General features: G+C 71.4%; 55 protein-coding genes (2 of these 55 only partly in view). 32 read left to right on the top strand and 23 right to left on the bottom strand.

Going from position 1 to position 56,080, the window contains the following annotated elements; translation table 11 throughout:
• Window positions 1–379, top strand: partial view of a GntR family transcriptional regulator gene (locus tag ABT340_RS24675; protein WP_352013175.1) — the 3' portion only. Its footprint begins 305 nt before the window's first position; 379 of the gene's 684 nt are visible here — the last part of the coding sequence; its start codon lies off the left edge, out of view; its stop codon occupies window positions 377–379.
• 6 nt (window positions 380–385) lie between these two features.
• Here ABT340_RS24675 and ABT340_RS24670 read toward each other — a convergent pair whose 3' ends face one another.
• From ABT340_RS24670 to ABT340_RS24660, 3 genes are read right to left on the bottom strand one after another with little or no spacing between them, the layout of a single operon-like run.
• On the bottom strand, window positions 386–1,315 hold the full coding sequence (locus tag ABT340_RS24670) for an EamA family transporter (protein ID WP_352013174.1): 930 nt from the start codon (window positions 1,313–1,315) through the stop codon (window positions 386–388).
• Window positions 1,316–1,370: 55 nt separating this feature from the next.
• Complete coding sequence (locus ABT340_RS24665) at window positions 1,371–2,138, bottom strand: ABC transporter permease (protein WP_502992527.1); 768 nt, start codon at window positions 2,136–2,138, stop codon at window positions 1,371–1,373.
• Window positions 2,139–2,181: 43 nt separating this feature from the next.
• Window positions 2,182–3,090: an ABC transporter ATP-binding protein gene (locus ABT340_RS24660; RefSeq protein ID WP_352013173.1), complete on the bottom strand. Its 909-nt coding sequence runs from the start codon at window positions 3,088–3,090 to the stop codon at window positions 2,182–2,184.
• Window positions 3,091–3,690: 600 nt separating this feature from the next.
• Here ABT340_RS24660 and ABT340_RS24655 point away from each other — a divergent pair.
• The 12 genes from ABT340_RS24655 to ABT340_RS24600 all read left to right on the top strand — a co-directional run bounded on the left by ABT340_RS24655 (window position 3,691) and on the right by ABT340_RS24600 (window position 14,060).
• Entirely contained in the window at window positions 3,691–4,482 is a 792-nt protein-coding gene (locus ABT340_RS24655; protein ID WP_352013238.1) for a helix-turn-helix transcriptional regulator, read from the top strand.
• On the top strand, window positions 4,479–5,891 hold the full coding sequence (gene sufB, locus ABT340_RS24650; protein WP_352013172.1) for a Fe-S cluster assembly protein SufB: 1,413 nt from the start codon (window positions 4,479–4,481) through the stop codon (window positions 5,889–5,891). Before ABT340_RS24655 ends, sufB begins: the two co-directional genes overlap by 4 nt.
• A complete protein-coding gene (gene sufD, locus ABT340_RS24645) occupies window positions 5,891–7,009 on the top strand; it encodes a Fe-S cluster assembly protein SufD (protein ID WP_352013171.1) in 1,119 nt (372 codons plus the stop codon). The genes sufB and sufD overlap by 1 nt, the downstream gene beginning before the upstream one ends.
• On the top strand, window positions 7,006–7,323 hold the full coding sequence (locus ABT340_RS24640; RefSeq protein ID WP_352013170.1) for a Rieske (2Fe-2S) protein: 318 nt from the start codon (window positions 7,006–7,008) through the stop codon (window positions 7,321–7,323). The genes sufD and ABT340_RS24640 overlap by 4 nt, the downstream gene beginning before the upstream one ends.
• 44 nt (window positions 7,324–7,367) lie before the next feature.
• The gene (gene sufC, locus ABT340_RS24635) at window positions 7,368–8,099 is read left to right on the top strand and encodes a Fe-S cluster assembly ATPase SufC (protein ID WP_352013237.1); all 732 of its coding nucleotides are present in this window, start codon (window positions 7,368–7,370) and stop codon (window positions 8,097–8,099) included.
• Complete coding sequence (locus ABT340_RS24630) at window positions 8,099–9,358, top strand: cysteine desulfurase (protein ID WP_352013169.1); 1,260 nt, start codon at window positions 8,099–8,101, stop codon at window positions 9,356–9,358. Before sufC ends, ABT340_RS24630 begins: the two co-directional genes overlap by 1 nt.
• A gap of 19 nt (window positions 9,359–9,377) precedes the next feature.
• Entirely contained in the window at window positions 9,378–9,815 is a 438-nt protein-coding gene (gene sufU, locus ABT340_RS24625; protein ID WP_352013168.1) for a Fe-S cluster assembly sulfur transfer protein SufU, read from the top strand.
• The gene (locus ABT340_RS24620) at window positions 9,812–10,177 is read left to right on the top strand and encodes a metal-sulfur cluster assembly factor (protein WP_352013167.1); all 366 of its coding nucleotides are present in this window, start codon (window positions 9,812–9,814) and stop codon (window positions 10,175–10,177) included. The genes sufU and ABT340_RS24620 overlap by 4 nt, the downstream gene beginning before the upstream one ends.
• Window positions 10,178–10,545: 368 nt before the next feature.
• Window positions 10,546–12,309, top strand: a complete 1,764-nt coding sequence (locus tag ABT340_RS24615; RefSeq protein WP_352013166.1) for a DEAD/DEAH box helicase — start codon at window positions 10,546–10,548, stop codon at window positions 12,307–12,309.
• Between the two features lie 192 nt (window positions 12,310–12,501).
• Window positions 12,502–12,765, top strand: a complete 264-nt coding sequence (locus ABT340_RS24610; protein WP_352013165.1) for a phosphoribosyl-ATP diphosphatase — start codon at window positions 12,502–12,504, stop codon at window positions 12,763–12,765.
• 58 nt (window positions 12,766–12,823) lie between these two features.
• Window positions 12,824–13,669 (top strand): ATP phosphoribosyltransferase, encoded by an 846-nt coding sequence (gene hisG / locus ABT340_RS24605; protein WP_352013164.1) that lies wholly within the window; start codon window positions 12,824–12,826, stop codon window positions 13,667–13,669.
• A 163-nt stretch (window positions 13,670–13,832) separates the two neighbouring features.
• Entirely contained in the window at window positions 13,833–14,060 is a 228-nt protein-coding gene (locus tag ABT340_RS24600; RefSeq protein ID WP_352013163.1) for a response regulator, read from the top strand.
• Between the two features lie 173 nt (window positions 14,061–14,233).
• Here ABT340_RS24600 and ABT340_RS24595 read toward each other — a convergent pair whose 3' ends face one another.
• Window positions 14,234–15,076, bottom strand: a complete 843-nt coding sequence (locus ABT340_RS24595; protein WP_352013162.1) for a siderophore-interacting protein — start codon at window positions 15,074–15,076, stop codon at window positions 14,234–14,236.
• Between the two features lie 249 nt (window positions 15,077–15,325).
• Between ABT340_RS24595 and ABT340_RS24590 the strand changes: the two genes are divergently transcribed.
• Window positions 15,326–15,709, top strand: coding sequence for a nuclear transport factor 2 family protein (locus tag ABT340_RS24590; protein WP_352013161.1), 384 nt, complete (start codon window positions 15,326–15,328; stop codon window positions 15,707–15,709).
• Between the two features lie 20 nt (window positions 15,710–15,729).
• On the opposite strand, the gene ABT340_RS24585 is transcribed toward ABT340_RS24590, so the two are convergent.
• Window positions 15,730–16,863 carry an EAL domain-containing protein gene (locus tag ABT340_RS24585; RefSeq protein ID WP_352013160.1) on the bottom strand — a complete coding sequence of 378 codons (1,134 nt, stop codon included), beginning with the start codon at window positions 16,861–16,863 and terminating at the stop codon, window positions 15,730–15,732.
• Between the two features lie 117 nt (window positions 16,864–16,980).
• On the opposite strand from ABT340_RS24585, the gene ABT340_RS24580 reads away from it, so the two are divergent.
• From ABT340_RS24580 to ABT340_RS24560, 5 genes are all read left to right on the top strand, one after another.
• On the top strand, window positions 16,981–17,637 hold the full coding sequence (locus tag ABT340_RS24580) for an acVLRF1 family peptidyl-tRNA hydrolase (RefSeq protein ID WP_352013159.1): 657 nt from the start codon (window positions 16,981–16,983) through the stop codon (window positions 17,635–17,637).
• Window positions 17,638–17,865: 228 nt separating this feature from the next.
• Window positions 17,866–19,464 carry an ABC-F family ATP-binding cassette domain-containing protein gene (locus ABT340_RS24575; RefSeq protein ID WP_352013158.1) on the top strand — a complete coding sequence of 533 codons (1,599 nt, stop codon included), beginning with the start codon at window positions 17,866–17,868 and terminating at the stop codon, window positions 19,462–19,464.
• A 114-nt stretch (window positions 19,465–19,578) separates the two neighbouring features.
• Entirely contained in the window at window positions 19,579–19,794 is a 216-nt protein-coding gene (locus ABT340_RS24570; RefSeq protein ID WP_030507271.1) for a helix-turn-helix domain-containing protein, read from the top strand.
• 129 nt (window positions 19,795–19,923) lie between these two features.
• Entirely contained in the window at window positions 19,924–20,733 is an 810-nt protein-coding gene (locus ABT340_RS24565) for an enoyl-CoA hydratase/isomerase family protein (protein ID WP_352013157.1), read from the top strand.
• Window positions 20,734–20,784: 51 nt separating this feature from the next.
• Entirely contained in the window at window positions 20,785–22,671 is a 1,887-nt protein-coding gene (locus ABT340_RS24560) for an ABC transporter ATP-binding protein (RefSeq protein WP_352013156.1), read from the top strand.
• Window positions 22,672–22,675: 4 nt separating this feature from the next.
• On the opposite strand, the gene ABT340_RS24555 is transcribed toward ABT340_RS24560, so the two are convergent.
• Window positions 22,676–23,557 (bottom strand): sulfotransferase family protein, encoded by an 882-nt coding sequence (locus ABT340_RS24555; RefSeq protein ID WP_352013155.1) that lies wholly within the window; start codon window positions 23,555–23,557, stop codon window positions 22,676–22,678.
• A gap of 30 nt (window positions 23,558–23,587) precedes the next feature.
• On the opposite strand from ABT340_RS24555, the gene ABT340_RS24550 reads away from it, so the two are divergent.
• The 3 genes from ABT340_RS24550 to ABT340_RS24540 all read left to right on the top strand — a co-directional run bounded on the left by ABT340_RS24550 (window position 23,588) and on the right by ABT340_RS24540 (window position 28,225).
• Complete coding sequence (locus ABT340_RS24550) at window positions 23,588–24,544, top strand: S66 peptidase family protein (RefSeq protein ID WP_352013154.1); 957 nt, start codon at window positions 23,588–23,590, stop codon at window positions 24,542–24,544.
• 38 nt (window positions 24,545–24,582) lie between these two features.
• Window positions 24,583–25,521: a hypothetical protein gene (locus ABT340_RS24545; RefSeq protein WP_352013153.1), complete on the top strand. Its 939-nt coding sequence runs from the start codon at window positions 24,583–24,585 to the stop codon at window positions 25,519–25,521.
• A 196-nt stretch (window positions 25,522–25,717) separates the two neighbouring features.
• Entirely contained in the window at window positions 25,718–28,225 is a 2,508-nt protein-coding gene (locus ABT340_RS24540; RefSeq protein ID WP_352013152.1) for an Hsp70 family protein, read from the top strand.
• Window positions 28,226–28,294: 69 nt separating this feature from the next.
• Here ABT340_RS24540 and ABT340_RS24535 read toward each other — a convergent pair whose 3' ends face one another.
• Window positions 28,295–30,202 carry a dynamin family protein gene (locus tag ABT340_RS24535; RefSeq protein ID WP_352013151.1) on the bottom strand — a complete coding sequence of 636 codons (1,908 nt, stop codon included), beginning with the start codon at window positions 30,200–30,202 and terminating at the stop codon, window positions 28,295–28,297.
• Complete coding sequence (locus ABT340_RS24530; RefSeq protein WP_352013150.1) at window positions 30,199–32,079, bottom strand: dynamin family protein; 1,881 nt, start codon at window positions 32,077–32,079, stop codon at window positions 30,199–30,201. Before ABT340_RS24530 ends, ABT340_RS24535 begins: the two co-directional genes overlap by 4 nt.
• 259 nt (window positions 32,080–32,338) lie before the next feature.
• On the opposite strand from ABT340_RS24530, the gene ABT340_RS24525 reads away from it, so the two are divergent.
• Entirely contained in the window at window positions 32,339–32,911 is a 573-nt protein-coding gene (locus tag ABT340_RS24525) for an RNA polymerase sigma factor (RefSeq protein WP_352013149.1), read from the top strand.
• Window positions 32,912–32,916: 5 nt separating this feature from the next.
• Here ABT340_RS24525 and grpE read toward each other — a convergent pair whose 3' ends face one another.
• From grpE to yczE, 4 genes are all read right to left on the bottom strand, one after another.
• Window positions 32,917–33,777 carry a nucleotide exchange factor GrpE gene (gene grpE / locus ABT340_RS24520; RefSeq protein WP_352013148.1) on the bottom strand — a complete coding sequence of 287 codons (861 nt, stop codon included), beginning with the start codon at window positions 33,775–33,777 and terminating at the stop codon, window positions 32,917–32,919.
• Between the two features lie 82 nt (window positions 33,778–33,859).
• Window positions 33,860–34,108, bottom strand: coding sequence for a hypothetical protein (locus ABT340_RS24515; RefSeq protein WP_352013147.1), 249 nt, complete (start codon window positions 34,106–34,108; stop codon window positions 33,860–33,862).
• A gap of 166 nt (window positions 34,109–34,274) precedes the next feature.
• Window positions 34,275–36,035 carry a glycoside hydrolase family 15 protein gene (locus ABT340_RS24510; RefSeq protein ID WP_352013146.1) on the bottom strand — a complete coding sequence of 587 codons (1,761 nt, stop codon included), beginning with the start codon at window positions 36,033–36,035 and terminating at the stop codon, window positions 34,275–34,277.
• 33 nt (window positions 36,036–36,068) lie between these two features.
• Window positions 36,069–36,674, bottom strand: a complete 606-nt coding sequence (gene yczE, locus ABT340_RS24505; RefSeq protein ID WP_352013145.1) for a membrane protein YczE — start codon at window positions 36,672–36,674, stop codon at window positions 36,069–36,071.
• A gap of 75 nt (window positions 36,675–36,749) precedes the next feature.
• On the opposite strand from yczE, the gene yczR reads away from it, so the two are divergent.
• Window positions 36,750–38,183: a MocR-like transcription factor YczR gene (gene yczR, locus ABT340_RS24500; RefSeq protein ID WP_352013144.1), complete on the top strand. Its 1,434-nt coding sequence runs from the start codon at window positions 36,750–36,752 to the stop codon at window positions 38,181–38,183.
• Between the two features lie 3 nt (window positions 38,184–38,186).
• On the opposite strand, the gene ABT340_RS24495 is transcribed toward yczR, so the two are convergent.
• The 3 genes from ABT340_RS24495 to ABT340_RS24485 all read right to left on the bottom strand — a co-directional run bounded on the left by ABT340_RS24495 (window position 38,187) and on the right by ABT340_RS24485 (window position 40,671).
• Window positions 38,187–38,432, bottom strand: a complete 246-nt coding sequence (locus tag ABT340_RS24495; RefSeq protein WP_352013143.1) for a hypothetical protein — start codon at window positions 38,430–38,432, stop codon at window positions 38,187–38,189.
• Window positions 38,433–38,518: 86 nt separating this feature from the next.
• A complete protein-coding gene (locus ABT340_RS24490; RefSeq protein ID WP_352013142.1) occupies window positions 38,519–39,130 on the bottom strand; it encodes a trimeric intracellular cation channel family protein in 612 nt (203 codons plus the stop codon).
• A gap of 38 nt (window positions 39,131–39,168) precedes the next feature.
• A complete protein-coding gene (locus ABT340_RS24485) occupies window positions 39,169–40,671 on the bottom strand; it encodes a peptide MFS transporter (protein WP_352013141.1) in 1,503 nt (500 codons plus the stop codon).
• Window positions 40,672–40,850: 179 nt separating this feature from the next.
• On the opposite strand from ABT340_RS24485, the gene ABT340_RS24480 reads away from it, so the two are divergent.
• From ABT340_RS24480 to ABT340_RS24470, 3 genes are all read left to right on the top strand, one after another.
• Window positions 40,851–42,686 carry an AMP-dependent synthetase/ligase gene (locus ABT340_RS24480; protein ID WP_352013140.1) on the top strand — a complete coding sequence of 612 codons (1,836 nt, stop codon included), beginning with the start codon at window positions 40,851–40,853 and terminating at the stop codon, window positions 42,684–42,686.
• Between the two features lie 77 nt (window positions 42,687–42,763).
• A complete protein-coding gene (locus tag ABT340_RS24475) occupies window positions 42,764–43,534 on the top strand; it encodes a hypothetical protein (protein WP_352013139.1) in 771 nt (256 codons plus the stop codon).
• A 150-nt stretch (window positions 43,535–43,684) separates the two neighbouring features.
• A complete protein-coding gene (locus ABT340_RS24470) occupies window positions 43,685–44,191 on the top strand; it encodes a hypothetical protein (protein ID WP_352013138.1) in 507 nt (168 codons plus the stop codon).
• Between the two features lie 80 nt (window positions 44,192–44,271).
• Here the strand turns inward: ABT340_RS24470 and ABT340_RS24465 are convergent, their stop codons facing one another.
• From ABT340_RS24465 to ABT340_RS24455, 3 genes are read right to left on the bottom strand one after another with little or no spacing between them, the layout of a single operon-like run.
• The gene (locus tag ABT340_RS24465; protein WP_352013137.1) at window positions 44,272–45,285 is read right to left on the bottom strand and encodes an NAD(P)/FAD-dependent oxidoreductase; all 1,014 of its coding nucleotides are present in this window, start codon (window positions 45,283–45,285) and stop codon (window positions 44,272–44,274) included.
• A complete protein-coding gene (locus ABT340_RS24460) occupies window positions 45,282–45,827 on the bottom strand; it encodes an isoprenylcysteine carboxyl methyltransferase family protein (protein WP_352013136.1) in 546 nt (181 codons plus the stop codon). Before ABT340_RS24460 ends, ABT340_RS24465 begins: the two co-directional genes overlap by 4 nt.
• A 15-nt stretch (window positions 45,828–45,842) precedes the next feature.
• Window positions 45,843–46,907 carry a type III polyketide synthase gene (locus ABT340_RS24455; RefSeq protein WP_352013135.1) on the bottom strand — a complete coding sequence of 355 codons (1,065 nt, stop codon included), beginning with the start codon at window positions 46,905–46,907 and terminating at the stop codon, window positions 45,843–45,845.
• A 113-nt stretch (window positions 46,908–47,020) separates the two neighbouring features.
• On the opposite strand from ABT340_RS24455, the gene ABT340_RS24450 reads away from it, so the two are divergent.
• Entirely contained in the window at window positions 47,021–47,905 is an 885-nt protein-coding gene (locus tag ABT340_RS24450) for a UbiA family prenyltransferase (RefSeq protein ID WP_352013134.1), read from the top strand.
• An 83-nt stretch (window positions 47,906–47,988) separates the two neighbouring features.
• Here ABT340_RS24450 and ABT340_RS24445 read toward each other — a convergent pair whose 3' ends face one another.
• Window positions 47,989–49,143: an RtcB family protein gene (locus ABT340_RS24445; protein ID WP_352013133.1), complete on the bottom strand. Its 1,155-nt coding sequence runs from the start codon at window positions 49,141–49,143 to the stop codon at window positions 47,989–47,991.
• Window positions 49,144–49,259: 116 nt separating this feature from the next.
• A complete protein-coding gene (locus ABT340_RS24440; RefSeq protein ID WP_352013132.1) occupies window positions 49,260–49,508 on the bottom strand; it encodes a hypothetical protein in 249 nt (82 codons plus the stop codon).
• Between the two features lie 648 nt (window positions 49,509–50,156).
• Between ABT340_RS24440 and moaA the strand changes: the two genes are divergently transcribed.
• Together moaA and ABT340_RS24430 are read left to right on the top strand one after the other, a co-directional pair.
• Window positions 50,157–51,146: a GTP 3',8-cyclase MoaA gene (moaA, locus tag ABT340_RS24435; RefSeq protein WP_352013131.1), complete on the top strand. Its 990-nt coding sequence runs from the start codon at window positions 50,157–50,159 to the stop codon at window positions 51,144–51,146.
• 5 nt (window positions 51,147–51,151) lie between these two features.
• A complete protein-coding gene (locus ABT340_RS24430) occupies window positions 51,152–51,994 on the top strand; it encodes an NTP transferase domain-containing protein (RefSeq protein WP_352013130.1) in 843 nt (280 codons plus the stop codon).
• A gap of 169 nt (window positions 51,995–52,163) precedes the next feature.
• On the opposite strand, the gene ABT340_RS24425 is transcribed toward ABT340_RS24430, so the two are convergent.
• Complete coding sequence (locus ABT340_RS24425; protein ID WP_352013129.1) at window positions 52,164–52,439, bottom strand: DUF3099 domain-containing protein; 276 nt, start codon at window positions 52,437–52,439, stop codon at window positions 52,164–52,166.
• A gap of 139 nt (window positions 52,440–52,578) precedes the next feature.
• Between ABT340_RS24425 and ABT340_RS24420 the strand changes: the two genes are divergently transcribed.
• Window positions 52,579–52,794: a dodecin gene (locus ABT340_RS24420; RefSeq protein ID WP_352013128.1), complete on the top strand. Its 216-nt coding sequence runs from the start codon at window positions 52,579–52,581 to the stop codon at window positions 52,792–52,794.
• A gap of 57 nt (window positions 52,795–52,851) precedes the next feature.
• On the opposite strand, the gene ABT340_RS24415 is transcribed toward ABT340_RS24420, so the two are convergent.
• Window positions 52,852–54,219 carry a metallopeptidase TldD-related protein gene (locus ABT340_RS24415; RefSeq protein WP_352013127.1) on the bottom strand — a complete coding sequence of 456 codons (1,368 nt, stop codon included), beginning with the start codon at window positions 54,217–54,219 and terminating at the stop codon, window positions 52,852–52,854.
• A gap of 121 nt (window positions 54,220–54,340) precedes the next feature.
• Window positions 54,341–55,840: a TldD/PmbA family protein gene (locus ABT340_RS24410; RefSeq protein WP_352013126.1), complete on the bottom strand. Its 1,500-nt coding sequence runs from the start codon at window positions 55,838–55,840 to the stop codon at window positions 54,341–54,343.
• Between the two features lie 77 nt (window positions 55,841–55,917).
• On the opposite strand from ABT340_RS24410, the gene ABT340_RS24405 reads away from it, so the two are divergent.
• Window positions 55,918–56,080, top strand: partial view of a beta-ketoacyl-ACP reductase gene (locus ABT340_RS24405; protein WP_352013125.1) — the 5' portion only. The gene runs 542 nt beyond the window's last position; 163 of the gene's 705 nt are visible here — the first part of the coding sequence; it begins with the start codon at window positions 55,918–55,920; its stop codon lies off the right edge, out of view.

Here is a 56,080-nt window from a genome sequence, read left to right as displayed (position 1 = left end):
GCCCACGGTCGCGAGGCTGGCCGACACGGGCCTGGCCGAGAGATTCGAGGCGCTGCGGCCCGTGGCCCAGGAGATCGTCGACGCAGCCGAGCGCGGTGACCTGCTCGCCTACGTGGACGCCGACGTCCGTTTCCACGTGGACCTGCTGGCGCTCGCGGGCAACACCCACCTCGTGGACGTGGTGCGCGACCTGCGTAAGCGCGCCCGCCTCTACGGCCTGTCCGCCCTGTCGGCCCGGGGCGCGCTGGTCGGTTCCGCCCGTGAGCATCTCCAGCTCCTGGACCTGCTCGCGGCCGGTGACAGCCAGGGCTCGGAACGGCTGATGGACGAGCACATCCGGCACGTCAGGGGCATCTGGGCCAAACCCGGGCCCGAGTAGGACGGCTCAGCCCGGCGTGCCCCTGGAGGTCCGGGTGGCGCCGACACTGGCGATGACCACGCAGCCGATGGCCGCCCACTCACGCGCCTGGAGCACCTCACCGAGCACCAGCAGTCCGACCAGCGCGGCGACCGCGGGCTCCAGGCTCATCAGGATGCCGAAGACCCGCTTCGGCATCCTGCGCAGCGCCTCCATCTCGATCGAGTACGGGATCACCGAGGACAGCAGGCCGACCCCGAGCCCGATCAGCAGTATCTCGGGACGCAGCAGGTCGGCGCCCCCCGCCGCGATCCCCGCGGGGGCGGCCAGCAGAACCGAGACGATCATCGCGAAGGACAGTCCGGTCGCGCCGGGGAAACGACGTCCCGCGGCGGCGGCCAGCAGGATGTAGCCCGCCCAGCAGACCGCCGCGATCAGGGCGAACCCGATGCCCGCCCAGCCGATGCGCGAGCCGGAGGTCCCCCACGGCGCCAGCAGCACCACGCCGGAGCCCGCGAGGACGACCCACAGCAGGTCGAGACGGCGGCGAGAGGCGGCCACCGCGACCCCGAGCGGGCCGAGGAACTCGATCGCGACCGCGATGCCCATGGGCAGTTCGGCGAGCGCCTGGTAGAACGACAGGTTCATCACGCCCAGCGTCACGCCGAAGCCGATCCCGATCCCGAGGTCGGAGCGGCTGAGCCCCCGCAGCCTGGGCCGCGCGACCAGGCCGATGATCAGCGCGCCCGTCGCGATCCGCAGGAAGACCACCGCGCTCGGCGGGAGCTGGGCGAACAGGTTCTTGGCGAAACCCGCTCCCACCTGGACGGACAGGATCGCCAGCAGCACCAGCCCGGACGGCGGGATGGCGTCGGAGGCGGACCGCAGCAGCATCCCCGGCCTGGGCATGCCGGACTTGTACGGCTCGGCGGGCCCCTGCAGGGCTTCGGCGGTCATGGAACTCCTCGTGTCACGAACCACATAGGCGTTCACACCTTACCTATCCGGTGGGTCACTCCCAGCGGAATGTCCGGGATGCGAGACCGAGGGTCAGCGCGGCCCACACGGCCAGGACGAGCACCGCTCCCAGCGGCAGCCCGGCGCCCGAGGTGAGGACCGAGCGGAGCCCGCCGGTCAGCGCGCTGATCGGCAGCAGCCGCAGCGCGGGCTCGACCGAGTCGGGGAAGACCGACAGCGGGAAGACGACCCCGCCGCAGCCGAGCAGGACCAGGTAGACCAGATTGGCCCCGGCGAGCGTCGCCTCGGCGCGCAGCGTGCCCGCCATCAGCAGCCCGAGCCCGCTGAAGGCCGCGGTGCCCAGCAGGAGCAGCAGCAACGCGGCGAACGGGGAACCCGTGGGACGCCAGCCGAGGGAGAGTGCCACCAGGCACAGGACCACGATCTGGAGGGCCTCGACGGCGACGACGGAGAGCGTCTTGGCCAGCATCAGGCCGGTCCGCGACAGCGGGGTGGCGCCCAGCCGCTTCAGCACGCCGTACCTGCGCTCGAAGCCGGTCGCGATGGCCTGCCCGGTGAAGGCCGTCGACATCACCGCCAGCGCGAGCACCCCGGGGGTGACGAAGTCGACCCGGGAGCCGCCGCCGACGTTCACCAGCGGGGCGGCGGAGAAGCCGACGAGCAGCAGCACCGGGATGACCAGCGTCAGCAGGAGCTGCTCCCCGTTGCGGAGCGTGGCTCTGATCTCCGCCCCGGTCTGCGCGAGCACCATCCGGCTCAGCGGCGCGGCGCCGGGGGCGGGGGTGAGGTCCAGGGTGGTCACTGCGTTCTCCTGCGGGTCCGACACGGGCCGTGCTCGGGAGGGGTCACCGCAGCTCACGTCCCGTCAGTTCGAGAAAGACGTCCTCCAGGGTGCGGCGCTCGATGCTCAGATCGTCCGCGGTGACCCCCTCCGCGGCGCACCAGGTCGTCACGGTCGCCAGCAGCTCGGGCACGACCTGTCCCTCGATGATGTAGTGCCCGGAGGGCGACTCCTTGGCCGCGCTGCCCGCGGGCAGCGCGGTGAGCAGCTCGTCCAGGGCGAGGCCGGGGCGGGCGCGGAAGCGCAGCTGCCGTTCGGCACCGGTGAGCGAGGCGGGGGTGCCGTCGGCCACGACCCGGCCGCGGTCGATGATCACGACCCGGTCGGAGAGCTTCTCCGCCTCGTCCATGTGGTGGGTGGTGAGCACCACGGAGACCCCGGCGGCGCGCAGGTCGCCGACCAGCTCCCAGCAGGCGTGCCGCGCCTGCGGGTCGAGGCCCGCGGTCGGCTCGTCGAGGAAGACCAGCTCGGGGCGGCCGATCACGGCCGCGGCCAGCGAGACGCGCTGCTGCTGGCCGCCCGACATCCTGCGGTACGGCGTGCGGACGTGTTCGGACAGGCCGAGCCGCTCCAGCAGCGCCGGGGGATCCAGCGGACGGGCGTGGAAACGGGACATCAGGCGCAGCCACTCACCGCAGCGCGCCGCCGGGGGCACCCCTCCGGCCTGCGGCATCACCCCGACCCTGGCGCGCAGCTCCGGCCTGGACGGGTCGAGCCCGAGCACCCGGACCGTGCCGCCGTCGGCCCTGCGGAACCCCTCGCAGATCTCGATGGTCGAGGTCTTGCCCGCGCCGTTCGGGCCGAGGATCGCGGTCACCGCGCCACGGTCCGCGCTCAGCGTGAGACCGTCGATCGCGGTCGCGCGGCCGTATCTCTTGACCAGATCGCTGATCTCGACGGCTGGGGATTCCATGGGCACGAGTTTAGGGACTCACCGGGGCGGTCACGCTGGCGGACCTGAGCCGGGGAACACGGCGGTGCCCGCGGGGGCGTCCCGGCCACGCCCGGTCGGAGACCCGGGGAGGATCGCGCCGAAGCTCCGGCCCCGTGACCTCGTGCGCCGCACGCGCTGACACGCCCTCCTGCCCGCCCGGGGGACGGTCGTCCGGGCCGTCCTCGATCCGGGGTGTCAAGGACGCCGGATACATGGCGTGCCGTACACGTGACGGTGCCGTACGGCGCCGCCGCCACGGCGTCACGGAGCCGGGTCCCGCGGAGAGGCTCGGCCGGGTAAAAACTTCTTTGCCGAGACTTCTTGTGACGGGGAATCGGGAGGCCCCCGGCCCGGGTTGGGAGTCCCGGGCGTTGGAGAGGACCGGGACGGTGGGCGCCGCCCCGTGCCTTCTCGCCAGCGCCTGCCGTGGGTGTGCGGCCGGGCAGGCCACAGGATGACGTTTGCGCAGCTTAGGTAAGCCTTACCTGCGTGATAAATCGCATTCTTCGCAAGCCGGACGACGGTTTGTAAGCGGGGAAGCAATTACGGCACACTGATGTTGTGAAATACGTGACCAAGATGTCGGGCACGGAAGAGGCCGCCCCCGCGCGGCTCTCTGGCGTGTCCGCCGAGCGCAGCACGCGTGCGCGTGTCGCCCGGCTCATCCTGGAACGCGGACCGATCACCGCCCCCGCCCTCGGCGAACGGCTCGGGCTCACCCCCGCCGCCGTCCGCCGCCATCTGGACGCGCTGCTCGCCGACGGGATGATCGAACCCCGTACGGCACGCCCCCGGGGCCAGCGCGGGCGAGGACGGCCGGCGAAACTGTTCGCCATAACCGACGCGGGCCGCAGCGCCTTCGAGCACGCCTACGACGGGCTCGCGGGAAACGCTTTGCGCTTCCTGGCCGAGCGGGCGGGCGAGGGGGCCGTCGCCGAGTTCGCCAGGTCACAGGTGGCGGGCCTGGTCCGGCGCCTGCGCCACGAGCTGCGCGAGGTCCCCGCCGACCAGCGGGTGCGCTTCCTGGCCGAGGCCCTGTCCGCGGACGGCTACGCCGCCTCGGCGAGCAAGGCGAGCCTCGGCGGCGAGCAGCTGTGCCAGCACCACTGCCCGGTGGCGCACGTCGCCGCCGAGTTCCCTCAGCTCTGCGAGGCGGAGACGGAGGCGTTCGCGCAGATCCTCGGCACCCCGGTGCAGAGGCTGGCGACCATCGCCCACGGCGACGGGGTGTGCACCACCCACGTGAGTCCCCACCGGGGGGACGGCAGGGCCCGGGACGGCCGCGTGGCAGGCGCGGCGACGGACCCGCGGGGCACCGCCCCGGCAACCCATGAAGTGATCGACGAAACGAGCAAGGAGACCGGAAGGTGACTGTCACCGACCGCCCGGAGCTGGAAGGCCTCGGGAATTACAAGTTCGGCTGGGCCGACTCCGATACCGCGGGGGCCGCGGCCCGCCGTGGGCTGTCCGAGGAGGTCGTCCGCAACATCTCCGCGCTCAAGAGCGAGCCGGAGTGGATGCTGGACCTCCGTCTGAAGGGCCTGCGGCTGTTCGACAGGAAGCCCATGCCCAACTGGGGCTCCGACCTCAGCGGGATCGACTTCGACAACATCAAGTACTTCGTGCGTTCGACCGAGAAGCAGGCCTCCTCCTGGGAGGAGCTTCCGGAGGACATCAAGAACACCTACGACAAGCTCGGCATCCCCGAGGCGGAGAAGCAGCGCCTGATCGCCGGCGTCGCCGCCCAGTACGAGTCCGAGGTCGTCTATCACAAGATCCGTGAGGACCTTGAGGAGAAGGGTGTCATCTTCGTCGACACCGACACCGCCCTCAAGGAGCACGAGGAGATCTTCAAGGAGTACTTCGGCACCGTGATCCCGGTGGGCGACAACAAGTTCGCCTCGCTGAACACGGCCGTGTGGAGCGGTGGCAGCTTCATCTACGTGCCGCCGAACGTCAACGTCGAGATCCCGCTGCAGGCCTACTTCCGGATCAACACCGAGAACATGGGCCAGTTCGAGCGGACCCTGATCGTCGTGGACGAGAACTCCTACGTCCACTACGTGGAAGGCTGTACCGCGCCGATCTACTCCTCCGACTCGCTGCACAGCGCGGTCGTGGAGATCATCGTGAAGAAGGGCGCCCGCTGCCGTTACACGACCATCCAGAACTGGTCGAACAACGTCTACAACCTGGTCACCAAGCGCGCCGTCGCCTACGAGGGCGCGACCATGGAGTGGATCGACGGCAACATCGGCTCCAAGGTCACGATGAAGTACCCGGCCGTCTACCTCATGGGCGAGCACGCCAAGGGCGAGACGCTGAGCGTGGCCTTCGCCGGTGAGGGCCAGCACCAGGACGCCGGCGCCAAGATGGTGCACCTGGCTCCCAACACCAGCTCGACGGTGATCTCCAAGTCCGTCGCCAGGGGCGGCGGCCGTACCTCCTACCGCGGTCTGGTGCAGATCGAGGAGGGCGCGCACGGCAGCGCCAGCACGGTCAAGTGCGACGCGCTGCTGGTCGACCAGATCAGCCGCTCCGACACCTACCCCTACGTGGACGTGCGCGAGGACGACGTCTCCATGGGACACGAGGCCACGGTCTCCAAGGTCTCCGACGACCAGCTCTTCTACCTCATGAGCCGCGGTCTGGATGAGGACGAGGCCATGGCGATGATCGTGCGCGGCTTCGTCGAGCCGATCGCGCGCGAGCTCCCCATGGAGTACGCCCTTGAGCTGAACCGCCTGATCGAGCTGCAGATGGAAGGAGCCGTCGGCTGATGGGTCTCGAAACCAAACCCCTGTCGACCCTCCACGAGAAGGCCTCCTACGACGTCGCGGACTTCCCGGTCCCGACGGGCCGCGAGGAGGAGTGGCGCTTCACCCCGCTGTCTCGCCTGAAGGGCCTGCACACCGGTGCCGCCGCCTCCGGCGGAGTCGTGGTCCGCATCGAGGCGGCCCCCGAGGTCACGGTCGAGACCGTGGGCCGTGACGACGAGCGGCTCGGCAGGGCCTACGTGCCCGCCGACCGGGTCAGCGCCCAGGCCTACGCCGCCTTCGAGAAGGCGACCGTCATCACCGTGCCGCGCGAGGCGGTCGCCTCCGCCCCGACCGTCGTCACCGTGACCGGCTCGGGCGACGGCCCGGCCTACGGCCACACCCTGGTCAGGCTGGAGCCGATGGCCGAGGCCGTCGTCGTCATCGAGCACCAGGGCAGCGCGGTCTACGCCGACAACGTCGAGTTCGTCGTCGGCGAGGGCGCCACGCTCAAGGTCGTCAGCCTGCAGGAGTGGGACGACGACGCCGTCCACGTCTCGCACCACCACGCCCTGCTCGCCAAGGACGCGACCTTCCGCAGCTTCGTGGTCACCCTCGGCGGCGACCTGGTACGGCTTTCGCCCTCGGTCTCCTACGAGGGGCCCGGCGGCGACGCCGAACTGACCGGCCTGTACTTCGTGGACGCGGGCCAGCACCTCGAACACCGCCTGCTGGTCGACCACTCCAAGCCCAACTGCAGGAGCAACGTCGTCTACAAGGGCGCGCTGCAGGGTGAGGACGCGCACGCCGTCTGGATCGGGGACGTGATCATCCGGGTCGAGGCGGAGGGCACCGACACCTACGAGCTCAACCGCAACCTCCTGCTGACCGACGGCGCCCGCGCCGACTCGGTGCCGAACCTGGAGATCCTCACCGGAGAGGTCGCGGGGGCCGGTCACGCCAGCGCCTCAGGGCGTCTCGACGACGAGCACATCTTCTACCTCCAGGCCCGCGGCATCCCGTTCGACGAGGCCCGCCGCCTGGTGATCAGGGGCTTCTTCGCGCAGCTCCTGGAGAAGATCGAGCTCGACGAGCTGCGCCGGCGGGTGTTCGCCAAGGTCGAGGCGGAGCTGGAGAAGTGACGTTCGAGAAGGTCTGCAAGATCACCGACATCCCCGACGACGGGGTGATCGGCATCGAGGTCGGGGAGACACCGGTCGCCCTGGTCCGCAGGGGAGCCGAGGTCTACGCCCTGCACGACGTGTGCTCCCACGCGGAGGTGAAGCTCAGCGAGGGCGAGGTCTACGACGGCACGCTCGAATGCTGGCTGCACGGCTCGTGCTTCGACCTGCGCTCAGGCAAGCCCACCGGCCCGCCCGCCTCAAAGCCCGTCCCCGTCTACCAAGTGAAGATCGACGGCGATGACGTTCTCGTCTCGCTCTCGAAGGAGTCGTAACAGTGTCTGATTCGAGCCGAGTCCACCAGGGTTCCACCCTTGAGATCCGTGACCTGCAGGTCGCGGTCGAGGACAAGGAGATCCTGCGCGGGGTCAACCTCACCGTGCGGGCGGGCGAGACCCACGCCATCATGGGCCCCAACGGTTCGGGCAAGTCCACGCTCGCCTACGCGATCGCCGGTCACCCGAAGTACACCGTCACCGGCGGGCAGGTCCTGCTCGACGGCGCCGACCTGCTGGACATGACGGTCGACGAGCGCGCCCGCGCCGGCCTGTTCCTGGCCATGCAGTACCCCGTCGAGGTCCCCGGCGTCAGCGTCTCCAACTTCCTGCGCTCCGCGGTCACCTCGGTGCGCGGCGAGGCCCCCAAGCTCCGCGAGTTCGCCAAGGACCTCAAGGCCGGAATGGACGCGCTGTCCATCGACGCCGCCTTCGCCCAGCGCAACCTGAACGAGGGCTTCTCCGGCGGCGAGAAGAAGCGCCACGAGATCCTCCAGCTCGAACTGCTCAAGCCGAAGATCGCCGTCCTCGACGAGACCGACTCCGGCCTCGACGTCGACGCGCTGCGGGTGGTCTCCGAGGGCATCAACCGCTTCCGCTCCTCCGGTGAGACCGGTGTGCTGCTCATCACCCACTACACCCGCATCCTGCGCTACGTGAAGCCGGACTTCGTCCACGTCTTCGCGGGCGGCCGCATCGTCGAGCAGGGCGGTCCCGAGCTGGCCGAGAAGCTGGAGGCCGAGGGGTACGAGGCCTACGTGAAGGCCTCCGCCTGATGGAAACCGGATTCGACGTGGAGAGGGTGAGGAAGGACTTCCCCGCCCTCTCCCGCGAGCTGCCCGGCGGCAGGCCGCTGGTCTACCTCGACTCGGCCAACTCCTCGCAGAAGCCGACGCAGGTCATCGAGACCATGCGCGAGCACCTGGCCACGCACTACGCCAACGTCGGCCGCGCCATGCACGTGCTCGGCGCCGAGTCGACCGAGGCCTACGAGGGGGCCCGCGACAAGGTGGCCGCCTTCGTCGGCGCGCCGAGCCGTGACGAGATCGTCTTCACCAAGAACGCCTCCGAGGCGCTCAACCTGGTCGCCTACGCCTTCGGCAACCTCGCCGGCGACGACCCCAGGTTCCGGGTCGGCCCCGGCGACGAGATCGTCATCTCCGAGATGGAGCACCACTCCAACATCGTGCCCTGGCAGCTGCTCGCGCGGCGCACCGGTGTCACGCTGCGGTGGTTCTCCGTCACCGACGAGGGCCGTCTCGACCTGTCCAACCTGGACGAGCTCGTCAACGAACGCACCAGGATCGTCTCCGTCGCGCACCAGTCCAACGTGCTCGGCACGGTCAACCCGGTCGACCGGGTGGTCGCCAGGGCCCGTGAGGTCGGCGCGCTGACGATGCTCGACGCCTCCCAGTCGGTGCCCCACCGGCCGGTGGACGTCACCGAGCTCGGCGTCGACTTCCTTGCCTTCACCGGGCACAAGGCCGTCGGCCCCTCGGGCATCGGTGTGCTGTGGGCGCGTGGTGAGCTGCTCGACGCCATGCCTCCGTTCCTGGGCGGCGGGGAGATGATCGAGGCGGTCTGGATGGACCACTCGACCTACGCCCCCGCGCCGCACAAGTTCGAGGCGGGCACCCCGCCCATCGTCGAGGCCATCGGCCTGGGCGCGGCGCTCGACTACCTGACGGCGATCGGGATGGACGCCGTGGCCCGGCATGAGCGCGAGCTCACCGGCTACGCGCTTGAGGCCCTGAAGGAGGTCGAGGGGCTGAGGGTGATCGGCCCGGGGAACCTCGACGAGCGCGGCGGGGTCGTCTCCTTCACCCTTGAGGGGATTCACCCGCACGACGTCGGGCAGATCCTCGATGACAACTTCGGGGTGGCCGTGCGGGTCGGGCACCACTGCGCCCGTCCGCTGCACCTGAGGTTCGGGATTCCCGCGACGACGCGGGCCTCCTTCTATCTTTACAACACCCCGGCCGAGATCGACGCCCTGGTCCGCGGCCTCCACCACGTGCGGAAGGTGTTCGCCTAGCCATGCCGGAGCAGCCCAGATGATCGCCGAGTCCATGTACCAGGAGCTGATCCTGGAGCACTACAAGCATCCCCAGGGGCGGGGACTTCGAGACCCGTACGACACCGAGGTCCACCATGTGAACCCGACGTGCGGCGACGAGATCACCATGCGCGTGAAACTGGGCGACGGCGGCAAGGTCGAGGACGTGTCCTACGACGGCCAGGGGTGTTCGATCAGCCAGGCGGCGGCCTCGGTGCTGTACGAGCTGGCCACCGGGTCGACGGTCGAGGAAAGCCTCTCCGTCGTGGAGGAGTTCACCCGGCTCATGCAGAGCAGGGGTCAGGTCGAGGCAGACGAGGACGTCCTCGGCGACGCCGTCGCCTTCGCCGGGGTGGCCAAGTTCCCCGCGCGGGTCAAGTGCGCGCTCCTCGCCTGGATGGCCTACAAGGACGCGGTCGTGAGGAGTAGCGAATGAGCAAGCCTGTTGAGACGCCGACCTCGGCGTACGACGGGGAGACCACCCTTGACGAGGTCATGGAGGCCCTCAAGGACGTGGTCGACCCCGAACTCGGCATCAACGTCGTCGATCTCGGCCTGATCTACGGGATCAACCTGGACGAGACCGAGGCCGGCGGACCGCCGATCGCCACCATCGACATGACGCTGACCAGCGCGGCCTGCCCGCTGACCGACGTCATCGAGGACCAGGCGCACTCCGCCCTGGACGGCATGGTCTCCGATGTGAAGATCAACTGGGTCTGGCTCCCCCCGTGGGGTCCCGACAAGATCACTGACGAGGGGCGCGAGCAGCTGCGCATGCTCGGTTTCAACGTCTGATCGGCGTTCCGGTACGGTCCGCGCCCGGAAAAACGGGTGCGGGCCGTACCGGAATGTGTGAGAGAATGCCCGGGCCGGGAAGAAAGGCCCGGCGGCGGAGCGTTGACTTCGTAACGGACAAGCGTCGGCCCGTGCCGTACGCCCCGGCCGGACCCGGCACTGCGAACGCCGGGTATGCTTGATCGTGGTTTGACTGCGTGCGGGTAATATTCACCCGTCTCGTGCGGTGCGCCTCGACTTGCGCCGCACCACCGCCCCCACAGTGGGCGTAGATCGAGCGTGGCCTCAGGCCACGCGTTCCAGGCTCGTCCTTTCGCAGAAGTGACGTGCCCCCGTCCTTCTATCGAAAGGCACGAATCTTCGTGACCATGCTTGACGCTGCCCTGCCCGAAATCACCGAGGTCGCCGAGGTCTCCGCGGCCCCCTCGGAGGTGTCCGAGTTCACCCTCCTCGGCCTGCCCAAGCCGCTGGTGAACGGGCTCTCCCGTCAGGGCATCGACAGCCCCTTCCCCATCCAGCGGGCCACCATCCCCGACATCCTCGCCGGTAACGACGTCCTCGGGCGCGGCCAGACCGGTTCGGGCAAGACGCTGGCCTTCGGCCTGCCCATGATGGCCCGCATCGCCGGAGGCAAGGCCCGTCCCGGCCGTCCGCTGGCGGTCGTCCTGGTGCCGACCCGCGAGCTGGCCATGCAGGTCACCGACGCGCTTGAGCCGCTGGGCCGTGGCCTGTCGCTGCGGATGAAGACCGTCGTCGGCGGCATGTCCATGGGCCGTCAGATCGAGGCGCTGCGCCGCGGCGTCGAGGTCGTCGTCGCGACCCCCGGCCGCCTCACCGACCTGATCCAGCAGGGTGAGTGCACCCTGGACGAGGTCCAGGTGACCATCCTGGACGAGGCCGACCACATGTGCGACCTGGGCTTCTTCCCGGTCGTCAGCGCCATCCTGCAGCAGACGCCCCCCGACAGCCAGCGCCTGCTGTTCTCGGCGACCCTCGACGGTGACGTGGACAAGCTGGTGCGGCGCTTCCTCACCGACCCGATCACCCACTCGATGGCGCCGCCCGCCTCCTCGGTCGAGACCATGGAGCACCACGTGCTCGAGGTCCACCGCGACGACAAGTTCCCGGTGACCGCCGAGATCGCCAACCGTGAGGGCCGCACCATCATCTTCGTGCGCACCCAGCACGGGGTCGACCGCCTGTGCAAGCAGCTCGCCCAGGTCGGCGTCAAGGCCGGAGGCCTGCACGGCGGCAAGCGCCAGAACCAGCGGACCCGCATCCTCGCCGAGTTCAAGGAAGGCGAGATCAACGTCCTGGTCTGCACCGACGTCGCGGCCCGGGGCATCCACGTCGACAACATCAGCCTGGTGCTGCACGTGGACCCGCCGCAGGACCACAAGAGCTACCTGCACCGTGGCGGCCGTACGGCGCGCGCGGGGGAGAAGGGCACCGTCATGACGCTGGTGCTCCCCAACGAGCGCCGCTCGACCGACGCGATGACCCGCCGCGCGGGTATCAAGCCGTTCCGGCTCAAGGCCACCCCGGGGCACCCCCGCCTTGAGGAGGTCGCGGGGGCTCGCCAGCCCAGCGGCGAGTCGATCCCGGTCTGGGAGCCCGCGGCTCCGGTCGCCAAGCAGCGCGAGCGGCGCGGCGGCTTCGGCGGCGGACGCGGCCCGCGGCGCTTCCGTGACCGTCCCGGCCACGGTGGCGAGGGCTACCAGCCGCGCGAGCGTTCCGCGGGCGAAGGCGGGCGGGGCGAGCGTCCCTTCCGCGCCGAGCGTCCCGAGCACTCCGACTTCCGCACTGAGCGCCCCGAGCGTCGTTCCGAGGGCCGCGGCACCGGCGGCGGCTACCGCGGTGGTGAGCGCAGGGAGCCGTTCCGCGGCGACCGTCCCCCCTTCCGCGGGGAGCGTCCCTTCAGGTCCTCCGAGCAGCGCCCCACCGGCGACCGCGAGGGTTACCGCGGTGGCGAGCACAGGGAGCCGTTCCGCGGTGACCGCCAGGGCGGCTTCCGCAGCGGTGGCGGTGAGTTCCGCAGCGGCGGCGGCAACGGCGAGTTCCGGGGCGGGGAGTCCCGTTCTGGCGGCCGTCCCGACAGCCGCGGCAGGCGCGGCGGCTACCACGGGCGCTGAGCGTCCCGCACCTTTCCACGACACCCCGACGGGGCCGGTACGGCACACGCCGTACCGGCCCCGTCCGGCGTTTCACGGTGATATGCCCGGGCGGGAGGGGACGCGGCCGTGTCCAGAGCGTGGACGCCCATCCGTGGTGGTCCCCGGGGCCGTTAGGCTTGGCAACGACATCCCACGACGCCGAGAGAGACCATGAAGACCTTCGAAGAGCTGTACGCCGAGCTGTCAGACAAGGCACGGACCCGCCCCGAGGGGTCGGGCACCGTGGCCGCGCTGGACGCCGGGGTCCATGCCATCGGCAAGAAGGTCGTCGAGGAGGCCGCGGAGAGCTGGATGGCCGCCGAGCACGAGTCGAACGAGCGGGCCGCTGAGGAGATCTCCCAGCTGCTCTACCACGTGCAGGTTCTCATGCTCGCCAAGGGGATCGGGCTGGACGAGGTCTACAGGCATCTGTGAGCCGGTGCGCCCGGCTCACGTTCCCATGACCGCAGATCCGTCAAGGAAAGCCACCACCATGCTCCGTCTCGCCGTTCCCAACAAGGGCGCCCTCAACGAGGCCGCCCAGACCATCCTCAAGGAAGCCGGATACCGTCCCCGCAAGGACAGCAAGGAACTCGTGGTCGTCGACCCGGAGAACTCCTGCGAGCTGTTCTTCCTGCGTCCGAAGGACATCGCCGTCTACGTCGGTGAGGGCACCCTCGACGCCGGCATCACGGGCCGTGACATGCTCCACGACTCGGGCGCGCAGGTCGAGGAGATCATGCCGCTCGGTTTCGGCGCCTCGACCTTCCGCTTCGCGGCCAACCCGGGCGCCTTCGCCACGGTCACGGACCTCAAGGGCAAGCGCGTCGCGACCTCCTACTCCGGCCTGCTCGGCGCCTACCTGGCCGAACAGGGCGTGGACGCCCGGGTGATCAAGCTGGACGGCGCGGTCGAGACGGCGATCCGGCTGGGGGTCGCCGACGCGGTCGCCGACGTCGTCGAGACCGGCACCACGCTGCGCAACATCGGCCTTGAGGTCTTCGGCGAGCCGATCGCCACCTCGGAGGCCGTGCTGATCAAGCGGATCGGCGCCGGGGAGAGCCCCGGGGTGCAGCAGCTCGTCCGCAGGCTGCAGGGCGTGCTGATGGCACGTGACTACGTGATGATGGACTACGACATCAGGGCCGAGCGCATCGAGGAGGCCATCGCCCTGACCCCGGGTATGGAAGGGCCCACGGTCTCCCCGCTGCACCGGGAGGGCTGGGTCGCGGTCCGCGCCATGGTGCCGCGCAAGGGGCACCAGCAGGTGATGGACCAGCTCTGGGAGATCGGCGCCAAGGCCATCCTGGTCACCGCGATCTTCGCCTGCCGGGTCTGAACCGGCTCCTCTCGTCCTCGTCCGAGGTGCGGGCCTTCTGGCAGATGTCACCGTCAACGCCGGATCACCGGCACTGACGCCGTCGGCGGGCCCGCTCCCGTGAACGGCGTCAGGGGACGGGATCACCGCCGGGGCGGGTGCCCGCGCGGCCCTGCCCGGGATCGTGATCCTGACGACCTTCGGCCGTCCCGGCCGCCCGCGGCGGGCGATGGAGGCAGGAGCGGCGGCCTTCCCGGTGAAGGACGGCCCTGCCCGTGAACTCGCCGCCGCCATCCGCGGGGTCCGCGCGGGTGAACGGGTCATCGGCCCGGGACCGGCCGCCGCCACGCCGAGTGCCGGGCCCAATCCGCTCTCGCCCGGGGAGCGCGACGTCCTGGCCGTGACGTCCTGACCGCGGCGGCCGACGGCTCGGCCGTCGGTGACATCGCGCTGAGCCCGCACCCGCCAGAGGGGACGGTCGGCGACCACCTGTCCTCGGCCATCCGGAAGGCCCAGGGCCCGCGACCGCATCGAGGCGGTACGGCGCGCCCAGGCGCAGGGGTGGCTCTGATCGGCCCGCCCGCGTCAGGACGGCAGGGTCGCGGCCTCCTCTTCCTCGATCTGCCGGTTCCAGTCCTGCTTGACGGCGCGCCAGGTCTCGTCGTCGCGGCCGACGCGCCAGTAGCCGGAGATGGACAGCCGCGACAGCGGAATGCCGCGCTCGGCCCGCAGGTGACGGCGCAGCGTCCTGACGAAGCCGGCCTCGCCGTGGACGAAGGCGTGCGGGGTTCCCTCGGGGAAGTCCAGCTCGCGCACCGCGGTGACCAGCGCCTCGCCTACCGGGGAGTCGCCCCGGTGGAACCAGACGATCTTCGTGTCGCCGGGGGAGTCCAGCCGCTGCTCCTCCTGCGGGCCCGCGACCTCGACGAACACGTGGGCCGGGACACCGGAGGGCAGCCGCTCCAGGGAGGCGGCAATGGCGGGCAGCGCGCTCTCGTCACCGACGAGCAGGTGCCAGTCCGCCTCGGGGTCGGGGGCGTAGCCGCCGCCGGGACCGAAGAAGTGGATCTCCTCGCCGGGCTGTACGGCCGCCGCCCACGGGCCGGCCAGGCCGCTGTCGCCGTGGTGGACGAAGTCGATGGCCAGTTCGAGCGTCTCGGGATCCCACGAGCGCACGGTGTAGGTCCGGGTGGTCGGCCACTGCTCGCGGGGCAGTTCGCCCTGAATCCGCTCCAGATCGAATGGTGCGGAATAGGTTACCCCGTGTGGGGGGAACAGGAGTTTGACGTAGTGGTCGGTGAACGCGCCCGCGCCGAATCCCGCGAGTCCGTCGCCGCCGAGCACCACCCGGATCATGTGCGGGGTGATCCACTCGACCCGTTTCACCTGGCCACGGATGGTCTTACGCGCCGGTCTGCCCTCTGCCATGGTCGCTCTCCGATGGTCGTCAAGTTAGGTTGCCCTAAGTAGTAGCATACGGTGATTTAAGTGGCATAGCCGCTTGGCGGTTTCTCTGGATGACCCTTGGTCATGTCGCCTTAAATCCCTTTTGTGGATCAATATCCCTATTTTGGGCTCGCGACGAGTGTCTGGAGTCCGCTTCCCTGTCCTTTCTCGTCCGTGAGGTATCCAGACTGCTATTCTAGATAGCACTCTCTAGAACTATTGGAGGTTCAGGTGAACGCGGTCGACCGTCTGTACCGGGGGTTCGCCGCCCGCGACCCCGAGGGGATCCTGGGCGCGCTCCATCCGGAGTTCGTGGGCACCGTGAGCGCGGGCATGCCGCTGGGGGTCGGCGGCACGCACGCCGGCCCCGAGGCGATGCTCCGCGACTGCTGGGCGGTGGTCTTCTCGCACCTGGACAGCGTGCCCCACGCCGAGGAACAGGTCTGGCCGGAGCCGGAGCGGGCCGTGGTGTTCGGGCACTACCGGGGGACCGCCCGTGCGACCGGCAGGGCGCACGAGGCGGCCTTCGTCCACGACCTGCGCCTCAGGGACGGGCTGATCGCCGGGCTGGTCCAGATCACCGACACCGCCCGATGGGCCGAGGCGCTCGCCTGATGATCTACGGTGTAAAGATGTCAGCGCTGCGCGGCGACCTGGCGGATCAGGTCGGCCACCCGGACGATGCCCATGCATCGGCCGAACTCGTCCACGACGACCAGATCGTCGTAGACACGCTCGGCGTCGCGTCCGGCGACCTGCATGGCGGCGATCACCGGGGTGGTCTTCGGGGCGTTGCGAGGCGGGTCCGCCAGGCGTAGGGCGGGCTTCTTGCCGTACAGGGCGTGGCCGAAGCGGCTGGCGATGGACAGCAGGAACCGGCTGCGGTCGAGACTGCCCTTCGGCCGCTGGTACTCGTCCACCAGGATCACGCTGGTGATGGACGGGTCGGTGCCGAAGGCCTCGACGACGTCCTCCGCGGTCGCCTCGACGGGCAGGGTCATGGCGGGCAGCAGGAACTCCTGGACGCGGGGGCCCAGCAGCGCCTGCGACGGCTCCTGGCGCGGGGCCGCGATGGGCACGTGGACCCTCCCCGAAGGGCCGGGCACCAGCAGCGGACCCTGCGCCAGCCGTACCCCCCAGGAACGCAGCGCGGTCAGCTGGGCCTCCTCGGACACGCCGGGGGCCAGGACATGGGCGCCGATCCCGCGGGAGAACGTGGCCAGCGACTCGGTCAGGGCCGCGCGACGTGGGTCGCGGGGCATCTTGGCGACCAGGTCGGGGGAGAGCACGGCGAGGTACGGTGCCGCGTCGGTGAGCAGGTCCAGCGGGATGTGGGCGGTGCCCAGGTCGCCGACCGCGATCAGGTAGCCGATGGCGCGCAGCCCGTCGAGCCCGGTGATCAGGGACTGGCGTTCGACCTGCGCGAAGTCGCCCCTGACCATCAGGATGACCTCGCGCGGCCTGCGGCCCGCGGTGCGCAGGGCCTCATGGAGCGGGGCCAGCGCGGCCGATCCACCGATCACCGCGGAGGAGGGGATCGGAAGCACCAGGGGGAGCAGCGCCTCACTCCTGGAGATCTGCAGGACCGTGCGGACGGCGGAGGAGAGGTTGCCGTGACCGTCGCCAGGCGCCTGGAGGGCGATGACGCCTCCGGTGTCGAGGTCGACGATCGGGGTGGCGTCCATGGCGGACGCCGCTGTGGACCCCGCTGTGGCCGCTGTGGCGGCCGTCGCGGTGCCCGGCGGGAGGAGATGTGTTCTGCTCGACACGTACAGAGAATGGACCATCGTCAGCAACCGCATAAGCGACGTTCAATGATGTTCACCGATATTTCGCCGTTCGTTGAAGGCGGTTCGCCCGGACAGGAGCCGGTAGTGTCCCGTCATATGACGTCACGACCGGCGAAGGGGGGCGGACGCTGGGTCAGCGTCGGCCCGGCCCGCATCGGCCGCTGGATCGACGGCTTCGCCGAGCGGCACGGGCCGCCCTCGGTGACGGCCGGGGAGGAGGTCGTGCGGCTGCTGGGCGCGGACGGCGCCGCGGCGGAGTGTCAGGTGCCCTTCCCGCCGCTGACCACCTCGGGCGGTGGCCCGCTGGCGCGCCTCATCACCCACGCGCGCACCGAGCGCCGGGTCGGCGTCCTGCTGGTACGGCTCGGCGGCCACGCGGCGGGCGTCTTCCAGGGCGACGAGCTGTTGTCCTCCAAGGTGGGGTCGCGGCAGGTCCACGGCCGCAGCGCGGCGGGTGGGTGGTCCCAGCAGAGATTCGCCAGGCGCAGGGAGAAGCAGGTGGGCCAGGCGCACGAGGCGGCGGCCGAGGTGGCGCTGCGCGTCCTCGGGCCGCACGTGGCGGAGCTGGAGGCGGTGATCCTCGGCGGCGACAGGCGCGCGGTCGACGCGCTGCGCGCCGACCGCAGGCTCGCGCCGGTCTTCGCGCTGGAGACGGGACCGTTCCTGACGGTGCCCGACCCCCGGCTCGTGGTGCTCGCGGGGACCCCGGCGGAGTTCCGCGCCGTCAGGATAAGGGTCACCGATCCCGGCTGAGCGATCCGGCGCGGGACCGCCGGGGCAGGTCGAGGCCGCCGGACCGGCGGCTTCGGGGAGACCAGGGCTGCTCGGGTGCGCCGTACACTGATCGGTATGCGCACTTCCGATTGACGCCGCCCCCGATGAGGCGAGACAGCCGGGCCGGAGCCGGGAGACACAGGGCGGCGGCGGGTTCGGCCAGTGAGGTGAGCCCGTGTACGTCCATTCTGGGAGTGTTCTCCAACCATGATCGTAGCTTCTGACATCGAACTCCGCGCCGGGGCCCGGCTGCTCATCGAGGGGGCCTCGTTCCGGGTCGGCCCCGGTGACAAGATCGGTCTGGTGGGCCGAAACGGCGCGGGCAAGACCACCCTGACCAGGGTGCTGGCCGGTGAGGGCCTCCCCGCGGCGGGCACGGTCTCGACCTCGGGCTCCGTCGGCTACCTGCCGCAGGACCCGCGCACCGGTGACCTGCAGGTGCTGGCCCGCGACCGGATCCTGTCGGCGCGGGGTCTCGACGAGGTCCTGCGCGAGCTGCGCGAGGCCGAGCAGGGCATGGCCTCGGAGGACCGGCGCACGAGGGACCGCGCGGTGCGCGCCTACGGGCGTCTTGAGGACCGGCTGCACGTCCTTGGGGGCTACTCCGCCGAGTCGGAGGCGGCCTCGATCGCCTCCAGCCTGGGACTGCCCGGCAGGGTGCTCGGACAGCCGCTGGAGACACTGTCAGGAGGGCAGCGCAGGCGGGTCGAGCTGGCCCGCATCCTGTTCTCCGGAGCGGAGACTCTCCTTCTTGACGAGCCGACAAACCACCTCGATGCAGACTCAATCGGGTGGCTTCGTGATTTTTTGCGATCGCATCAAGGTGGTTTGATCATTATCAGCCACGACGTCGGGCTTCTTGAAGCGACGGTAAACCGGGTCCTGCACCTGGACGCCAACCGCGCGGTGATCGACACCTACAACGTCGGCTGGAAGGCCTATCTGACCCAGCGGGAGACCGACGAGAAGCGCAGGAGGCGCGAGCGGGCCAACGCGGAGAAGCAGGCCTCGGCGCTGATGTCGCAGGCCGACAAGATGCGGGCCAAGGCGACGAAGGCCAAGGCCGCGCAGGACATGCAGCGCCGCGCCGAGCGGCTGCTGTCCGGCCTGGAGGCCGAGCGGCGCAGTGACAGGGTCGCCAAGCTGCGCTTCCCCGAGCCCGCCCCCTGCGGCCGTACGCCGATCAGCGCGGAGGGCCTGTCAAAGTCCTACGGCTCGCTTGAGGTCTTCACCGACGTCGCCGCGGCCGTCGACAGGGGCAGCAGGGTCGTCATCCTGGGCCTGAACGGCGCGGGCAAGACCACGCTGCTGCGCATCCTGGGCGGTCTGGAGGAGCCGGACACCGGCGAGGTCAAGCCCGGCCACGGGCTCAAACTGGGCTACTACGCCCAGGAACACGAGACGATCGACCCGGACAGGAGCGTGCTGGAGAACATGCGCTCGGCGGGCGGGGAGCTCGCGGACTCCGACCTGCGCAAGGTCCTCGGCTCGTTCCTGTTCACCGGGGACGACGTGGACAAGCCCGCGGGAGTGCTCTCCGGTGGGGAGAAGACGCGGCTGGCCCTGGCCACGCTGGTGCTCTCCTCGGCCAACGTCCTGCTGCTCGACGAGCCTACGAACAACCTCGACCCCGCCAGCAGGGAGCAGGTTCTTTCTGCACTAAGATCCTATTCTGGGGCGATTGTCCTTGTTACGCATGATGAGGGGGCTGTAGAGGCTCTCCGACCCGATAGGGTGATCTTGCTACCAGACGGAGTTGAAGACGCTTGGAGCGAGGAATTTTCCGATCTTGTGGCACTTGCCTGATCTTAATTTGAGCGGGTACGGATCTTTTCCCATGGAGTAGGTAGCCGATCTCGCAGAAATGACTGATCATGGCGTGAGTAACGCTGCGGAAGTCTGGCACTACAGGAGGTACTCGTGGCCGAGACTCTCAAGAAGGGCACCCGGGTGACCGGGGCCGACCGTGAAAAACTGGCCGCCGATCTGAAGAAGCGCTACAGCGCCGGTGAGAGCATCCGGGCGCTGGCCGCTTCAACCGGCAGGTCATACGGCTTCATCCACCGCATCCTGAGCGAGTCCGGTGTGACTCTGCGTGGGCGCGGCGGCGCCACCCGAGGTAAGTCGAAGCGCTGACCCCGCCTCGGAAACGCGCGACCGCAGCCGCTCGTCCTCCGCTGACACGTCCCGCTCGGGCCTGTAGAACCTCCTTCTAGAGAGTCGATAGGCTCGGGCGAGACGTACGAACGACAGCTGGAGCGGGCGATGGCGGAAGCGGCGATCGGGGGGAGCGCGGAGAAGGTCTCTCACGAGGAGGCCGGTCTGCGCTTCGAGGTGGACGGCGAGATCGCGACGATCACGCTGGACCGGCCGGAGAGGCGTAACGCACAGACGTTCGCCACCTGGTCCGAGCTGGCTCGCATCGGTGACTCCCTGCCGCAGCAGGTGAGGATCGTCGTGGTCCGAGGTGAGGGGCCGTCCTTCTCGGCAGGCATCGACCTGCGTCTGCTCAACCCCGAGGGCATCCCGGGTCAGGGTTCGCTCGCGACTCTCGCGGCGGCCGACGACTCGACCTTCGAACAACGGATAGCCCAGGCGCAGCGGGGATTCCTGTGGTTGCGCCGCCCGGACATCGTCTCCATCGCCGCCGTGAACGGCCACGCGATCGGAGCCGGGTTTCAGCTGGCCCTGGCCTGTGACCTGAGGATCCTGGCCGAAGACGCCACACTGTGCATGAGGGAGCCCGCCCTCGGGCTGGTCCCCGACCTGACGGGCACCAAGCCACTGGTCGACCTGGTCGGCCTGCCCAGAGCCCTTGAGATCTGTCTCACCGCCCGTGCCGTGGGGGCGCGGGAGGCGGCCGCCCTCGGCCTCGCCGAGCTGGTCGTCGCCGGGGAGGAGCTGACGCGGGCCGTACGGGATCTGGCCGCCGCGCTGCTGTCGGTCGACAGGGGCGCCGCGACCGCGACCAAACGCCTGCTCCAGGGGGCACGGGAGCGCACGCTCAAGGAACAGGGCGCCGCCGAGCGCCGGGAGCAGATCGCCCGGGTCAGGGCGTTGTTCGCCGGGAGCTGACGAGGGAATGCCAGGGCCCGCCACGGTGCTCGCACCGGCGGAGGAGGCCACATGACGATGATGGGCGGGGGGTTCGGCCCCCAGACGATGCGTTCCCTGCGGCGTGACAGCTCGGTGACCAAGGAGCGGCTCGCGCCGGGCACGGTCAGACGCATCGCGGGCTACGCGCGCCCCTTCACCCGGCACATCCTCGCCTTCCTCACGCTGGTCGTGGCCGGGTCCGTCATCGTGATCGTCAACCCGCTGCTGATGAAGGCCATCATCGACGACGGCATCACCCCGGGCCGCTCCGGCGTCGTGGTCACCCTGGCGGGGGTCATCGCGGCGCTGGCCGTCGCCGACGCCGCGCTGACGCTGGCGCAGCGCTGGTTCTCCGCCAGGATCGGCGAGGGCCTGATCTACAACCTGCGCACCGAGGTCTTCGACCACGTGCAGCGCATGCCCGTGGCCTTCTTCACCCGCACCCAGACCGGGGCCCTGGTCTCCAGGCTCAACAGCGACGTGATCGGCGCGCAGCGGGCGCTGACGAGCACGTTGTCCTCCGTCGTCTCGAACGTGGTCATGCTGGTGCTCGTCCTGGGCGCCATGCTGGTGCTGTCCTGGCAGATCACGCTCGTCGCGCTGGTGCTGCTGCCGCTCTTCCTCCTGCCCGCGAGGTGGGTCGGCAGGAAGATGTCGGGGCTCACCCGCGAGCAGATGCAGCTCGACGCCGAGATGAGCTCCATGATGACCGAGCGGTTCAACGTCGCGGGCGCCACCGTCGCCAAGCTGTACGGCAGGCCGCAGGAGGAGGCCGACGCCTTCGGACGCCGGGCCGGCCGGGTGCGTGACGTCGGTGTCGTCGTCGGCATGTACGGGACGGTCTTCCGGGTCGCGCTCGGCCTGGTCGCCGCGCTGGCCACCGCCCTGGTCTACGGCGTGGGCGGCGTGCTGGCCGTCGGCGGCGCCTTCGAGCTGGGCACCCTCGTCGCGCTCACCGCCCTCCTGATGCGCCTGTACGGCCCGCTGACCAGCCTGTCCAACGTGCACGTCGACGTGATGACAGCCCTGGTCAGCTTCGACCGGGTCTTCGAGGTGCTCGACCTGAAGCCGATGGTGGCCGAACGGCCGGACGCGGTCGCCGTCCCGCCGGGGCCCGTGACCGTCGAGTTCGAGAACGTCCGCTTCCGCTACCCCGCGGCCTCGGAGGTCTCGCTCGCCTCACTTGAGACGGTGGCCCGTCCCGAGACGTCCCCCGGCCAGGAGGTGCTGCGCGGGGTCTCCTTCACCGCGAGGGCCGGGGAGATGGTCGCGCTCGTCGGTCCCTCGGGGGCGGGCAAGACGACCGTCACCAGCCTGGTCTCCCGGCTCTACGACGCCGACGAGGGCACGGTCAGGATCAACGGCCTCGACGTCCGCGACGTCGGCTTCGCCTCCCTGCGTGAGAGCGTCGGCGTCGTCATGCAGGACGCCCACCTCTTCCACGACACCATCGGGGCCAACCTCTCCTACGCCAGGCCGGACGCGACGGAGGAGGAGATCTGGGAGGCCCTGCGCGCCGCGCAGATCGCCGACCTGGTCGAGGCGCTGCCCGAGGGCCTGGAGACCGTCGTCGGCGACCGGGGCTACCGGTTGTCCGGCGGGGAGAAACAGCGCCTGGCGCTGGCCAGGCTGCTGCTCAAGGCACCCAGGGTGGTCGTGCTCGACGAGGCGACCGCGCACCTGGACTCCGAGTCCGAGGCCGCGGTGCAGCGTGCCCTGAAGACCGCGCTGGCCGGGAGGACCTCGCTGGTCATCGCCCACCGGCTGTCCACCGTCCGGGAGGCCGACCAGATCCTGGTCGTCCAGGACGGCCGCGTCGTGGAACGGGGCCGGCACGAGGAACTGCTGGCCGGGGGAGGGCTCTACGCGGAGCTCCACCGCACCCAGTTCAGCTCCCCCTCGGGGCCGCGGGAGTGACGGCTCAGCGATAGCCGAGCCGGGTCAGCTCCTCACGGGCGACCTTCCCGACGAGTTCGGCGTCCGTACCGCGCAGCCGGGTGTGCCAGACGCCGACCTGTGGCGCGTGCCTGCCGTACAGAGCGACCTTGGAGACCCGGGTGCCCAGGAAGTCGGACAGCCCCTGGGCGGCCTCGGCGGGGGAGGCGGCCAGGTCCTCGTAGCGCAGGGTCAGCAGCTGCTCGCGGGGCAGCTCCCGGTGGAGCGTGGCCGACAGGCGTACGGCGCTGCGCCAGCGCAGCGCGCACTTGCCCGCCGTCGGCATGGCCTTCCAGCGCTCCCCGTGCTCGCCCGAGTTGACGCCGAGGAAGGGGTTGGGGAACTCGGTCTCCTCGCTCAGCATGGCGGGCCTGAACCACGAGAGCGCCGCGGGGTCGGCCATCATGTCGGCCGCCACGTCACGGCCGTCCCTGATGAGCTGGACGAACCTGGCGTCGGGGAACGCCTGCAGCAGCACCGAGGCGCTGTAGATCAGGTCGGGACTGGCGTCGCCGAACCGGGCGACGGAGCCGGAGGTCACGCACGGGCCCTCCCCGGTCACCCCGCCCGCCTCCCGGCAGGGGGCCGGGCACTCCCGACACGCGCCGGGAACGATCTGCCACGACTCGGCCAGGGCGTCGCGCAGCACCCGGGTCGCGCCCATGCCCCTGCGGGTGATGGAGGGCCGCCTGGCGAAGGCGTACACGACATGGGTCACCGAGGCGCGTCCCATGGTGACGTGGAAGCCGGGGGAGCGTTTGAGGGCCCGGGCAAGCAGATCCGAACCGGAGTGCGGGGCGGCGAGCACGAACACCGGCTGGCGGACCTTGATGCCGTTGACCACGAGGATGTGGGTCGGAGGTCGCATATGTGAGCCCAGTGTGGCACCGTTTGGGGGGTGAGCGAACCGGTCGCGCCCGATCCCGTGCCCGATTCTGTGCGTGATCACGTGACCGTCCCGCGCAGGCTCCGCCCCGGTGACCTGGTCGCGGTCGTGGCGCCCTGCGGGCCTCCCGACCCCGAGCGCCTGGCACGCGGGGTGCGGCTGTTACGGGAGCTCGGCCTGGAGGTCGTCACCGGAGCCCACGTGCTCGACCGGGAGGGCTACCTCGCGGGGACGGACGCCGCGCGGGCGGCCGACCTGCAGGCGGCCTGGTGCGAGCCGGACGTGGCCGCGGTGTTCTGCGCCAGGGGCGGTTACGGGGCGACGAGGGTGCTCGACCTGCTCGACTGGGAGGCCATGCGGGCCGCGGGGCCGAAGACACTGGCCGGTTCGAGCGACGTCACCGCGCTGCACCGGGCCTTCGCCGTCATGCTGGGTGTCGCCTCGTGGTTCGGGCCGATGCCCGCCTGTGCGACCCTCAGTGACCCGGAGGGGCCCGAACCCCGTACGCTTGAACATCTCGCCGCTGCCCTGTTCGGCACGCCCGCGCCCGTCGAGGGAGATCGGGTGATCGTTCCGGGCCGGGTCGAGGCGCCGGTGACCGGCGGGAACCTCAGCCTGCTCGCGGCGCTGTGCGGCACGCCGTACGAGCTGCGGGCGCGGGGGAGGATCGTGTTGCTTGAGGACGTCACCGAGGCGCCCTACCGGATCGACAGGATGCTCACCCAGCTGCTCATGTCGGGGGCGCTGGACGGGGCCGCGGGCTTCGCCCTGGGCTCCTGGGAGCGTTGCGGCGATCCGTACCCGGTGCTGCGGGAGCGGCTCGCGCCGCTCGGGGTGCCGGTCATCGCGGGCCTTCCCGTGGGGCACGGCACACCACAGCTGAGTGTGCTGCTAGGGGCACTTGGTGCTATTGATGCAGAATCGTGCTCTCTGACCGGCTCAAACACCGCCCCCGTGGAGGCAGTCTAGGTGCGGACCTAGGAGGAGAGCGCAGAGGGGATGGGCGTGTGAGGCTGTTCCGGCGGCGTCGCGACCGGCAGGCCAGGAGAGCCGCGCGGCCGGTCGAGGACGTCGATCTCGACTCCCTGCTCTCCCTGGTCGCCGACACCCTCGGCTACTCCTGTGCCTTCTCCGCCGACGGCGGGACGCTGACCCTGTCGGACTCCGGCGAGCGGACGGTCAGGCACGTGGTACGGCTGGCGGGACTGCGGGCCGAGGCGCGCAGGCGCTCGCGCGAGGACTGGCCGGTGCTGGTCTCCGAGCACCTGTCCCACGTCCTGGCCACGGCCGGGGAGCCGTTCGACGCCTGCGACCTGGACCAGGTCCGCCCGCTGCTGCGCACCCGGCTCCAGCCCGCCGACGACCTGGCGGGCGCCGTCGTCGGCCGTCACCTCAGCGCCGACCTGGTCGAGGTGCTGACCGTCGGGTACGGCGAGGCCGCCAGGCCGCTCCGTCCCGAGGAGGTCGGCTGCTGGCCGGTCACCGCCGCGCAGGCGCTGGAGGAGGCCGTGGGCAACGCGGCGGGTGACGGGCGGCTGTCGGCCGACGCGATCGACCTCGGCGGCGCCACCGCGCTGCGGCTGAGCGGCGCGACCGCCGGCGCCGCCGCCCACCTGCGTCGCCTGGACGACTACCTCCGGGTGCCGGCCGACGGGGTGCTGGTCGCGCTGCCGAGCCGTTCGGAGATGATCGTCCACCCGGTCGAGGGCATCGAGGTCGTCCGTGCGATCGAACGGCTGCGGCTGTTCGCCCAGCGCGAGTGCGACCTGCGGGCCGACGGGCTCAGCCCCCAGGTCTACTGGTGGCACGAGGACAGGCTCACCCTCATCAGGGCCGACCTCGTCAGCCAGGACGGCCAGATCCGGCTGGTCGTGGCCCCGCCCAAGGCGTTCGCGCGGGTGCTCGCCTCCCTGGCCACCCGCCCGGAGGGCGGCCCCGGAGGCTGAGACGGCCCGGGAGGCCACCACGGGATCACTACGGGATCACCGTGAGAGCGCGGGGAACCGTAAGATGGTGCCTTCCCGCCCCGCACTCATCCCGAGGAGCCTCCCGCGCACCCCGGCCGCCCCCGGCGTGCCCGCCACGATCGGCCGCGGCCTGTGAACGTGGGACGACCGGGTCCGCATCTACGAGGAGTGGCAAATGGCGCAGTGGTGCCTCGGCGTCGATCTCGGGACGAGTTTCTCCGCCGGGGTCATAGCCGCCGAAGGGCGCTTCGACGTCCTGGAGGTCGAGGGGGAACGGCGCATCCCCTCGGCCGTCATGCTCGACGAGCGCGGCACGCTGGTCGCGGGCCGGATCGCCCAGCGGGGCATCGCGCTCAGTCCGGAACGCGTCGAGCGCAACCCCAAGCGCTACGTCGGCCGGGGCCGGATGCTGCTCGGCGGGGTGCCGGTCGCCGTCGCCGACGCCATGGCGGCGCTGCTCGAACTGTTCGTGAGCGAGGGCAGGAGGCGTTTCGACGGAGCCCCGCCCGACTGCATCGCGCTGACCCACCCCGTCGCCTGGGGTGAGGACCGCAAGGCCGTACTGCTTGAGGCGGCCAGGCAGGTCGTGCGCGGGGTGCGGATCGTGCTCGTCGACGAGCCCGTCGCCTCGGCCCGCTACTTCGCCACCGCCAAACGGGCCGACGGCTCCCACCTGGCCGTCTACGACCTCGGCGGCGGCACGTTCGACGCGGCCGTGCTCACCGCGGACGGCAGCGACTTCAAGGTCGTCGGCGAGCCCGGCGGCAGCGACGAGATCGGCGGGGAGGTGTTCGACGAACAGATCTTCGCCTTCCTCGGGGCGCAGATCGAGCGCCTGGACGCCGACTGGTGGCAGCAGGTGACCAGCAACCCGGAACGCCGCTACGTGAGCTACGCCGCCGACCTGCTCAAGATGGCCAGGGAGGCCAAGGAGGCGCTGTCGAAGTTCGACACCTCCTCCCACTACGTGGTCGGCATCAACGAGGACGTGCACATCGCCAGGAGCGACCTGGAGGACCTCATCGGGGCCGAGATCGTCAAGACGGTCGACATCCTGGAGGAGACGATCCGCGGGGCCGGGATCACGCAGGACGAACTGGCGGCGGTGTTCATGACCGGCGGCGCCAGCCGGATGCCGCTGGTCCAGGAGGCCGTGCGCGACAGGCTCGGCGACCGGGTGCGCACCTACGACGACCCGAAGATCGTCGTCGCGTACGGCGCCGCCCAGCTCGCCTGGAAGCTCAAGGTCGAGCAGCGGGACCCCGAACAGTCCCAGAGCGTCCCGGCGGCCCGCGCCGAGCCCTCTGCGCCCGCCAAGTCCTCTGCACGCCTCGGTGTCACCGGCGGCGGGCAGGTCTTCACCGGCCCGGAGGGCGGTCACACCGGCGGCCACAAGGTCGTCCCCGGGAACGGTCCGCAGGGGGCGCAGCGGGGCGCGCAGGACGGGCCGGTCGTCCCGGGCGTGGCCAAGGTGCTCGACGGTGTGCTTGAGGCCCGCGCCGAGGCGGGCAGGGTCTTCGTCCACCAGGCCTTCGACAGCGGCCACCTGCTGCGCAGGCTCGACGGCGTCGAGGGCAGGCACGACCGTGAGCTGCGCTTCGGCAGGCTGGTCGAGTGGGACGTCTCACGTGAGGGCGTCGCCGCGGTCGAGCAGGTCGGGCCCGCGCAGACCCTGGTGCGCGTCCTCACCCCCGACCTGGCCATCCGCGGCACCCACCCGCTCCAGGTGTGGGGCAACCCGACCGTGATCGCGCACGGCCGTACCGCCTGGGTCTTCTTCCAGCCACGACAGCCGGTCCCGGTGGACAGCTCGGTCGGCCTGCCCTGGGGGGAGACGGGGCAGCTGTCGGTGGTCGAGTTCGACCTGGGCGGGGGCTTCATGTTCCAGGCGCCGCAGCCGCGCGACCTGGGGCCGTACACCCAGTGGTTCCTCAACGAGGACAACCGGTCGCGGCGGCTCGTCGACCAGGAGGGGCCCAGCGGCAACGACCCCGCGCCCTCCGTCGGAGCGCCAGGCTGCACGGTGGTGCTCGGGCAGTTCAGCAGTAACAAGCCGATGTTCCAGAACAGGCACCACGACTTCAGGCCCTGGCAGGTGCTGTGCCTGATCGACCCCGGCGGTGTCGTGCGCCCGACGGTGCGGGAGCCCGGCCGTAGCTGGCTGCACCAGGTCGTCCTGCACAACGGCAGGTGGTTCACCTCAAGCTCGGCCGGTCTTGAGGCCGACACCGCCGACGGCAGGACCAAGCTCGTCATGCCCCGCCCCAGGGCGGGCGCCCTGCGCTGGGTCCCGGCGGGCGGTCAGATCTACGCGGTCGGCGCCGACCAGGTGAGTCCCGCCAGGGGCTGGTCGGTGGGGATCTTCAACCAGCGTTCGCACACGCTGGAGTTCCTGATGGGCAAGCAGTCGGCGACCCTGGCCGGTCACCTGACCTCCCGAAACCGCTGGGAGCGGCCGAGGCTGGTCGTGGACGGCGACTCGATCTGGATGACGATGCTGGACGCCGGTCGCAGCAGGCTCGTGCACGTCACCCCCTCGGGGGCGCGGGAGGTGCACCGCACGCCGGGGTTGTTCGAGCCGGTCGTCCGGGTCCCCAGCGGCCTGCTGTGCCTGCACCGGCCGGGAGACGCCACCGGTGCCACCCGTGACCAGCCGGCGGCCCTGGTGCACCTGCCGCTGTGACGCCAGGAAGACGACCGTGCCCCCGGCGGACGTCGCCGGGGGCACGGGGCGCGAACGGGGATAGGACGGTCAGGGGGCCGATCCCAGGGCGGCGACCGCCGCGGCGAGCTCCTCACGCAGCTCGTGGCCGCGCCTGGTGAGGGCGTTGATCGCGGCGATGCGGTCCTGGCCGGACTGCCGCGACCTCTGGCGGTCGGCGGCCGAACGGGCCGAGGCGGACTTCAGCTCCGCCCGCCTGCTCTCAAGGTCCTTGCGCCTTCGCATCAGGTTGTCGTCGGCGGCCTGCTCGACGCTGACCCGCCAGGTGGCGACCATCCGCTCCAGGTCGAGGGTCATCTCCCTGGCGACGACGGAGAACTGGTCGCGCAGCGCCCCCCTGATCGCGGCCTGGTTGCGCTGCACCTTCTCCAGCGAGCGCCGCCCGAAGAAGATGGAGGCCCCGATGGCGGGGGCGACCAGGAGGAAGCCGACGGGGCCGAGCATGGCTGCGGCCAGGCCGCCGAACGAGGCGGCCATCGAGATCGAGGGCAGCACGTCCCGCACCATGTCCACGTCGACCGGCGTGTCCGCGGCCTGGTCCCCCTTGACCTGGACCTGCGACAGGTTGGGCATCGCGCGCCTGTCGGAGGTCAGCTCGACCGGGTCGAGGCCCAGGTCGCGGGCGAAGGCGTCCAGCGTGGTCCTGGCCAGGTTCTCCACGTCGTAGACGATCTGCGACCAGACGGCCTCAAGTGAGCGCTGGACGCTCTCCGGCAGCTCCGCCATGTACCTGTCGATCTGCTCCTGCTTCTTCAGCGTGGCGATCGCGTTCTCGTACGGCTGGCGGATCTCGGCCACCCGGGCGGCCACGATCCCGCCGACCTCACGCCCGAGGAAGGTGTTGGCGACGGCGCCCGCCCTGCGCTTGGCCGTCAGTTCCCCGAGGGCGGCCAGCTCCGCGTCCAGCTCGGCGAGCCGTGCGGTGACGTCCCCGGCGTCGTCGGAGCCCGCGGCGACGTCGTCCTGCGCCCCGGCCGCCAGTGAGTTCAGCGCGGAGAGCGCGGCGGCGACCACGGTCGCGCCACGCGCGGACTCCCGGCCGTCGGCGAACCCGCGCAGGTACCGCTCCAGGACGTCCATGCCGCTGCGGGCCCGCAGCGCGTCGGCCCGTTCGGTGCGTCCCTCCCGCCGTTTCGCCGCGGCGGCCTCGGCGAGCTTCGAGCTCACCGGAATCCAGGGCGCCCGCAGCAGCGGGCTCAGCGTCGCCGTCCTGCCGGGGTCGGCGGCGATCGCCTCGGTGACGAAGGTCCTCAGCCGGGCCTTGTTCTCCTCCTGCAGGCTGTGCCAGTTGGTGGAGTCCTCCACCTTGGTCAGCACGAACACGATCGCCTGGACCCGCTCGGCGGCCTCGGCGAGGAACTCCAGCTCGTGCCTGAGCACCGGCTGGTCCTGCGCGCTGAGCGTGAACAGCAGGGCGTCGGCCCGCTGGAGCATGGCCACGGTCACCTGCCTGTGCCCGACCGTCAGGCTGTCCACCCCGGGGGTGTCGAGCAGCCGCAGGCCGTCCAGCAGCGGGTTGTCCAGGGTGACGTCCACGCTGACGACGTCGCGCCGCTTGCCCGCGTCACCGCGCATGGAGGCGTAGTCGGGGATCGACTCGACGGTGATCGGGGTCTCGACGAGCCCGGTGTCGGTGTTGCGGTGCACGACGGCGGTGAGGCGGGGGCCGCGCCGCAGGGAGAGGAAGCAGTTGGTCGCGACGTCGGCGTCGACGGGCAGCAGGTCGGGGTGGCCGACCAGGGTGTTGAGCAGGCGGCTCTTACCGCGTTTCTGCGCGCCCGCGACCACGATGTCGGTGCACTCGTCCTTCCACCTGGCCGCGCTCGCGGCCAGCACCTCGGCCAGGTCCGGCCTGCCGCACCGGCCTGCCAGGCCGTGGACCTCGTTGGCGTAACGCAGCAGCCGGGCCACCGGGCCCGCCTGGTCGGGGGTCGTCAACTGACGTTCTCCTGTCGGGATCGTGCCGGTGAGGGGGTGCCGGAGGGGCCGTCCGGCCGGTCGCACCACGCCCAGACGGCCTCGTAGGCCTCGCAGAGGGTCTCGGCCGCCCTGCGCTGCCTGATGGGCAGGGGTCTGTGGGTCAGCACGCGGAACCTGGCGGCCAGCGCGGCGGCGTAGCCGGCCAGTTCGGCGCGGGGGGCCGAGGGCGGCGCGCCGAGCTGGAGCGCCAGTTCGGTCCCGGTCAGCAGCAGCTCGACGGAGCGCCGCTCGTCCGCGGGGACCATCGGGGACGAGCGCAGCGCCTCGGCCGCCGCCCGGTCCACGGAGACAGGGGGCAGCGGGCCCGCCCCCGTGGGGGTGGCCGGGCCCCGGTCCTCGGTGAGCGCCGCGCCGACGACGTCCTCAAGGACGGTCAGCACGTCCCTGGCCCGGTGCCCGCCGGTGCGGCCCTCGCTCATCATGGCCAGGGTGCGCCAGCGCATCGAGGCGGCGGTGGCCGCGGCGGCGATCTCCGGCTTCGGCGCCCCGGCGGCCAGGCCGAGCTGCTCGGCGGGGTCGTCGTGGCGGGCCATGCGCAGCAGCTCCGCCGTCATCTCCTCGTTCAGGACGAGCGTGCCCCTGCCGAGCGCCTCGGCCGCGGCGAAGATCCGCAGGCCGCCGAGCGCGGTGGCGATCGGCTTGTTCTCGTCGAGCTGGGCCGCGAGCGCGTCCAGGGTGACGCGATCCGAGCCGAGCGCCGGGGTGCGGGCGAGGGCGCGAAGCCTGGTCAGGGCGTCGAGGGCCTTCAGGTGGTCGGCGCGGCGGGCGAAGTGGGCGATGCCCGCGGCGACCGAGCCGGTCGCGGCCTTCCCCGCGGAGGCGTATCCCGACCGTTCCAGCAGGTGCGCCGCGAGTGCCCCGGCGTCCCCGGCGACTCCCTCACGCAGCGCGCGCACCGCGGTCACGATGCCGTAGCGGTGCAGCTTCGCGACCAGGCGGTGCCGTACCTCGGCGGAGACGGGAAGGTCGGCAGCGGTGCGGAAGTCCTCCAGGTCGAGGAGGTAGTCCTCCAGGTCGTCCTCGTCCATCCGGGCCAGTTCGGACAGTGCCGCGAACTCCTCGGCGTCCGGCGGGCACGCCCGCGCGGTCTCGGCCAGCAGGCCGATCACCGGGACCACGTCGAAGACGGAGGTCCGCAGGTCCTGGTAGCCCTTGGCCGCCAGGCGGCGCGCGGTGGGCCAGGGGTCGTCCTCGTCGCCGCGCCGGTCGACTTGGCCCAGCACGGCCAGGGTGTTGACGCAGCTCATCCCGCAGGCGCCGGTGAGGCCGCGGAACTCGGCGAGGGTGGTGTCGTCGAACTTCTGGACGTAACGCAGCACGTAGATCATCGCCTGGGCGCGGTCGTCCTCGTCCCCGGAGCCGAACAGCATGCTCCTGGCGGCCTGTTCGTTGGCCGCCGTCACCGTGTTCATGCCGGGGGTGTCGACGATGGTGACCGTGCGCAGGGAGGGCTGGTCCAGCGTGACGCGAAGGCGCCTGATCCGGGCGACCTCGACCCCCAGGTCCGAGGGCAGCCGGTGGCCGGGCAGCAGCCGCGAGTGGGCGACGCCCCCGTCCTTCAGCTCGATCGTGACGAGTCCGTCGTCCTCGCCGTACTCGTACTGGGTGACGACGAAGGTGCACTCGCCCGCGTCGACCGGGGCGACGGGCAGCCCGAGCAGGGCGTTGACCAGGGTCGACTTGCCGCTGCTGACCGCGCCCGCGACCGCGACCCGCAGCGGGGCGTCGAGGCTCGCGCGCACCTGGGCGATCCGCTCGCGCAGCTCGGGCCCGGCGAGCCTGGCCGAGGTGGAGTCGCAGAGGTCGCGCAGCAGGTCGGCGGGGCCCGCCGTCACGCGTCACCGCCGGATGCGGGCCGTGGGCGGGGGGCGGGCGGGAACGTCCGCGGCACCATGGGCAGGTTCTCCTCCTGTATCGGTTTCCCGGCCCTCCCTGAGGGAGTCGACGCAGGTCGGTCAGGCCGTCTGACTCGTGATGGGACGACCGGGAATGGGGATTATCACGGTCCAATATCATGGCGGACCACCACATACCGGGCGGTCGCGGAACGTGATGTCATTGGCTGATTTTCCGCTCCCGGACGATGGGTGACCGATGACGAGCGTGTCGCTGGGCGGGGCCGTCGAGGACAGGACCGAGGACGCCGCCGATGGTGAGAGCCTGCTCGTGGCGGCGGCCCGCGGGGGTGACGAGAGGGCCTTCGCCGAGCTGTGGTCGATGGCGCGGCGCCCGGCCTTCGGCGTCTGCTACCACCTGACCGGCAACCGCGCCGACGCCCTCGACGCGCTCCAGGACACGCACCTGGCGGCCTGGCGCGGCCTGCCGGCCTTTCAGGGCAGGTCGCCCTTCAGGGCCTGGGTGCTGGCCATCGCGCGCAACGCCTCCCACTCGGTGATCAGGCGCCGTCCTCCCCGGGACGCGCTCATGGCCGAGGTCGCCGAGGAACTCCTGGTCGCCGACCCCTTCGAGGACTCGGTCGCCAGGCTGGCCGACCTGCGCAGGGCGCTGACGGGGCTGCCCGCCTCCCATCGGGAGGCGCTGCTGCTGTGGGCGGGCGGACTGACCTACGAGCAGGTCGCGCTCTCGCTCGGGGTGCCGCTGAACACGGTCCGGGCCTGGATCCACCGTGCCAGGAGGCGGCTGCAGACCGGCCTGGCCGACGGCTGAGCGCCTCACCCCACACCCTCGCCTCCGGGCGCCGGGTGACGGTAGACGGCGACCTGCGGCACGCGGATCACCCGGCCGCCGTCGGCGTACCCCCTCTTGACGGTCTCCGCCACCGTGTCGTGCAGTTCGGGCCGGTCGGTCGGCTCGGAGCCGAACGCCTCGTGCAGGCGTGGGTCGAACCGCTGCCCGTCCGGGACGATCTCCCGCACCCCGGCCCGGTTCAGGCCGTCCCCCAGGGTGTCGGCCAGCCGGGGGTGGCGTTCGGCGATCTGGTCCCGGTAGCCGATGCAGGCCTCGACCAGGGTCTCCCTGCCCGGATGCCCTCCGGAGAACAGTCGCTCGACCTGCTGGGTGAGCGCCTGGCTGATCCCGCTGCCCGCCACCTCGGTGAGCGCCTCGGCCAGCGGGTCACGATCGGGTGCCCACGGGTGCGGCGGCGCCTCGGCGGCCATCGTCCCAGGGGGAGCCTGGGGGGTCAGGGGCATCTGAGGGGTCTGAGGGGCCTGGGGGGCCGTCTGCCACGGCGGCGCCGGGGACGGTGTGGCGGCGGCCGTCCGCCGGCCGCGCGACCACAGGTAGAGCCCTCCCGCGCCCGCCACGGCGACCCCGCCGCCGATCGCGAGCATCAGGGGGAGGAGGAGCGGGAACGGTCCGCCCGGCGTCCCCGTTTCGCCGGGCGTCACCCCCCGCCCCTTGCGCAGGGGCCGTACGGCCTCTCCTTGGGAGACACCCGGCTCGCCGGGCTCCGATGACGTGGCGACGGTCCGCGTCTGCCCGCCCGTCTCCCCTCCCACGAGGCCGCAGGCGGTCAGTGCCGCGCAGGCCAGCAGGAGCATCAGGGGCAGGAGCGCGCGTCGATCTTCCATCGGTTGTCTTCCTCGTCATTCGCCCGTGTGGTCCGCGACGGGATCACACGTGAGGACACACGGGCTCACGCTGCTCGTGCGGTCAGGCGGTGGGGAAGGGGCCCGAGGTCTGGGTGTAGTCGGCGACGCCGTCGCCGTCGTAGTCGACCCGGGCCTCGTCGATGTAGCCGTCACCGTCGTTGTCGAGGTAGACGACGTCGGTCACCCCGTCACCGTCGGTGTCGTAGCGCTCCTCGTTGGCGTAGCCGTCGCCGTCGGTGTCGATCAGCTGGGCGTCGGCGCTGCCGTCGCCGTCGTAGTCGACCAGGTCGGAGGTAGCGAAGTCGCTCATGTTTGTTCCTTTCGGGTGGTGTTCAACAGGTGAGAGTGACCTTGGCCGTGTTTAGTTGCACCCGAGGGGAAAAATTTTTTCACGACTTTTCTGGCCTTCCGGATCCGCCGCATTTCGGCTCGTCAGCGCCCTCCCGGGGTCCTCCCGAGGAGTACGGCGGGCGGGGTCAGCTCAGCGCGCGGGCCGTGTGGATCAGCGGGACGTGGCTGAAGGCCTGCGGGAAGTTGCCGACCATGCGGCCGTAGCGGGGGTCGTACTCCTCGGAGAGCAGGCCGACGTCGTTGCGCAGCGCCAGCAGGCGCTCGAACAGCTCGACGGCCTCCTCCTTGCGCCCGATCATCGCCAGCGCCTCGGCCAGCCAGAAGCTGCACGCCAGGAACGCGCCCTCACCCCCCGGCAGGCCGTCCACGTCGTTGTCCTCGTCCAGCGGATAACGCAGCACGAAGCCGTCGACCATCAGCTCACGCTGGATCGCCTCGACGGTGCCGACCACCCTGGGGTCCTCGGGGGGCAGGAAGCCCACCATGGGGATCAGCAGCAGGGAGGCGTCGAGCTCCGCCGAGCCGTACGACTGGGTGAAGGTGCCGCGCGCGGAGTCGAACGCCTTGTGGCACACCTCGGCGTGGATCCGGTCGCGCAGTTCCCGCCAGCGCGCCACCGGCCCCGTCCTGCCGAACTCCTCGACCTGCTTGACGGCCCGGTCGAGGGCCACCCAGCACATCACCTTGGAATGGGTGAAGTGCCTGCGCGGACCCCTGACCTCCCACAGTCCCTCGTCGGGCTCGTCCCAGTGGGCCTCCACGTATCCGAGCAGCTCGCGCTGGATGGTCCACGCCCGGTCGTCGGGCTCCATGCCCGAGGCGCGCGACAGGTACAGGGCGTTCATCACCTCGCCGTACACGTCGAGCTGGAGCTGGGTGACGGCGTCGTTGCCGATCCTGACGGGGCGGGAGGCCTCGTAGCCGGGCAGCCAGGACAGTTCGAGCTCGGTCAGCCTGCGCTCTCCGGTCACGCTGTACATGATCTGCAGGTCCTGGGCGCGGCCCGCGATGGCCCGCAGCAGCCACGCCCGCCAGGAGCGGGCCTCCTCCAGGTAGCCCGCGCCGATGAGGGCCTCAAGCGTCATGGTCGCGTCGCGCAGCCAGCAGTAGCGGTAGTCCCAGTTGCGGACCCCGCCGAGGTCCTCGGGCAGCGAGGTGGTCGGGGCGGCGACGATGCCACCGGTGGGGGCGTAGGTGAGCGCCTTGAGCGTGATGAGCGAGCGGACCACGGCGTCCCGCCACGGACCCTGGTAGGCGCACTGGCCGAGCCACTCCTCCCACAGCTGCTCGGTCTGCGTGAGCTGCTCGAAGGGGTCGATCTCGACGGGCCTGGCCTCGTGGGAGGGATGCCAGGTGAAGACGAAGGCCAGGCGTTCGCCCTCGGCGACCTGGAACCTCGCCTTGTGGGCGTAGTCGCCGCCCTGCAGAGGGATCGGGGAGTGCAGCCACACCGAGTCGGGGCCGCCCACGGCCTGCAGCAGCCCGTCGGTACGGCGCACCCAGGGCACGATGCGGCCGTAGTCGAAGCGGACGCGGATCTCGGTGGCCATCTCGACCGTGCCGGAGACACCCTCGACGATCCTGACCAGGTCGGGGTTGACGTGCCTGGTCGGCATGAAATCCGTGACGCGGACCGTGCCGCCCGGGGTGTCCCACTCGCTCTCCAGCACCAGGGAGTCGCCCTTGTAACGGCGCCTGGTGGCGTCGGGCCGCCGGGCGCCGGCGGGACCGAGCCACCACTGCCCGTGGTGCTTGTCGCCGAGCAGTGCCGCGAAGCACGCGGGCGAGTCGAACTTGGGCAGGCAGAGCCAGTCGATGGAGCCGTTGCGGCCGACCAGTGCCGCCGACTGCATGTCGCCTATGAGGGCGTAGTCCTCGATCCGCATGTGCTCGACGCTAACGCCTCCGCGGCGTCCCGATCAGTCCTTGGGGCGCATCAGCGGCATGAAGAACTGGCTCAGCGGGCCGATCGCCAGGGCGAAGACCACGGTTCCCAGGCCCACGGTCCCGCCGAGCAGCCAGCCGACGGCCAGCACCGTCACCTCGATGAGGGTCCTGGCCGAACGGATGGACATGCCCAGGCGGTTGAGGCCGGTCATCAGGCCGTCGCGCGGTCCGGGGCCCAGGCCCGCGCCGATGTAGAGCCCGGTGGCCGCGCCGGTCGCGACGACGCCGAGCACCAGGTAGACCCACCGCAGGGCCAGCGGTCCCGGCTCGGGGGCCAGCCACATCGCGGCGTCGGCGAACAGCCCGAGGAACAGGACGTTGCTGAGGGTGCCGATGCCGGGCCGCTGCCTGAGGGGGATCCACAGCAGCATCACCGCCGCGCCGACCACGATGATCCAGGTGCCGATGGACAGGCCGAGATGGATGGACAGGCCCTGGTGGAAGACGTCCCACGGGCTGCCGCCGAGCCGTGACTCGATCTGCAGGCCGATGCCGACGCCGTAGAGCGCCAGTCCGGCGTACAGGCGCAGGAGGCGGCCGGGGAACGACCCGAGGGTGGGAAGTGTTGCCTCGCTCATAATGGCACTTATCGTCCATGCCATTACTGCCATCCAAAAGGGCCAATCACGAAAAGTGGCCTTATAGTGGGGTGGGTGGACCGCTATCTGAGTGGCGTCCAGCTCGCTCGCCTCCTGGCGATCGACCCCGGCGCCAAGCCGTACTACCGGACCCTGGCCGCGACCGTGCGGTCGCTGATCCTCGACGGGCGGCTGCCCGTGCGGGTACGGGTCCCGGCGGAGCGGCACCTCGCCGAGGCGCTGGGCGTCAGCCGTACGACCGTGACCTCCGCCTACGACCGGCTGCGCGAGCAGGGATACCTGGAGAGCAGGCAGGGGGCGGGGAGCTGGACGGCGCTGCCGGACGCGGGCTCGCTCGGCGCGGAGAACCCCTGGATCGCCGCAGAGGACGACGGGCTGCTGCCGCTGCACTGCGCGGCGCCGTCGGCGGCCAGGACGCTGCCCGCCGCGATCGCCGCCGCGGGGGAGGGCTATCCGCGCTACACCCTGGGCATGGGCTACGACCCGGTCGGGATCGCGCCGCTGCGCCAGGCCGTCGCCGCCCGGTACTGCGCGCGGGGGCTGGCCACCAGGCCGGAGCAGATCCTCATCACCGCGGGCGCCCAGCACGGCCTCCACCTGCTGGCCATGGCGCTGCTCGCGCCGGGCGACCCGTTCCTGCTCGATTCGCCGACCTATCCGCACGCCATCGATCTGGCCAGGGCGCGGGGCGCCAGGATCGTCCCGGTCGGCATCCCCGACGACGGCTGGCACCTGGACCTGCTCACCAGCGCGATGCGCCAGTCAGGGGCCCGCCTGGCCTACGTCATCCCCGACTTCCACAACCCCACCGGCCACCTGATGGACGACGCCACCCGGGCCGGGCTGGTGAGCGCGGCCAGGAGGCACGACACCACGCTGATCGTGGACGAGACCTGGAGCGAGCTGGACATCGACGAGGTGCCCAGGACCGCCCCGCTGGCCGCCTTCGACACCGACGGCAGGGTGATCAGCCTGGGATCGGCCTCCAAGCTGTGGTGGGGCGGCCTGCGCATCGGCTGGATCCGCACGGGCGCCGCCATGGTGCGCCGCCTGGCCGCCCTGCGCGCCTCGGTCGACATCGCGAGCTCCCTGTTCGAGCAACTCGTCGTGGCCAGGCTCTTCGAGGACATCGAGGAGACCAGGGCCGAACGCCGCCGCAGCCTCGGCGCGTCACGGGCCGCCCTGACGACCGCGCTGGCCGAGCACATGCCGGACTGGGACTACACCGTGCCCAGGGGCGGCGGCTCGCTGTGGATCAGGCTGCCCGACCACTCGGGCAGCCTGCTGGCCGAGGCCGCCGCCTGCCAGGGCGTACGGCTGGCCCCCGGCACCTGGTTCGGCGTCGACGGCACGCTCGAAGGCAGGCTCAGGCTTCCCTTCACCCAGTCCCCGCAGGTCGTCACCGAGGGAGTGGCCCGCATCGCGGAGGCCAGGATCAGGGGCCCGTACGGCGCCCGCCCGGCTCCGCCGCTCACCCCCGCCCTGTGATCGTCAGGCGGCCTCCGCCGCCTCTCCGGCCTCCTGCAGGAGGCCGGAGCGATGCTGCTCGGAGAGCAGGTGACCGGCCCCGACGACGATCGCGACGGGCCAGTCGATGACCTCAAGGGCGCCGAGCACCCCCAGCACCGCGTAGAAGGCCAGCCGTTCGGGTGGCGGCACCGCCACCGTCCCGACCAGCGGCAGACTGACGGTGCAGGGCCGTCGCCCGTGGCCCGCGGTCTTCTTCCCCTTGGCCATGGTGGCCTCCCGTGAGTTGGACGCCTACCGCCGCGATGCCCGGGCCGTACGCCGTGTAACGCGACTTGACCAGGGTTTTCACCGGGCTACTCCGGCGCGACCCCCCTGGCGAGCGGGGCGCGCCAGCGCAGCCGCATCGCGGCGATGCGCAGCCCGAACCCGAGTACGGCGGCGGCCAGCGTGGCGGGCCAGCCGTGCAGGTCCAGGATGTAGAGCACGGCCATCACCGCCGAGCAGAACAGGGCGGGCACCGCGTAGAGCTGGCGGTCGTAGAGCAGGATGGGGATCTGCCCGGACAGGACGTCGCGCAGCACGCCGCCGCCGACACCGGTGGTGACCCCGAGCAGCGTCGCGTGCAGCGGGCTCAGGCCGTAGCTCAGCGCCTTCTCCGTGCCCACCACGGAGAACAGGCCGAGGCCCGCCGCGTCGAACACGTTGACGGCGGGCATCACCCGCTCCACGTGCGGGTGCCAGAAGAACACGATGGCCGTCGCGATCACCGGGGCGAGCACGTATCCGGTGCTGGAGAAGGCAGCGGGCCGGACGTTGAGGATCAGGTCACGCAGGATGCCGCCGCCGAGCGCGGTCATCTCCGCCAGTACGGCCATGCCGACCACGTCCAGTCGCCTGCGGACGCCCACGAGTGCGCCTGAGAGAGCGAAGACGAAGATTCCGACGAGGTCAAGCCATTGGTTCACTGATAAATCATCCCATGACCGGCTCTATGGGTCTTACGTCATATTTCTTGGCGTCCGGAAGGCGCGTGGTCGTGCTCCCGCATCAGGACGCGCAGCCGCGGCACGAACAGGAACAGCAGCACGCCCGCCACGACCGCGATCGCCGCCAGCGTGAGGAAGTAGGCGGGATCGGACATGTGCTCCCTGAGCCTGCCCGTCTGCCCGCCGACCGCGTCACCGACCGAGACGGCGATGAACCAGACGCCGAGCATCTGTCCCTTGAACGCCTGGGGGGCGAGCTTGGTGGTGACCGAGAGCCCGACCGGGCTCAGCGCCAGCTCCCCGAAGACCTGGACGAGGTAGACCGCCACCAGCCACCACACCGAGACCCTCCCGTTCCCGGCCAGGGCGGAGGCCGCCGCCATGATCACGAAGCTCAGGCCGACCATGACCAGCGCGAAGGCGAACTTCTGCGGGGCCGTGACCCGGTTGCCCAGCTTCACCCACAACGCCGCGAAGACCGGTACGAAGATCATGATGAACAGCGGGTTGAACGACTGCGTCGCCGCGGCGGTGATGCGCACACCGGACAGCGAGAGGTCGGTGTGGTCCGCGGCGAAGAACAGCAGCACGGTCGGGGCCAGGTCGTAGATCATCCAGAAGACGGCCGCGGCGGCGAACAACCAGATGTAGGCCCGCATCCCGGCGCGCTCCTCCGGCGTCAGGTTGTGGCTGCCCAGCAGGATGTAGCCGAAGTAGACCACCGGAACGATCACGATCACCACGGTCAGCGCCAGCGCGAAGGCGTCGAGGCTGAAGGTCCCGGAGAGCGCCCAGAGCGTCAGGGCCACGACGATCACGGCCGTCGAGCCGAGCGCGACGAGGGTGAAGTGCCGGTGCTCGGCGGGGGTCAGCCGGTGCCCGGGCTCGTCGCCGGCGCCCCGGAGGCGGGAGCGGCCCGCCACGTACTGGACCAGGCCGAGGGCCATCCCGACGGCCGCCGCCCCGAAGCCCAGGTGCCAGCGGTCGCCGTCGGCGAGCCAGCCGACCACGATGGGGGCGACGAAGGCCCCCAGGTTGATGCCGAGGTAGAACAGGGAGAAGCCCGCGTCCCTGCGCGCGTCGGCGTCCTCCGGATAGAGCTTGCCGACCATCGCGGAGATGTTCGGCTTCAGCAGCCCGGTCCCGGCGATGATGAGCAGCAGGCCGAGGGCCACGAAGAGGCCCGTCCTGGCCGGTATCGCCATGCTGATGTGCCCGAACATGATGATCAGACCGCCCCACAGCACCGCCCTGCGGGCACCGAGGACGCGGTCGGCGACCCAGCCGCCGGGCAGGGCCACCAGATAGATCAGGGCGCCGTAGACGCCGACGAGCGCCTGCGCGGTCCCCTTGCCCATGCCCAGCCCGCCGACGGCGGGGGAGGCGGCCATGAAGGTGGCCAGGATCGCGCGCAGGCCGTACCAGCTGAAGCGCTCCCACATCTCGGTGCCGAACAGCGTGGCGAGGCCGCGTGGATGCCCGAAGAAGGATTTCTCCTCCGCCTTTGTCGCCGATGTCATAGCGCCCCCCGACCTCAGTGTGTGATCGAACTGTAACTCTGCGTGTTCGTTCCGGCGAGGGCGGACCGAAAGGTCGTGCGTCGTCGGTCCCTTAACGCCGAAGGTCTTGTCCCCCCGTATCCCGTGTGATGCGATGCATGCCTCACGAAGGCAAGTGAGCACTTCCAGGAGGCGCTTCGATGGCCGGTGTCCTTGAGGAACGGGCCGCGATCGAGCGGGAGATCGCGGGCCGTACCGTCTGCGCCCAGTTGAGGGAGGCGGCCGAACGGGACGCGGGAGCCCCCGCCTACTCCGACCCCTCGGGGCAGGGCTGGACGACCATGACCTACGGCGAGGCCAGGCGGAGGGTGCTGGAGATCGCCGCGGGCTTCGCCGCCCTCGGCCTGCGCACAGGCGAGGCCGTCGCCCTGATGATGGTCAACCGCAGCGAGCACGTCCTGGCCGACCTGGGCGCGGTGCACGCGGGCGGCGTCTCGTGCTCGGTCTACCCCACCTTCGCCCCCGAGCAGGTCGCCTTCGTCGCGGCCGACGTGGGCGCGCGGATCGCGGTGCTCGGCGGCCCGGCCGACCTGGCCAGATGGGAGCCGATCCTCGGGGACCTGCCCGCGCTGCGCAGGATCGTCATGCTGGAGGGCGCGCCCCGGGACGACCGTTTCGTCTCCTGGGAGGACCTGCTGTCCATGGGCCGCGAACGGCTGGCCGCCGAACCCGGCGAGGTCGAGGCCCGCTGGCGCGCGGTGACCGCCGACGACGTCCTGACGGTGCTCTACACCTCCGGCACGACCGGCGACCCCAAGGGCGTGCCGCTCACCCACGCCAACGTGTTCTACGAGGTCGTGGCCACCGACCGGCTGGCGCGGGTGCCCGAACGCGGCACCCAGATCTCCTATCTGACCTACGCGCACATCGCCGAGCGGGTGCTCAGCCTCTACCTGCCGCTCTTCAAGCTCTCCCACACCTACTTCTGCACCGACATGTCCCAGCTCGGCGCGATCCTCGGCCAGGTCAGGCCGGTGCTCTTCTTCGGCGTGCCGCGCGTGTGGGAGAAGATGATGGCCAGGCTCCAGGCCCTGCTGTCCATGCAGCCGCAGGATCGGCGCGAGCAGGCGCGTCTGGCCATGGCCGCCGGTCTCGCCCACATCGAGGCCTGCCAGTACGGCCGCACGCCCTCACCCGGGGTCCGCGAGGCCTACGAGCGGGCCGACGCCGCGCTGCTGTCCGGCGTGCGCTCGCTGATCGGCCTGGACAACGCGGGCTGGCTCGCCACCGCCGCGGCGCCGATGCCGCGCGAGGTCCAGCGCTTCTTCGCCGGTCTCGGCCTGCGCGTCCTGGACGTGTACGGCATGACGGAGACGACGGGTGCGTTCACCGCCAACGCCCAGGACCGCTTCAAACTCGGCACGGTCGGGCAGGCCGGGCCCGGGGTGGAGATCCGCGTCGCCGAGGACGGGGAGATCCTCACCCGCAGCCCGGCCAACGCCGTCGGCTACCTCAACCGGCCGGGGGAGACCGCGGAACTGCTGGACGAGGACGGCTGGCTGCACACCGGCGACGTCGGCGTGGTCGACGAGGACGGCTTCGTCAGCATCCTCGACCGCAAGAAGGAGCTCATCATCACCTCGGGGGGCGAGAACATCTCCCCGGCCAACATCGAGGGCCTCCTCAGGGAACACCCCATCGTCGGCCAGGCCCTGGCCTACGGCGACGGCAGGCCGTACCCGGTGGCGATCCTCACCCTCGACGGTGAGACGGCTCCCGGCTGGGCGAAGGAGCGGGGCATCGGGTTCACCTGCCTGGCCGACCTCGCCGAGCACCCCGAGGTCCTGCGCGAGGTCGCCGGGGCGGTCGCCGCGGCCAACGGGCGGCTCGCCCGGGTACAGCAGGTCAAGCGCTGGCGGCTGCTGCCGGTCGAGTGGACGCCGGAGAGCCAGGAGCTCACGCCGAGCCTGAAACTCAGACGCCGGATCATCCACACCAGGTACGCGGAGGTGATCGACGGCCTGTACGCGTCCTGACCCGTGCCTGTCCCTTTGCCCAACGGGCGCGTGTCCGTCCCCCGGCCATTACCGCGCCGTTCCTAGCGTCCTGGGTCATGAGATTCCTTTTCGCGTTGCTGGCGGCGGCGACCGTCGTCCCGCCCGTCCCGGCCGGGGCGGGCGTGGCCGGGGAACCGGTGATCCGCTCGGTGACCGTGACCCCCGGCGCGCCCGTCGTCGGGCCGTCCGGATCGGTGCGGGTGGTGATCGAGGTGGTCGCGGGCGGGGTCGCGGGGCCGGACGGGGTGACGATCGAGGTCGAGCCGGGCGCCCCGGACGCGGCCGACGAGCCGGTCTCCCCGCCGATCCAGGAGGACGCCGAGGACACCGGGGTCACCGGGACCGCAGACGGTCAGGGGGCGCAGGCGCCTGCCCCGGCGCCGGAGTGGGAGATCTGGAGGTTCGTGCCCGACAAGGGTCTGACCCGCTGGTACCCGACGGGGCGCTGGACCGTCACGGTGACCGCCAGGGGCGCCGGCGGTGAGGTCGTCACCGGGCACACCGTCTTCAGGCTGCGCAGGGAGACCAGGTTCAGCGCGGTGCGGGTGGCCGCGGGGGAGACGGGCGCGCGGGTTCGCGGTGTCCTGAACCGGGTCGACCCGCAGGGCTACCTGGACTACGCCCCCTTCCCCGGCCAGCCGGTGGGCATCCTGCACCGGAGCGAGCCCGGGGAGCCCTGGCAGAGCGTGGCCTCGGCGACCACCGACGCGCAGGGCCGCTTCGCCAGGGACGTTCCGGGGATCAGGGACGGCCAGTGGCGCATCCTGTTCGCCGGGACGGGACACTACGCGGGCAGACGCAGCATCATCCACCCGACCACCGCATAAGTGCATTTAATAGGACAAATCGCCATATCGTTATTCCATTTGGAGTGGCTAATTTCCTATTTACTGTGACTTTTCCTTATGTTGAAGCGTCTTTGACGGTAGGCGCGCCCCACCGCGGGGCGCGTCCTTCAACGGGGAAGGAAGTTCCAGATGCTGCGACGCATCGCGACCGTCCTGGCCACGGCGGCGCTGAGCGCCTCCGCGCTCGCGGTCACCGCACCGGCGCAGGCCGCGACCACCCAGGCCGTGTCCGCGCAGGCCGGGAGTCGGGCCTACACCGAGACCAGGATCGCCGGCTTCAACGCCGACCCCAACCCGGCCCGCAGGTTCCAGCGCATCACGCTGAGCGGCCAGCTCCAGGTCGGTGAGGACTGCAACCCGCACGAGCGCGGTCCCGGCCTGGCCACCCGCCACAACCCCTGCGACAACGGCAGGACCCAGTGGGCGGGCTCCGCCGGCTGGCAGAAGATCGTGGTGCTCTTCCGCGCGAGCGGCAGGAGCAAGTGGGAGTTCGTCGACGCGATCGAGACCGGCCGTGACGGGCGTTTCGCCACGGACGTCCGCGTCTACACCTCCGGCACCTGGCGCGTCGTCTTCGAGGGCGCCAGGGGCCTGGCGCCGTCCGAGGACAGCGACTGGGTCAGGGTCTTCCGCTGACCGACCGGTGAGCGAGCCCAGGACCGTCCCGCCCGCGCGGGGCGGTCCGCCGCCCGCCGTAGGCGCGACCGCCGGGACCCTCACGAGAGCGCGTGCACCGCGGCCCCGAACAGGACGGGCAGCCGCCGGGCGGCCGGGACGATCAGCCGCGCGGCCCCGCGGTACCGCCGGGTCCCCAGCAGCGCCCCGGTGAGCAGCCTGTGCCTGCGCGACAGGCGCAGCCAGGCCTCCTCGTAGGAGTCGGGGTCCCCCGCCCGCAGGCAGCCGACGAGCGCCCGCGCGGACAACAGCGCCAGGGAGAGCCCCTCACCGGTGAGGGCGTCGATGTAACCCGCGGCGTCGCCGACCAGCAGCACCCGCCCCGAGACCCGGCGGCGCACCCGCTGGCGCAACGGCCCCGCCCCCCGCACACTGGTCGCCGCCGGTCCGGTGAGCCTGGCCGCGAGCTCGGGGAAGTCCGCCAGATGTTCCTGGTAGCCCCGCCGCCGTGAGCTGAGCACGGCCACCCCGACCAGGTCGTCGCCGACCGGCGTCACGTAGGCCTCGGACTCGTCGGCCCAGTGCACCTCGACGAAGTCCGTCCAGGGGGCGACGAGATAGTGCCGCCGCAGGCCGTACCTGCGGGGGCGGGTGTCGGGAAGCCGGAGCCCGAGCATGGCGCGCAGCGGGGAGTGCAGACCGTCGGCGGCCACCAGCCACCTGGCCCGCAGCCCCGCGGCCTCGACGCGGTCGTGGTGCTGCCGTACCTCCTCGACCCTGCCGCGTACGACCCGCACGCCCACCTCGGTGGCGCGCCGCGACAGCGCGTCGTGCAGGGCGGTGCGGCGCACCCCGAGCCCGCTTCCCCTCCTGAACTCGGCCTGGACCCGGTCGCCGCCGTCCACGTAGCGGATTCCCGCCAGAGGCCTGCCCTCGGGCCGCACGCCCAGCCCCAGCAGCGCCGCCGCGCCGCTGGGCATCAACCCCTCGCCGCACGCCTTGTCGACCGGGCCCGGCCGGGGCTCGACCACGACGGCCTCCATCCCGGCCAGCGCCGCGTGGATGGCGGTGGCGAGACCGGCGGGCCCCCCGCCGGCGACCAGGACGTCGATCACGCGGGGGCCCGCCCGGCGGACGGCGCGGGGGAGAGCGTGGCCAGGGCGGCCTCCTCACAGCGGATCCGCACCACCATGAGCGCGGCGTTCAGCACCGTGAACGTCACCGCGGTGACCCAGGCGCCGTGCACCAGCGGAAGGGCCACCCCCTCGGCGGCGACCGCCACGTAGTTGGGGTGGCGCAGCCACCGCAGCCGGTACGGCCCGCCCGTCACCGGGGACAGGCCGGGGACCACGATCACCTCGGTGTTCCACTGCCTGCCCAGCGCGGTGACGCACCACCAGCGCAGCCCCTGCGCCGCGACGACCAGGGCGAGCATGGGCCAGCCGAGCGCGGGGACGAAGGGCCGTCCCGCCAGACCGGCCTCCAGCGCGCACCCGGCCAGCAACCCGGTGTGCAGGCCGACCATCCACGGATAGTGGCCGCGCCCGTGGACGATCCCCCCGCGGGCCAGGCTCCAGCGCGCGTTGCGCCGGGCGACCACCAGCTCCGCCAGCCGCTCCACGCCGACGAGCAGGACGAGCCACAGATACCAGGACACCGTTCCCCCCACGGGTCACCAGCGCAACAGGACGAGTTCGGAGCAGAAACCGGGGCCCATCGCGATGAGCAGCCCCGGAGTCCCCGCGGGAGGCGGGCGAAGCGCGAGGGTGTCCCGCAGCACGTGCAGCACCGACGAGGAGGACAGGTTGCCGACCGAGGCCAGTGAGCGCCAGGTGAGTTCGAGCGCGTCCTGCGGCAGCCCGAGCGTCTCGGCGACGGCGTCGAGCACCTTCGGGCCGCCCGGGTGGCACACCCAGGCCGTGATGTCGTCCCTGGTCAGCCCATGGTCGGCGAGGAAGCCGTCCACGTCGTCGGCCAGGTAGGTCCGCACCACGTCGGGGACGCCGGCGTCGAGGACCACCTGGAACCCGGTGTCGCCGACGTCCCAGCCCATGACGTGTTCCGAGTCGGGATACAGGTGGCCACGGGTCGCCACGACCGTGGGCCCCCCTCCTGGCAGGGCGGCGGCCCGTTCGGCGCCGCAGGCGACCACGGCCGCCGCGCCGTCGCCGAACAGCGCGCCCGCGACCAGGTTGGCGACCGAGGAGTCGCCGCGCTGCAGGGTCAGCGAGCACAGCTCGACCGAGAGCAGCACCGCCACGTGCCCGGGCCAGCCGCGCAGGTAGTCGTGCAGCCGGGCGATCCCCGCCGCCCCCGCCACACAGCCGAGCCCGAAGATCGGCACCCGTTTGACGTCGGGACGTAACCCCAACCGGCCCGCCAGCCTGGCGTCGACCGAGGGCGCGGCCAGGCCGGTCACCGAGGTGAACATGATCATGTCCACGTCCCCCGGGGTGAGCCCCGCGGCGTCGAGCGCGGCGCCGACCGCCTCTGTGCCCAGCTCCACGGCGCACTCGACGAAGACGTCGTTGGCCGCCCCGAACCCGTCGAGCTTGGCGTAGCGGTGCAGGGGCAGCGCCAGGTGGCGGAAGCCGACCCTGGCACTCGCGTGTAACCGGTCGAGCACCCGCCGGTCGGCGCCCTCGGGCAGGCACAGCCGCGCGATGGCGTCGGTGATCTCGGCCTGGGGGTGGCGGTTCGGCGGAAGCGCGCCGCGGACGGCGGCGATTCGCGTCATGAAAGGGTCACTCCCGGGCCTCGTGGGAAAGGGGGGTGCGGACATCTGGCTTCTGCCCGTCCGTGTCCGTGGCAAGCCTTCTTCCCGCCGCGGGTGTGCCTAACATCGACTCTGTGACGAGCCGGTGGGCGGGGCGGGTGCGGACGGCGGGCAGGCCGGGGACCGGGTTCACGACGGTCGTCGCGCTGGCGCGCGCCTGCCATCCCGGGCCGACCGCGGCCGTCACCGTACTGGTGGGCGCGCTGGCCCTGGTCTGCGGGCACGACGCGGCCGGATGCGCCCTGGTGGCCGCCGCCGTGCTGACCGGCCAGCTGTCGATCGGCTGGTGCAACGACGCGGCCGACGCGGCCAGGGACACCGCCGCGGGCCGTACGGGAAAGCCGGTCGCGGAGGGCCTGCTCGCCGCGCGCACGGTGTGGGCCGCGGCGTGGACGGCCCTGGCGCTCTGCGTGCCGCTCTCCCTGGCCTTCGGTCCCGTCGCGGGGGGCGTCCACCTCACGGGCGTCGCCGCGGCCTGGGCGTACGACCTGGGGCTCAAGGCGACGGTGTTCTCGTGGCTGCCGTACGCGGTCGGGTTCGGCTCCCTGCCGCCGTTCGTGACGCTGGGGCTGCCCGGCGCGCCGTGGCCCGCGTGGTGGGCGGTCCTCGCCGCGGCCCTGCTGGGCTGCGGCGCGCACCTGGCGAACGTGCTGCCCGACATCCAGGACGACCTGGCGGCCGGGGTCAGGGGCTGGCCGCAGCGGCTCGGCGCCGCGCGGGTGCGCGCGCTTGTCCCCGTCCCCCTGCTGCTGGCGACCGTGACGCTGGTCCTGGGACCGCCGGGGGCGCCCGGGCCCGGGGAGTGGGCCGCGCTCGCCGTCGCCGTGGCGCTCGCCTGTGCCGGGCCGCTGGCGGCGAACCGGTCGCCGAAGGCCCCCTTCGCGGGAGCCGTGGCCGTCGCGGCGCTCGACGTCCTGCTCCTGCTCGCCACGACCACCACGATCACCGTCGTGCCCTGAACCGCGTCCCGCCGGAGGCAACCGCGCATACTGCGATCTTGCAGAAGAACGGCGGGCGGGGCAAGATCCCGCCCGCCGTACGATCAGCCCTTGTAGTTGAAGATCTGGCGCAGGGTGTGCCGGACCTCGACGAGGTCCTTCTGGTCGGCCATGACCTGGTCGATGGGCTTGTACGCCTCCGGGTGCTCGTCGACCAGTGAGGCGGCCCTGTCGGAGTTCCACGTACGGCCCCGCATCGCCTGGGCGAGCGAGTCGGCCGAGAGCTCCCGCTTGGCCTTCGTCCGTGACATCCGGCGTCCCGCCCCGTGCGAGCAGGAGGTGTAGGACTCCGGGTTCCCCAGGCCGCGGACGATGTACGAACGGGTGCCCATCGAACCCGGGATCACACCCTCGTCGCCGGTGTCGGCCTTGATGGCGCCCTTACGGGTGATCCACAGGGACTTCCCGTAGTGGGTCTCCCGCTGGGTGAAGTTGTGGTGGCAGTTGATCGTGCGGACCCGCTGCCCGCCGCCGACGACCCGGAACAGGGCGTTGACCAGCACCCGGTCCATCCGGGCCCGCGAGGCCATCGCGTAGCGCTGGGACCACAGCATGTCCTCGATGTAGGCGGTGAACTCCGGGGTGTCCTGGACGAGGTAGGCCAGGTCCGGGTCCTCAAGACCGACGGCCTGCTTCCTCATCATCCGCTTGGCGCCCGTGATGTGCATCGTGGCCAGCTGGTTGCCGATGCCGCGTGACCCCGAGTGGAGCACCGTCCAGACCCGGTCACGCTCGTCGAGGCAGACCTCGACGAAGTGGTTGCCCGAGCCGAGGGTGCCGAACTGCTCGGCGACCTTCTTCTCCTGCCTGGGGTTCAGGTCCGTGTACGGCAGGCCGAGGTCGTCGAGCGCCCGGTCGATGGACGGGTCGCTGTGCCCCTTGCCGACCCCGGCCGGGATGCGGTGCTCGACCATCGGCATCAGCGCGGCGAGGGTGTCCGGCAGGTCGGCGGCGGTGAGCGTCGTCTCGGTCGCCACCATGCCGCAGCCGATGTCCACTCCGACGGCGGCGGGAATGATGGCGTTCTCGGTGGGGATGACCGAGCCGACCGTCGCCCCGATGCCGACGTGCGCGTCTGGCATGAGAGCGACGTGGCCGGAGACGAACGGCAGACGGGCGGTGCGTGCGGCCTGCATGATCGCGCCTTCGTCGATCTCGCTGGCCCACGACAGCAGGTTCGGTGCGGGCTGGTTCGGCATCGTGTGAATCTCCTTGGACCGGCTGTCGATCAGTGTGGCGAGCCCAGAAAGGAAATCCCACTTATTTTACCGTTCGCCGGATTCACCCGCCGGGCCACGGAGCCGGGACCGGCGGCTCAGGCGGGGGAGCCGGGCTCGGGTTCCGGGCCGTGCTCCTCCTGGGGGACGGCCCGGCGCCTCGAACGTTCCAGACGGGATCTCCGGTTCCGTTCCGCGCGCAGGTCGGCCCGCAACGTTCCCCGGAAGAGCAGGGCGACGGCCAGCAGGATCACTCCGGAGCCGACGAGGAAGGGGACGGCGGGGATCGCGTCCTCCCCGGACTCCTGCGGCTTCTCGGACGGCTTTCGCGGCCCGGCCGCGTCCACGCCGGCCGCCCGGAACGCGGCATGTGGAAACGGGTGAAGAACTCTCTCCGGAATCGGCCCGGTCGAAAACCCGGAAGGCGGATCCGGGATTTTCTCCATAAATCCGATTCCGTTACCTTCCGGTGGTGTTCGGCGGTCGGGGAATATGGCGTTCCCGGCAGTTCTCGCGGGGATGACGGCCGGGCCTGACGCGAGGCCGGCCACGCCCTGGGGCAGGCAGGGGGCGGTCATGAGCAGGGGCGCCGCGAGGATCAGCGCGCTGAGGCGGTTGTCCGCTACCGGTCTCACGTGGGTCCGGCTCCTTTCGTGATCCCGGGGTCGTCGCTACGGATTATCGGCGCGGTTCCCGGGGTCTCCCCGGCGCGCAGGGGCCTTGGCATCAAAGCGTTATGTGCTAATTAGGCATATATCCATGAATCACCTGAATTTTTCTGTGATTTATGGAGGTGTTTGTGGCCTGCATGACGCCTCGGAAGTCTGATCGCGCAGATGAGAGCGCTCCCAGAAGCCGGACATGTCCTCCTATGGAGGAATCAACCCTTCGATGGTGATGTTGTCGCCAGGAGGAGACCCGTGGGAGGTCCCGGTGGGTACCGGCCGTAGGCTGGGCCCCTGCCGGAGCAGACGGATGTGAGGAGGTGGCGCCCCGTGCTGCGGGACTCGTTCGGCCGGGTGGCGACTGATCTGCGGGTGTCCCTCACGGACCGCTGCAACCTGCGCTGCTCCTACTGCATGCCCCCCGAGGGGCTGGAGTGGCTGCCCAAACCCGAGCTGCTGACCGCCGACGAGATCGTCAGGCTGGTGACCGTCGCCGTGGAACGGCTGGGCGTCACCGAGGTCCGCTACACCGGCGGTGAGCCGCTGCTGCGCCGCGAACTGGTCGACATCGTGGCCCGTACCTCTGCCCTGCGCCCCGCGCCCCAGGTCTCCCTGACCACGAACGGCATCGGCCTGGCCAGACTGGCCGCCCCCCTGGCCGAGGCGGGCCTGAGCCGGGTCAACGTCTCCCTCGACACCCTCGACCGGGAGACGTTCAGGAGACTCGCCCACCGCGACCGGTTGCCCGACGTGCTCGACGGCCTGGCCGCCGCCGACGCCGCGGGCCTGCGCCCGGTGAAGATCAACTCCGTGCTGATGCGCGGCGTCAACGACCACGAGGCCGCCTCGCTGCTGCGCCACTGCCTGGAACGGGGCTACGAGCTGCGCTTCATCGAGCAGATGCCGCTGGACGCCCAGCACGGCTGGCGCAGGCAGGACATGATCACGGCCGAGGAGATCCTCGCGGGACTGCGGGAGAGCTTCGACCTGACAGAGGCCGACCCGGGAGAGCGCGGCAGCGCCCCGGCCGAGCTCTTCCTGGTCGGCGGCGGACCGGCCAGGGTCGGTGTAATCGGTTCGGTCACCCGCCCGTTCTGCGGCTCCTGCGACCGGGTACGGCTCACCGCCGACGGCCAGGTCCGCAACTGCCTGTTCGCCACGGACGAGTCCGACCTGCGTGCGGCGATGCGCGCGGGCGCGGGCGACGAGGAACTGGCCGAGCGCTGGCTGGCCGCGGTGCGCGTCAAGAAGGCCGGGCACGGCATCGACGACCCGTCCTTCCTGCAACCGTCCCGCCCGATGTCCGCCATCGGCGGATGAGCGGGATGAGCGTCCGTCACGACGCCTGCATCCTGGCGGGCGGCATGGCGAGAAGGCTCGGCGGACAGGACAAACCAGGTCTCCACGTCGGCGGACGCCCACTGGTCGAGCGGGTCGCGGCGGCCGTACCGGACGCGCGGCGGCTGATCGTCGTCGGCTCCCCCCGTCCCGGCCTGCCCGGGGCCGTCTTCCTGCGCGAGCGCCCGCCGGGCGCGGGGCCCGTCCCCGCGCTGCGGGCGGGGATGACCGCCGTGACCGCCCCCTGGATCGCCCTGCTCGCCGCCGACCTGCCGTTCCTGACGGCCGGGCACGTCTCGGCGCTGTTCGCCGCCGCCGAGGGGGCCGCAGGGGCGGTGCTCCTCGACGAGGAGGACAGACAGCAGTGGCTCGCCGGAGTCTGGCGTACGGCGGAGCTCACCCGGGCACTGGACGGCTACGAGGGACGGTCGCTGCACGGACTGCTCGGCCCGCTCGGGCCCGTCGGGCTCCGCCTTCCCGGGAAACCGTGGTTCGATTGCGACACACCGGATGATCTGCTGCGTGCCGGAGACGGTGAGCCGGACGCGGCGGAGAACGCCGACAAGGCCGTCGACGAGGAGCGAGCGATGAACGTGCTGGAGGAGTGGACCGAGCTGGTCTGCCGGGAACTGGGCGTCGATCCGGCGCGGGTCGACAGGGACGCGGTGCTCGACCTGACGAAGGAGGTCGCCCACGGGGTGGCACGCCCGGCCGCCCCGCTGACGGCCTACCTGCTGGGCCTGGCCCAGGGAGCGGGAACCGCGGGCGACGACACGCTCAAGCGGCTGATCGAACTCGCTCAGGAATGGGAGAGAAAGACCGGAGACTGAGATTCCGGAGAAAAGGGCGACGCCGGGTGGTTACGGGGGCAAACCACCCGGCGTCGCTTCATCGGCGTTCCGACGGGGGCCCGGAACGCCGGCACCAGTGCCCCGACGGGGGACCAGGGCACTTGCTTAAAGCGTACACCTCCAACCCCTGAGATGCGTCAAGAGTTAGTCACGACCCGATCTCGCGTCGGTGGCGTGGGATCTCGTTCTGGCTGTCATCCGTAATGCCGAAGCCACTTTCCGCCTCGCGACGTGGTGCGTTGGCCCCGATCACGGCAACATACGGTAAAAAGATCGCGCCGGCGAAGAGCAGCAGCCTCACGGGCAGCGGGGCGGGCACGGTGAAGGCGAGGATGAGGCAGAGCAGTCGGATCCCCATCTTGATGAGGTAGTTCCTCTCGCGCCTGCCGATGTCCTCGCTCAGGGAGGGCTGTGCGTCGGTCACCTGGTGGACCTGTCGGCGCCTGTGCCATTTCCTCACATCTCCAACCTAGACCTCGCCTCCGGCGGGCGGGAAAGCGCGTGCGACCCTGGCCTCCAGGGGCCTACGGGGGTCTCCGGGGCCTTCGGGCAAGGAGGACACGATGACGGATCGTACGTACCGGGTGACCGAGATCGTGGGCACGTCGGGGGAGAGCATCGAGGCGGCCGTGCGCAACGGCGTCCGGAGGGCCGCGCAGACCCTGCGTCACCTCGACTGGTTCGAGGTGACCGAGGTCAGGGGGCACATCGTGGACGGCGAGATCGGGCACTTCCAGGTCGGCCTGAAGGTGGGCTTCCGCCTGGAGGACGACGCCTGAGGCCGCGCGGCGCCCGGGGACGTCCGTGAGGGACGGTCCGCGGGCGCCGCGGAGGGCTCAGCTGGCCTGGCTGACCGTCGACATGTTGAAGTCGGGGACCCGCACCGCGGGCATGACGGCGCGGGTGAAGTAGTCGCTCCACTCACGGGGCAGCGTCCGCTCGGCGGCACCGACCTCGGTGAGGCGGCCGAGCAGGCCGACCGGGCTCTCGTTGAAGCGGAAGTTGTTCACCTCGCCCACGACCTCACCGTTCTCGACCAGGTAGACGCCGTCGCGGGTCAGGCCGGTCAGCAACAGGCTCTGCGGGTCGACCTCGCGGATGTACCACAGGCACGTCAGCAGCAGGCCCCGGCCGGTCGAGGCCACCATCTCGTCGAGTGAACGGCCGTCCCCGGGGCCCGTCATGATCAGGTTGTCCGTCGCCGGGGTCACGGGCAGGCCGGTCAGCTCCGCCGAGTGCCTGGTCTGCAGCAGGTTCGCCAGCCTGCCGTCCGAGATCCAGTCGGTGGGCGCCAGCGGCAGCCCGTTGTCGAAGACCGAACTCTGCCTGTTCGAGGAGTGCGCCACCACGAAGGGGGCGGACTCGACGCCGGGCGCCGCGGGGTCGCTGCCCAGGCGGACGGGCAGCGGGCAGAGCGTGTCCCCGACACGGGTGCCGCCACCGGGCCTGGAGAAGACCGTGCGGCCCTCCATCGCGTCCCTGGCCCCGGCCGTCCAGTACAGGTAGATCATCAGATCGGCGACGGCCGAGGGCGGAAGCAGTGTCTCGTAGCGGCCCGCGGGCAGGTCGATCCGCCTCCTGGCCCATTCGAGGCGGGTGGCCAGCGAGGCGTCGAGCGCCGCCACGTCGACGTCGGAGAAGTCCGGGGTCGCCACCCCCGCCCAGGCCGAGCGCCGCATGTCCGGCGACTTGGCGTTCAGCTCCAGGCGCCCCGTCGGCTGCCTGTGGCGGAGCCTGGTGCCCGCCGAGGTGCCGACGAAGGTGGTGGTGACGAGGTGCTCGGCGAAGCCGTACAGCCTGCGCCCGCCCGACTCGGCGGCGGCGAACGTCTCGCCGAGCGCCGGGGCGAACGCGCCGAAGACCCCGATGGAGGTCGGCTCGGCCGCCTCCTGCCAGTCGGCCGACTGGGCGCCCTCGGCCAGCGGCCTGGCGTCCTCGGACGGCCTGGCGTCCTCGGCCGCGTGGTCGGCCGCCGCGACGATGTCGGCGAGCTGCTCGGGGCGGGCCGCCGCCCGCGAGACCACGCCGACCCCCCGTCCCGCGACCGAGATCACGGTGAGCTGCGACGAGCGGGTCACGCCGTTGGTCGTGAGCGTGTTGCCCGCGAACCGCAGGTTGGCGCTTGAGGTCTCGTCCACGATCACGACGGTCTCGTCGGCCGTGGACAACTCCAGTGCCCTCTCGATGATTTCCTGGGGACTCATCCCACTCCTTGCCCGGTGGTCCGCAGGGGCGTCCCCCGGCGTGCGGTGTTCGTCGGTTGCCCGCTCGTGGGCGTGCTCTCCAGGCCCGGGCCAGGGAGGGCGTACCCGTCTGCCCACCGGCTCACGTGCCACTCTCCCGCAGGGTATTCAGGACGCGCACATCCCGGAAGAGCGCCGTGGGGCAGCCGTGGCTGACCGGGGCCACCTGGCCGGGCTGGCCCTTGCCACAGTTGAACGCGCCGCCCAGCACGTAGGTCTGCGGTCCGCCGACGGCCGCCATCGACCGCCAGAAGTCGGTGGTCGTCGCCTGGTAGGCGACGTCGCGAACCTGGCCGGCGAGCCTGCCGTTCTCGATCCGGTAGAACCGTTGCGCGGTGAACTGAAAGTTATATCGTTGCATGTCGATCGACCAGCTTTTGTCACCGACCACGTAGATGCCGCGTTCGACCCCGGAGATGAGCTCCTCGGTCGAGGGGCCCTCGGGGGCGGGCAGCAGCGAGACGTTGGCCATGCGCTGGATCGGGGGATGGCCGGGGGAGTCGGCGAACGCGCAGCCGTTGGAGGAGCCGAGCCCCTTCAGCAGCGCCATCCTGCGGTCGAGCTGGAAACCGGTCAGGACGCCGTCCGAGACGATGTCGAACCGCCTGGCCGCCACACCCTCGTCGTCGTACCCGATCGTGGCCAGGCCGTGCTCGGCGGTGCGGTCACCGACGACGTTCATCGCCCGCGAGCCGTACACCAGGGTGCCGAGCTGGTCGAAGGTGGCGAAGCTGGTCCCGGCGTAGGCCGCCTCGTAGCCCAGGGCCCGGTCGAGCTCGGTGGCGTGCCCGACCGACTCGTGGATCGTCAGCCACAGGTTCGACGGGTCGATCACCAGGTCGTAGCGCCCGGCCTCGACGGAGGGGGCGGCGAGTTTCTCCGCGAGGTGCTCGGGGATGCGGGCCAGCTCGCCGGGGAAGTCCCAGCCGGTGCCGGTGAGGTACTCGTAGCCGCGCCCGACCGGAGGGGCGAGCGTGCGCATCGACTCGAACCTGCCGTCCTGGGTCCGTGTCGCCTCAAGCTGGGGGTGCACGCGCACCCGCTGCTGCGTGATCGAGGCGCCCGCCGTGTCGGCGTAGAACTTCTGCTCCTTGACCTGCATCAGCGAGGCCTGTACGTGATCGACCCGCGGGTCTCGCAGCAGCCCCTCCGACCAGGCCGCCAGCAGGGCGACCTTGTCGCGCATCGGCACCTCGAACGGGTCGACGTCGTAGGAGGAGACCCAGGTGACCTCCGAGTGGACCGGCTCGGGGGCCAGTTCGACCGGCTCGCGGTTGACCGGCGCGCAGACCACGGCCACCTCGACCGCCTGCTCCGCGACCCGCGCGGCCGCCTCCGCGGTGAGCTCGACACCGGCCGCGAACCCCCAGGTGCCGTCCTTGACGACCCGTACGGCGTAGCCGAGGTCGTCGGCGTCGGAGGACCCCTCGGGCAGCGCGTCGGACAGGTTGAGTGTCTCCGCGCGGACGCGCTCGAACCGGAAGTCGGCATGCTCGGCGCCGAGGTCGCGGGCGCGCTGCAGAGCCGCGTCCGCCAGTCGCCTCATCGGCAGGGCGAGGAAATCGGGATCGATCTGGCGCATGTCAACGATCCTAACCCTGTGATCTTGTCCCTCACGGACAAGAGGTTTACCGCCGGGTAGCCGCTAGCGTCGGGTGCATGGCTCGATCTGTTCTCGTAACCGGCGGCAATCGCGGCATAGGCCTCGCGATCGCCCGCGAATTCGCCAGGGCCGGTGACTCCGTCGCCGTGACCTACCGCTCAGGGCAGCCCCCGGAGGGTCTGTTCGGCGTGCGCTGCGATGTGACCAGCATGGCCGACG

Source organism: Streptosporangium sp. NPDC000239 (assembly GCF_040300765.1).
Taxonomy (GTDB): Bacteria; Actinomycetota; Actinomycetes; order Streptosporangiales; family Streptosporangiaceae; genus Streptosporangium.
This window is presented reverse-complemented; position numbering and strand designations above follow the sequence as displayed.

Excerpts from the sequence above, each read along its gene's own strand:
- ABT340_RS24670 (WP_352013174.1), bottom strand. The coding sequence starts at position 1,315 with ATGACCGCCGAAGCCCTGCAGGGGCCCGCCGAGCCGTACAAGTCCGGC.
- ABT340_RS24660 (WP_352013173.1), bottom strand. The coding sequence starts at position 3,090 with ATGGAATCCCCAGCCGTCGAGATCAGCGATCTGGTCAAGAGATACGGC.
- ABT340_RS24655 (WP_352013238.1), top strand. The coding sequence starts at position 3,691 with ATGTCGGGCACGGAAGAGGCCGCCCCCGCGCGGCTCTCTGGCGTGTCC.
- sufD (WP_352013171.1), top strand. The coding sequence starts at position 5,891 with ATGGGTCTCGAAACCAAACCCCTGTCGACCCTCCACGAGAAGGCCTCC.
- ABT340_RS24630 (WP_352013169.1), top strand. The coding sequence starts at position 8,099 with ATGGAAACCGGATTCGACGTGGAGAGGGTGAGGAAGGACTTCCCCGCC.
- sufU (WP_352013168.1), top strand. The coding sequence starts at position 9,378 with ATGATCGCCGAGTCCATGTACCAGGAGCTGATCCTGGAGCACTACAAG.
- ABT340_RS24620 (WP_352013167.1), top strand. The coding sequence starts at position 9,812 with ATGAGCAAGCCTGTTGAGACGCCGACCTCGGCGTACGACGGGGAGACC.
- ABT340_RS24615 (WP_352013166.1), top strand. The coding sequence starts at position 10,546 with ATGCTTGACGCTGCCCTGCCCGAAATCACCGAGGTCGCCGAGGTCTCC.
- ABT340_RS24610 (WP_352013165.1), top strand. The coding sequence starts at position 12,502 with ATGAAGACCTTCGAAGAGCTGTACGCCGAGCTGTCAGACAAGGCACGG.
- hisG (WP_352013164.1), top strand. The coding sequence starts at position 12,824 with ATGCTCCGTCTCGCCGTTCCCAACAAGGGCGCCCTCAACGAGGCCGCC.
- ABT340_RS24595 (WP_352013162.1), bottom strand. The coding sequence starts at position 15,076 with ATGGCAGAGGGCAGACCGGCGCGTAAGACCATCCGTGGCCAGGTGAAA.
- ABT340_RS24580 (WP_352013159.1), top strand. The coding sequence starts at position 16,981 with ATGACGTCACGACCGGCGAAGGGGGGCGGACGCTGGGTCAGCGTCGGC.
- ABT340_RS24575 (WP_352013158.1), top strand. The coding sequence starts at position 17,866 with ATGATCGTAGCTTCTGACATCGAACTCCGCGCCGGGGCCCGGCTGCTC.
- ABT340_RS24565 (WP_352013157.1), top strand. The coding sequence starts at position 19,924 with ATGGCGGAAGCGGCGATCGGGGGGAGCGCGGAGAAGGTCTCTCACGAG.
- ABT340_RS24560 (WP_352013156.1), top strand. The coding sequence starts at position 20,785 with ATGACGATGATGGGCGGGGGGTTCGGCCCCCAGACGATGCGTTCCCTG.
- ABT340_RS24555 (WP_352013155.1), bottom strand. The coding sequence starts at position 23,557 with ATGCGACCTCCGACCCACATCCTCGTGGTCAACGGCATCAAGGTCCGC.
- ABT340_RS24540 (WP_352013152.1), top strand. The coding sequence starts at position 25,718 with ATGGCGCAGTGGTGCCTCGGCGTCGATCTCGGGACGAGTTTCTCCGCC.
- ABT340_RS24525 (WP_352013149.1), top strand. The coding sequence starts at position 32,339 with ATGACGAGCGTGTCGCTGGGCGGGGCCGTCGAGGACAGGACCGAGGAC.
- grpE (WP_352013148.1), bottom strand. The coding sequence starts at position 33,777 with ATGGAAGATCGACGCGCGCTCCTGCCCCTGATGCTCCTGCTGGCCTGC.
- ABT340_RS24515 (WP_352013147.1), bottom strand. The coding sequence starts at position 34,108 with ATGAGCGACTTCGCTACCTCCGACCTGGTCGACTACGACGGCGACGGC.
- ABT340_RS24510 (WP_352013146.1), bottom strand. The coding sequence starts at position 36,035 with ATGCGGATCGAGGACTACGCCCTCATAGGCGACATGCAGTCGGCGGCA.
- yczE (WP_352013145.1), bottom strand. The coding sequence starts at position 36,674 with ATGAGCGAGGCAACACTTCCCACCCTCGGGTCGTTCCCCGGCCGCCTC.
- ABT340_RS24495 (WP_352013143.1), bottom strand. The coding sequence starts at position 38,432 with ATGGCCAAGGGGAAGAAGACCGCGGGCCACGGGCGACGGCCCTGCACC.
- ABT340_RS24485 (WP_352013141.1), bottom strand. The coding sequence starts at position 40,671 with ATGACATCGGCGACAAAGGCGGAGGAGAAATCCTTCTTCGGGCATCCA.
- ABT340_RS24480 (WP_352013140.1), top strand. The coding sequence starts at position 40,851 with ATGGCCGGTGTCCTTGAGGAACGGGCCGCGATCGAGCGGGAGATCGCG.
- ABT340_RS24475 (WP_352013139.1), top strand. The coding sequence starts at position 42,764 with ATGAGATTCCTTTTCGCGTTGCTGGCGGCGGCGACCGTCGTCCCGCCC.
- ABT340_RS24470 (WP_352013138.1), top strand. The coding sequence starts at position 43,685 with ATGCTGCGACGCATCGCGACCGTCCTGGCCACGGCGGCGCTGAGCGCC.
- ABT340_RS24455 (WP_352013135.1), bottom strand. The coding sequence starts at position 46,907 with ATGACGCGAATCGCCGCCGTCCGCGGCGCGCTTCCGCCGAACCGCCAC.
- ABT340_RS24445 (WP_352013133.1), bottom strand. The coding sequence starts at position 49,143 with ATGCCGAACCAGCCCGCACCGAACCTGCTGTCGTGGGCCAGCGAGATC.
- ABT340_RS24430 (WP_352013130.1), top strand. The coding sequence starts at position 51,152 with ATGAGCGTCCGTCACGACGCCTGCATCCTGGCGGGCGGCATGGCGAGA.
- ABT340_RS24420 (WP_352013128.1), top strand. The coding sequence starts at position 52,579 with ATGACGGATCGTACGTACCGGGTGACCGAGATCGTGGGCACGTCGGGG.
- ABT340_RS24415 (WP_352013127.1), bottom strand. The coding sequence starts at position 54,219 with ATGAGTCCCCAGGAAATCATCGAGAGGGCACTGGAGTTGTCCACGGCC.
- ABT340_RS24410 (WP_352013126.1), bottom strand. The coding sequence starts at position 55,840 with ATGCGCCAGATCGATCCCGATTTCCTCGCCCTGCCGATGAGGCGACTG.